The organism is Kribbella sp. NPDC049174 (assembly GCF_043197365.1).
Classification (GTDB): Bacteria; Actinomycetota; Actinomycetes; order Propionibacteriales; family Kribbellaceae; genus Kribbella.
Window position 1 is genome coordinate 110743 of sequence record NZ_JBICSZ010000005.1, and the last position, 54840, is coordinate 165582.

Sequence of the window (54840 nt, forward strand, 5' to 3'; positions counted from 1 at the left end):
GGCAGCCGACGACCGACGCGACGAGAGCGAAGGCGAGCAGGCGGGCGACGCCTCCGTCTTCCACCACGCTGGTGAACGACGTCCCTGTCGTCGCGCACGGCAGGACGGTGATCACCACCTTGAACGTCAGCGCTCGCCTCCGCTGCGGAAACACCACCCGCCCGGCCCGCCGCAGTTCCTCCGCCCACACCTCCGGCGACGCCTCACCCATGCCGGTCATCTGAACCCCCGGGCTCTAAGGCGTGTTGGTGGCGCGTTGGGCCTCGAGCCAGAGGGCGAAGGCTTGGATATCACGGACGTTGTCCCGGGTGATGGTGAGCTTCCGGTGAACCTGCAGGGTGGTGAGGGGGCCCTGGGCATGTGGGGCGGGGATCGGGCCGATCTCGTTCCAGGGGATGAGTTTCCGGCGGCCGGCCCGGATGCCTTCGCGGTCGATGGTGATCGCGGGGCGGCCGGTGGCGAGTTGCCAGACGCCGACCCCGACGAGAGCCGCGACGATCACGATGCCGGCTACCAACTGCACGGTCTCGGGCGTCCCGAGAGTCAGCTCCTGGTTGAGTGACACGACCGTGAGCACGCCGATCGCCACGGCGGGCACGAAGCACCGGACCACCACCGTCAACCGCCGTACCGGAAACACCACCCGTCCGGTACGCCGCAACTCGTCCGTCCAGACCTCAGACACTCCACACCCCCAGCTGTCGAACTCCCCCGGAGCAGGCTCACTCTAGACGGTGGGTCCGGGCGGTCCAGCGGCCGTGGGAGTGGTGGATGTGGATGGTGTGGTTGAACGCTGTTGAGACGTGCGAGGTGGTCAGGACGTCCTGAGCGTCGCCTGCGGCCAGGACGTGGCCGTCGCGGAGGAGGGCGGCGTGGGTGGTGGTGGCGGGGAGTTCCTCGAGGTGGTGGGTGACGAGGATGGAGGCCAGGTGGGGGTGGGTGGTGTGGACGTGGTCGAGGGTTTCGAGGAGTTGTTCGCGGGCGGCGACGTCGAGGCCGGTGGAGGGCTCGTCGAGGAGGAGTAGGCGGGGGTTGCTGATCAGGGCGCGGGCGATGAGGGCCCGGCCCCGTTCGCCTTGGGAGAGGGTGGTCCACGGGTCGCGGGCCTGGGCGCCGATCCCCAGGAGGTCGATCAGGTCGAGGGCACGAGCGTCCTGGGCTGGAGTCGGCTGCCAGCGCGGCATGCGTTCGACGGTGCCGGTCAGCCCGGTCAGGACGACGTCGACGATCGTCAGCGGTGAGCGCAGCGGGTGCCGTGGGTTCACGTGCCCGATCGACTCCCGCAACGTGCGGATGTCGACGGTGCCGAGGCGCCGGCCGAGGATCTCGACGGTGCCGCGGGTCGGATGCGTGACCGCCCCGCACAAGCCCAGCAGCGTGCTCTTGCCGGCCCCGTTCGGCCCGAGGAGCGCCCACCGCTCACCGTCGCCGATCGTCAGCGACACCCCGGCGAGCAGCAGCTTGCCGTCCCGGACGAAGTCGACGTCCTTCAGTTCAAGCACCCGAAAACCTCCTCGTACAGTTCCTTCAGCTCCACCGCACTCGCCTCCCGGCCCGTCTCGTCGGTACGACGCTGCACGTGCCCCGCGAACTCCTTCTCCTGCGCCGGCGTCATCCGCACCCCGTACGACGCCTCCAGCACATGCGCGATCCCGCCCTTCCCCGACTGACTGTTCACCCGTACGACGGCCTCGTACCCGCGACCCACATCGGCCGGATCGATCGGCAGATAAGGCACATCCCAGAACTCCTCGTCAGCCGTCCGCCGTGCGAACCCCTTCCGGATCGCATCCTGATGGGTCCCGGAGAACGCCGTGTAGACGAGGTCCCCGACGTACGGGTGCCGCGGATGGATCGGCATCCGGGTGCAGTACTCGACCGTCTCGCGGATCCGGTCGATGTCGGAGAAGTCGATCATCGGGTCGACGCCCTGCGCGTGCAGGTTGAGTGCGAGTGTCGCGATGTCGACATTCCCGGTGCGTTCGCCGTTGCCGAAGATGCACCCCTCGACCCGCTGCGCACCGGCGAGTACGGCGAGCTCCGCGCAGGCGATGCCCGTACCGCGGTCGTTGTGCGGGTGCACCGAGAGGATGACGCTGTCGCGGCGCGGCAGGTTCTTGTCCATGTACTCGATCTGGTCGGCGTACACATTCGGGGTCGCGGCCTCGACCGTCGCCGGCAGGTTGAGGATGACCGGCCGCTCCGGCGTCGCTTCCCACCGCTTGGTCAGTTGGTCGCTCAACTCCAGCACGAAATCCGGCTCGGTCAGGTTGAACACCTCCGGCGAGAATTGGAACCGCACCGAGTCGCCGGCCAATCGCAGGATCTCCTCGGCGCCGGTGTAGATCATCGACGCCAGTTCGTCCCGGGTACGACGCAGTACGACGTCGCGCCAGGTCGGTGCGGTGGCGGCGTACATGTGGATGACCACCGGAGTCCGCATCCCGGCGATGGACTCGACCGTCCGCTCGATCAACTCCGGGCGCGCCGGCGTGAAGACGACGATGGTGACATCGTCGGGCACCAGGTCGGAGGTCGCGAGCAGCCGGACGAAGTCGAAGTCGGTCTGGGAGGCGGACGGGTACCCGACCTCGATCTCTTTGTAGCCCATGGCAACCATCAGCTCGAAGAACCGCCGCTTGCGGGCCGGGTCCATCGGGTCGGCCAACGCCTGGTTGCCGTCGCGCAGGTCGACCGGCACCCAGAGCGGGGCGGTGGTGATCCGGCGGTCCGGCCACTCGCGGTCGACGGGTGCGACCGGCACCTTCGCGAAGATGTCGCGGTAGCGGTGGCTGGGCATGGGGGAGTGCTGCTGGCGGTTCCAGTCCATCGATCTCTTCCTTCGGCTCGCAACTGAGAGACCGGCAGGCGACAGCACTCCACGGTGGGGGTGCCGGTCGATCAGCTCCCGCCGTGGCGGCCAAGAAGGAGGAGGTTCCAGGACATGCGGAACACGCTAACCCGAGATCAACTCCTCAGACAAGCTGAGAACTTCGGACGCCCTAGACTGAGCCGCATGATCCGCCGTCACCCCCTCGCCGAGCAGGCGGCCGAGGAGCTGCTCCGCCGGATCGGCAGCGGTGAGTGGCAGCTCGGCCAGAAGCTGCCCGGCGAGACGACGCTCGCCGCGCAGCTCGGAGTCGGCCGGTCGACGATCCGCGAGGCGGTCCGTGAGCTGGCCGGCCGCCGGGTGCTCGAGAGCCGTCAGGGCGCCGGTGTGTTCGTCATCGCGCAGCAGGCCGCGGAGGACTGGGACAAGGTGCTTCGCAAGGCGGATATCACCGACGTGCTGGAAGGGCGGCTCGCGATCGAGACCGAGGCGGCCCGGCTGGCGGCATCCCGTCGTACGCCGGCCGATCTCAAGAACTTCCGCTACACGCTGGCGGATCGGAAGAGGGCATCCGAGAAGTCACCGGACGACTGGTACGTCGAGGCGGACCTGGCCTTCCACCGGGCCGTGGTGACAGCCGCGCACAACGCCGTACTGACCGAGCTGTTCGACACGTTCGTACCGCGGATCCGCCGGGCGATGCTGGACATGCTGAAGCTCGACCAGGTGCACCGCCACCGCCACGACCAGGCGGCCCACGAGGCGATCGCCGACGCCATCCGTGAGCGCGACCCCGAGCTCGCCGCGACCCGCGCGCGGGAACACCTCAGCGCGGTCCGGAGTGCGGTCAACTAGGCGCGATGCCGGTCGTGGAGTGAGCGCAGCCAAGGCGTCAGGGCGTCCAGATCCCCGACGTTGTCCTGCGGGATGGTCAACGGCCGGGCCCGCCGATCAGCGGGGCGAATCTGCACGGTCCGGATGCCGGGGAGGCCGGCCGGGTCGTCGATGCTGGTGATGCCGGACCACCGCAGGCTCCGGCCGCGGGTGATGCCATCGGCGTCGACCTTGACGACCGGCCGATTGGTGACGAGTTGCCACAGCGTGAGGCCGGTGCCGTAGACGAACGCGGCCAACGCGGTCAGCCTCAGTACGCCGAGCGTCCCGGAGATGTCGTCGTTGCGCAGATGATCGAGGTTGGTCCACGCCGACATCACCATCAGCAGCGCGAACCCGGCCAGCCGGATCGCCAGCCGCCCGCGCCGCGGCGGGAAGACGACGCTGCCCTTGCTCTCGAGCTCCGCGGACCACGTATCAGCCGACATCAAGCACCCCAGATCGAGACATGTTCAGCCGCCGTCGGCGGGTCGGCGCCGTGCCGCGTGCAGGTGATCGCGGCGGCCTTCACCGCGTAGTCCACCACGTCACGCAGCTCGGATGCCGTCAGCCCGTCCAGCCGCGTCGCACCCAGCAGCCCGCGTCCGTGCAGGCCCGCAATCAACGCCGACATGAACGAGTCGCCGGCGCCGACGGTGTCGATCACCTGGATCGCGGGCGCCGTCACCTCGACCCGCGCGTCCGCGCTGATCCCGATCGCGCCGTCGCCGCCGCGCGTGATCACCACGCACCGGGTCCGATCGACGCTCAGCAACTCCGCCGCGATCTCGTCGGCCGACATCCCCGGTCGCAGGAACTCGCAGTCCTCATCGCTGAGCTTCACCAGGTCGGACAGCGTGGCCAGCTCACGGACGGCGGCCCACGTCGAGACCGGGTCCGGAGTGATCGTCGGCCGCGCGTTCGGATCCAGTGTCACCGTCACCGGCTGGTCCGCCATCGCCTTCAGGAAAGCGTGGATCGCCTGCGCACCCGGCTCCAGCACGGTCGCGATCGACCCGGTGTGGATCGCCGGACAACCCCGCGACAGCGACAGCGCCGGCGGCTCCCAGGTGATGTCGAACTGGTACGACGCCACCCCGGCCGCATCGAGGGTCGCGGTCGCCGTACTGGTCCGGAACCCGGGATCCACCGAGCCGGGCGCCAGCTGGACCCCGTTCCCGAACAGATGAGCGCCGAGCTGGTCGCCGTACGGATCGGTCCCGAAACGCGTCACGAGCTGAGTCGGTACGCCGAGACGCGCCAGACCGACCGCGACGTTCGCGGGCGAGCCGCCGGGAGTCGCCTTGGCCTTGCCATTGCCGTTCCGGGTGGTCGTGCGGGCCGAAGCGCCGACGATGTCCACGAGAGCCTCGCCGATGACGAGGACAGGTGCCGTCATCTTGCGTGCTCGAAGTCGATGGCGGAGTAGGCGCGCAGCTTCTCGAGCTGGTGAACGCTCTCGATGCTGCGGATCGTGCCGCTGCGGGACCGCATCACCAGCGAATGAGTGCGCGCGGTGGACCGTCCGTACCGGACGCCGCGCAGCAGCTCGCCCTCGGTGATCCCGGTGGCGACGAAGAAGCAGTCGTCCCCGGAGACCAAGTCGTCGGTGCTCAGCACCCGGTCCAGGTCGTGGCCCGCGTCGATCGCCTTCTGCCGTTCCTCGTCGTCCTTCGGCCAGAGCCGGCCCTGGATCAGCCCGCCCACGCACTTCATCGCACAGGCCGCGATGATGCCTTCCGGCGTACCGCCGATGCCGAGCAGCATGTCCAGACCGGTATCCGGCCGGGCCGCCTCGACCGCGCCGGCCACGTCACCGTCGCTGATGAACTTGATCCGCGCGCCGGTGGCCCGGATCTGGGTGGCCAGGTCCTCGTGCCGCGGGCGGTCCAGCAGGACGACGGTCACGTCGTCGACCGTGGAGCCCTTCGCCTTCGCCACCCGGCGGATGTTCTCCGCGACCGGGAGCCGGATGTCGACCACGTCGGCCGCCTCCGGGCCGACCACCAGCTTCTCCATGTAGAACACCGCCGACGGGTCGTACATCGAGTTCCGCGCCGACACCGCCATCACGGCGATGCCGTTGTTCATGCCCTTCGCGACCAGCGTCGTACCGTCGACCGGGTCGACCGCGACGTCACACTCCGGACCGTCGCCGGAGCCGACCTGCTCGCCGTTGTAGAGCATCGGGGCGTTGTCCTTCTCGCCCTCGCCGATCACCACCGTGCCGTTCATCCCGACGGTGCCGATCAGGGTGCGCATCGCGTTCACGGCCGCGCCGTCCGCGCCGTTCTTGTCGCCGCGGCCGACCCAGCGGCCCGCCGCCATCGCCGCGGCCTCGGTGACCCGGACCAGTTCCAGGGCGAGGTTCCGGTCGGGCGCGTCCGCCTCGACCTCGAGATGGGCAGGTGGCGTGGTCGGATCGCTCATGCCTCCGCCTCGCTGGCGCTCGGCTCCAGCATGAGCGATTGATCGGCTGTGCTTGTAGTTCGCTCGCTGCGCTCGCTCATGCCTCCGCCTCGCTGGCGCTCGGCTCCAGCATGAGCGATAGATCGGCTGTGCTTGTTGTTCGCTCGCTGCGCTCGCTCATGCCACCGGATCGTAGCCAACGCCCTCCGAGCTCGTTCAGGCGAGATGCGACACTCGGTGTATGAGTTCGACAGGTCAGGGCCCATCCGGCGACGGCGCACCCGCGGCGACGGAGGACCCGAAGGCGCCGCAGGGTTCGGAGGCGGCGCAGGATCCGCAGGTGCCGCAGGATCCGCGCGCGGCGGCCGCGGCGCGGGAGAAGGCCCGGGCGCGGGCCGAGGCGATCGCCTACCGGGAGCAGAACCGCAAGGACCGGGCCAAGGCACGCACGCTGACGAACATGGTCTGGGCGCTGCTGGCCTGTTTCGTCGTGGTCGCGTTCCTGATGGTCGTCACCTGGCGGCCGAAGCAGGAGAAGATCAACGAGGTCCCGTACTCCGCGCAACTGGAGGACGCCAAGAAGGTCGCGCCCTGGGTCCGCGGCCCGGCCCCGATGCCGGCCGGCTGGACCGCCACCAGCGTGGAATTCCGCACTCCGGAGCAGAGCCCGATCACCTGGCACCTGGGCATCGTCACGAACGAGAAGAAGTACGTCGGCCTGGAACAGTCCAACGTGACCGGCCCGAAATACCAGTCCGAGGAACTCGGCAAAACCACCGACGACGGTACGTCGAGCGTCGAGGGCGTGACCTGGCAGCGCAAGGTGCTGCTGGACCGCAAGAACGAGAACGCCTTGGTGCTGGTCGGTTCCGGTGTCACCACGATCGTGGTCGGGAATGCCGGTTACCCGGCCCTTGAAGCGTTTGCTTCGGTGCTGCGCTGATCACATCCTGACCACGTTCCGGACGAACATTGACACCTCGGGTAGCTGCGGGGTTCCATCGATTCTTCGGCTTGATATGCGCTCGGGGAAATCAGAGGGAGCTGTGCTTTGATTTCTGCAACCCAGGTCCGGGGTTGACCGAGCATGTTCGTTACGGGGTTGTTGCTCGCCGCGGAAGGTTCGCCACATCTCGGCGTACCGCGGCAATTGCTGTCCTACCACGGTGACACCCTGCTCGGGGCCGCACTCGACACCGCCCGAGCGTGTGCCTTCGACCAGTTGATCGTGACGCTGGGTACAGCGTCGGAGCAGATCCACGACCGGATCGACCTCGACGGGGCGCGGGTGGTCGAGTCACCGCACGCGGACACCGGCAGTTCGTCGATCGTGCCCGCGCTGGACGCGGTCGACCGCCGTACCGACGGAGTCGTGGTGATGCTCGGCGACCAGCCGGGCGTGACCTCGGCCACGGTGTGGTCGCTGGTCGCCGAGGGCGGGCCGGCCACCCCGATCGGGGTCACCCGGTACGACAACGGCCGCGGGTTCCCGTGCTGGTTCGGCCGGGAGGTGTTCGGCGAGCTGCGGCAGCTCCGCAGCGACGCCGAACTGTGGGAGCTGATCGAGCTGGGTAACCACCCGGTCACCCAGGTCGATGCGATGGGCAACGTTCCGCTCCGGGTCGAGACCTGGGACGACTACCGCAGCCTCGTGGCCGGCTACGACCCGGCGCACGGCGCCTTCGTTCCAGGTGCGTTCGACGACACCCATCCCACGCCGCTGCCGACCCACGGCCCGCACCGCCGTCACCGCGCAGTGCCCTGACACGGGTCAGTCCGCGCCCGCCAGCCGGAGTCCGACCACCCCGGTGACGATCAGGGCGATACAGGCCATCCGGCCCGGGGTGATCGGTTCGTCGAACAGCAGGATGCCCAGCGTCACCACTCCGATCGACCCCAGACCGGTCCAGACCGCGTACGCCGTACCGACCGGAAGGCGATCCAAGGTCTTCGCCAGCAGGACGACCGAGATGACGCCGAAGACCAGCACACCGACGGTCGGCCAGAGCCGGCTGAACCCTTCGCTCGGTTTGAGGCTCAGCGCGAACGCGATCTCGAACGCGGCGGCCGCAAGCAGCACCAACCACGCCATCAGGCCGCCAGCGCTCCTCTCAGATGCCGCTGCGTGACGGTCGCGACCCGGACGCCGAGGGCTTCCGCGGTGCGCAGGTCCGTGGCCGGCGGCGCCTTCTCGGCCGACAGGTCGGCGTCGGACTGCGCCATCGCGCCGAGCCAGCTGCCGAGCCGGTTGAGGTCCTCGATGCTCGCGGTGCTCTCGGACCAGCCGGGGTAGGCGTCCAGGCCGACCCAGATCATCCCGTGCTGGGCGGCGAAGACGGCGAGGTCGACCAGGCTGTTGAGCTTGTCGCCGGACATCGCCTTGGAGTTGGTGAACCCGGCAGCGATCTTGTCCCGCCAGGCCAGGTTGTCGGCCCAGGCCCGCACGCTCTCCTCGGCGAACTTCTTGAACACCGAACTCGGGCTGCCCATGTACGTCGGGGCGCCGAAGATGATCGCGTCCGCGGCGGCGAGCCGGCTCCAGACGTCCTCGGTGAGCTCGTCGAGCGGGATCAGATCGGCGACGGCTCCTGGCACCTGCGCGGCACCGGCGGCGACGGCCTCTGCTTGGCGAGCGGTGTGGCCGTACCCGGAGTGGAAGGCGATCGCGATCCGGGCGGGGGTGTTGCTCATTCTTTCCTCCAAGGTCTTTAGCGGACTACAGTCCGTCTTATGAACGACAATACCGGACCGCAGTCCGCTTCACAACGGGGTCTCCCGGTCGTGGGTCAGTTGCGCCCGGAACGCGCGGACGCACGGCGGAACCGGCTGAGGGTGCTGGAGGCGGCCGACCGCCTGTTCACCGAGCACGGCGTGAAGAACGTCTCGCTGGACGCGATCGCCGCGGCGGCGGGTGTCGGCAAGGGCACGGTGTTCCGCCGCTTCGGCGACCGCGCCGGCCTGGCGGTGGCTCTCCTCGACGAGCGGGAGCAGGAACTCCAGGCGAAGGTCCTCACCGGCCCGCCGCCGCTAGGGCCCGGCGCTCCCGCGGCCGACCGGATCACGGCGTTCCTGGACGCGTACCTCGACCTCCTCGACCGGCACGTCGAGTTGTTCGTGGACAGCGAGAACGCGTCCGAGGGCGCCCGCTACCGCATCGGGTCCTACCACCTCTGGCGCCGCCACCTCGAGCTCCTGATCGAGGAAGCCCGCCCGGACCTGGACGCCGACTACACCGCCCACGTCCTCCTGGCTCCCCTCGCCGCTGACCTTCACCACGCGCTGCGCGAGAACGGCTTCGGCCTGACCCGCATCAAGGCAGGCCTCCGCACCCTGGCTACAAACGCACTGAAAGCCTGATCTCGGGGAGATTGTTCAGCGACGAGTGGGTCCGCCCGGCCGTCTCCGTGAAGCCGTACCGCGCGTAGAACCGCCGAGCCCGGCTGTTCGCCTCGAGCACCCAGAGCCACACCGCCGTACATCCGGCGTCCCCCAGGTCCGCTACGGCGGCATCCGCCAGTGCCCGTCCGGCGCCCGTGCCCCAGTGATCCGGGTGGACGTAGAGGGCGTACAGCTCGCCAGTGTGCGCCGGCGCTTCGGGATCACGCTCCGGGCCGACACCTGCGTAACCGGCGATCTGTTCCCCGATCGAGGCGACGTACAGGCGGGAACGTCCGGCGGCGATGCTGTCGGACCAGGATGCGGCGATGGCATCGGGGTCCATCGCGTCGAGGAAGTCTTGTGGGACCAGGCTGGTGAAGGCGGCACGCCAGCTAGCGATGCGTGCCGCGGCCGCGCCGTGCAGGTCCCCGGGGCGGGCGGCCCGTACCTCCACGGTTCAGTTGGGCTTTTCCTCGTGGGCGGCTTGGGCTTTGGCCAGGCGTTCGCGGGCGCCGTCGAGCCAGCGTTGGCAAGTGGAGGCGAGTTCTTCGCCGCGTTCCCAGAGGGCGAGGGACTCTTCCAGCGTGGTGCCGCCGGCTTCGAGTTTGCGGACCACCTCGACCAGTTCCTCCCGGGCCTGCTCGTAGGAAATCTCCGGACGGTCGCCGCTCACGTGTTCTCCTCGGACTTGACTTCGACCGCGAATCGGCCGTCGCTGACTCGCGCCTGCAGCAGATCGCCGGCCGCCACCTGCGCCACTTCCCGTACGGCGGTGCCGTCGGCCAACTGCAGCACGGAGTACCCCCGCTCCAGCGTCGCCTTCGGGGACAACGCCCGTACGCTCGCCAATCGGTGGGTGATGTCGTCACTGGCCCGATCCAGCCGGTGCGTCAGCGTCCGCCGGCTTCGCTCGACCAGCGCCGCGATCTCGTCGGACCGGCGCTGCAGATCCGTCACCGGCGCCGCGAGCGACGGCCGGCTGCGAATCGCCGCCAGCGCATGCATCTCCCGCTCCAGCCATCCGGTGACCGCTCGCAGACCGCGCTCCCGCAGCAGCCGCACGCCGTCCAGCTCCTCGCGCACATCCGGCACGATCCGCTTCGCCGCATCCGTCGGTGTGGACGCGCGCAGGTCCGCGACCAGGTCGAGCAAGGGGGAGTCCGGCTCGTGCCCGATCGCGCTGACCACCGGCGTACGCGCCAGCGACACCGCCCGGATCAGCCCTTCGTCCGAGAACGGCAGCAGATCCTCCAGCGACCCGCCGCCGCGCGCGATCACGATCACCTCGACCGACTCGTCCGCATCCAGCTTCCGCAGTGCGGTCATCACCTCACCGGCCGCGGCCGGCCCCTGCACCGACGCGTACTCGACCCGGAAGGCCACCGCCGGCCAGCGACGCTTCGCGTTCTCCAGTACGTCGCGCTCCGCCGCGGAGTCACGCCCGCAGATCAGCCCGATCGTGTGCGGCAGGAACGGCAACGACTTCTTCCGGTACGACGCGAACAACCCTTCAGCGGCAAGGAGTTGCTTCAGCCGCTCGATCCGGGCGAGCAGCTCACCGATCCCGACGTGCCGGATCTCGTTGATGGCCAGTGCGAGCGTGCCGCGACGGGCGAAGAAGTTGGGTTTCGCGTTCACCACCACGCGCGAACCGTCCGTGACCGGCGGGTCCACCGCCTCGAACACCCGCCGGTTGCAGGTGAACCGCAACGAGATGTCCGCGTCGGTGTCCCGCAACGTGCCGAAGACGGTCGTCGTCCCGCGCCCGATCGACACGTCGGTCAGCTGTCCCTCGACCCAGACCGCGCCGAGCTGGTTGATCCAGCTGGCAATACCGTTCGCGATCGTGCGAACGGCTGCAGGCGCATCCGGCGAGGTCTCCAAAGCCACGCCCAGACCCTACGACCCCGCGCCGACAAACCCCCGCACGCCATGCTCGATCACTTTCTCCAGCAAGCCGTCAGGCAGTACGCCGGGCAGCGTGAGCTGCTCGAGCATGTAGCCACCGACGGTCAGATAGAGCAGCAACGGATCTCCTGGAAGCCCGTGCTCCCGATGGAGGCGGATGTTCTCCTCCAGGTTCTCCCGCACCCGCCGGGCGAGCGCCTCCTGCAGCGCAGGTCGCCGGGTGGCCTCCAGGCGGAGCTCGAGCAGTGCGAGATACCCGGCGCGGTCCTTGGTCAGCCTGTCCTGCAGCAGGTGGAGCAACGACGTCAGGAACTCGGTGGACGGCGGCTGATTGAGGTCGGCCGGGTCGGGGTCCAGGCGGTCGTGAATCCGGAGCCCGGCCTGGAGCAGGAGGTCGTCACGACTGGAGAAGTAGTTCGAGGTCGTCCCGTTCGGTACGCCGGCCGCGACGTCGACCGATCGGAAGGTCAGCCCGCGGGCGCCGTCCGCCGCAAGCACCTGGATCGCCGCGTCCACCAGCGCCGTCCGCCGCTCCGGATTGGTTCGCATGCCAAACTCCCTTGATCAAACCACTACGTGCAGAGTACTCTGCTCGGAGTGGTTTACCAAGAGGAGGCGTGGCCACTTCGCCGTACGACGCCTGGCATTGACCGACCACCAGATCTACAAGACCGGCATCGCCGTATTCACCTATCGCAAGGCCTGATCGCATGCGTCCGCTGTTGCTCCTCGACTTCGACGGCCCACTGAATCCCTATCGAGCTCAGGAGATTCCGCCCGGTTTCGAGCGGCACGAGATCGTCGAGGGCGACAAGACCTGGGTGGTGTTGCTGAATCAGCAGCACAGTGTGGAGCTCAACGCGCTCGCGGAGGTGTTCGACCTGGTCTTGGATCCACGGACCGGGCTCACCGCCGCGGACTTCGCGGCGATCCGGAACTGGGCGGGCCGTAATTCCTTTGCGGACAAGGCGTTCCGCCCGCATGATTGAGGCACTGGAAACACCTCCCGGGGGGAGCCGTCCGGACAGGGCGGACGGCTCCTCGTTGCTGTCAGCAACTTCCGCGGACCAGGGTGGCGCAGTGGGTAGCGCGCACCCCTCATAAGGGTGAGGCCGCCGGTTCGAGCCCGGCCCCTGGTACCTGTCTGGTGATGCTGGTCACACACCCAGGCGATTCGGGCGACTCTGAATGCGGCCCGTACCATGGGGACGTGACTGCCCAGCCTGAAGACACTGGTACGACGACCGCCGTGCGGACCAAGCGGGTGCTGCTCGCTGCCCCACGCGGGTACTGCGCCGGCGTGGACCGGGCGGTCGTGGCGGTGGAGAAGGCGCTCGACCTGTACGGGCCGCCGGTCTACGTCCGCAAGGAGATCGTGCACAACAAGCACGTCGTGCAGACCCTGCAGGCGCGCGGCGCGATCTTCGTCGACGAGACCGACGAGGTGCCCGAGGGCGAGACGGTGATCTTCTCCGCACACGGTGTCGCCCCGGTGGTGCACCAGGAGGCGGCTGCCCGGCAGTTGAAGACGATCGACGCGACCTGCCCGCTGGTCACCAAGGTGCACCACGAGGCCAAGCGGTTCGCCGCCACCGACTACGACATCCTGCTGATCGGTCACGAGGGCCACGAGGAGGTCATCGGGACCAGCGGCGAAGCGCCGGACCACGTCCACCTCGTCGACGGCCCGGGCGACGTACCGAACGTGACGGTCCGCGACCCCGAGAAGGTGGTCTGGCTGTCCCAGACCACCCTGTCCGTCGACGAGACGATGGAGACGGTCCGCCGGCTGCGCGAGCGGTTCCCGAACCTGCAGGACCCGCCGAGCGACGACATCTGCTACGCGACCCAGAACCGCCAGGCCGCGGTCAAGAAGCTCGCGGCGGAGGCCGACCTGATGATCGTGGTCGGCTCCCGCAACTCGTCGAACTCGGTGCGCCTGGTCGAGGTCGCCCTCGAGCACGGCGCGAAGGCCGGCTACCTGGTCGACTACGCCGCTGAGATCGACGAGGCCTGGCTGAAGGGTGTCGACTCGGTCGGCGTCAGCAGCGGCGCGAGTGTGCCCGAGGTGCTGGTCCGCGACGTCCTGCGCTGGCTGGCCGAGCGCGGGTACGCCGAGGTCCAAGAGGTCACCACGGCCGAGGAGAGCCTGACGTTCGCCCTGCCCCGGGAGCTCCGCAGTGACCTCAAGGCGGCCGGTCTGCCGACCACCGGCACCTCGGATCACGCCTGGACTATTTGATCACCAGCTTGATGGTCTTGCTGGTCTCGAACGGTCCGTCCGTGCCGCAGTACCCCACCGTGTAGTGGAAGGTGTACGTACCCGGCGTCGTGTAGATGTGTGAATCGATCGAGTAGGTCTCGCGGCCGGTGGTCCGCTTCTTCGACATCTCACACGTCACCGCACCACCGTCCGAACCGCCCGGATCCTTGCCGTCGCCCCACGTGTAGTTCGTACCGCCGGACAGGTTGAGGAACGACGTGTCGGCGGGCAGGTCCTGGCCCTCCGGGGTCGTCGGCCTGAGCACGGTGCCCGAGACCGTCACCTTCATCGTCACGGTCCGGCCGCTGATGGTCGGCTTCAGCGTGACATTGACATCGACCGGTGGCTGGGCGGGCGGGGTGGTCGTTGCTCCGGCCCCGGTCGTCGTCCCGGTCTTCCCGGGCGTCGATCCCGGTGTGATGCGCGCTCCCGGGGTACTGCCGGTCCTGGTGCCGTCCGGCGTCTTCGTCGGGATTGCCGGCGATGTCTGCGCTGTCCGCGCGGTCGGGCTCGCCGTTGGCGGCCCGGTGACGACCGTGGTCGGTGCGCCGGGGGTGCCGGTCACCGGCGGGCTGCTGTTGATGTCGGTGAGGTTGCCGGCAGCAACGGCGACGGCGACCACCGCGGCCGCGGCCAGCGTCGCCACGCCGGCGGTACGACGACGCCGTACCGAACGAACCCGGGCGAACACGGCCTCACTCGGGACCCCGCTCGGTGGCGGCGGATCGGCGACGAGTTGCTCGAACTGGTGCTTGAGATCGTCAGTCATGGTCAGCCCTCCTTCTGGACCGTGGCGGGGATTGCGGTGATCAGTTCGTGTTCGCGGAGCTTGGCCAGCCCGCGGGAGACGTTCGACTTCACGGTGCCGATCGAGCAGTTCATGATCTGGGCGATCTCGGCCTCCGGCAGGTCCTCGAAGTACCGCAGGACCAGCGTTGCGCGGGTCCGGCGGGGGAGTGTGGCGAGTGCCCGCAGCAACAAGTCGCGGTCGTCCACGGTGCCGTACTGCTCCCGGGCGTGCGGCTCGGGCAGTTGCTCGGTCGGGGTCTCGCCCCGCCATTTCCGCCGCCACCACTGGGTGCTGGTGTTCACCATCACCGTCCGGGTGTAACTCTCCAGCGCGTTGCCGCTGCGCAACGAGTTCCGGTGGAACCACACCTTGGTCAGCGAGGTCTGTACCAGATCCTCGGCCAGATGCCATTCCCCGGTCAGCAGATAGCCGAACCGTTGCAGTGCGGTGAACCGCCCGTCCACGAACTCGGCGAACTCGTGGTCGCGTCCTGGATCCATCCCAACCCCCATCTCATCCATCTCGGTCAGACTTGTGATGACCGGACGAGAGCAAAAGGTTGAGACCCGATCTGCCGGCGCTGAACTGTAATCTTTCCGCCGGCCGGCGGCGGCTCCGGGCAGGGCGAGTGACGCTCTGGATGGGGTGAGCTCAGGTGCTGAGCGGCTTGCCCAGATATCCGCGCGCGATCATCGTCACCCACTGGTAGACCGCGTCCTCCGCGGGAGCCAACGGCCCGGGTCGGAAGTGCGGCGACTCCGCTCCACGCTGCACCGACTCGCACGCCGCCCAGTCCTCGCGGTTGGTCACGTCCCAGAACTCCACGGCGTACGACGGATCCTGCACCTCGGCCGGGAAGTACCACGAGCACTCGATCGCCGTCACGCCTGGCGAGCGCGGCTCCAGGCGGTGCGTCATCACGTAGTCCGGGTGGAGCGAGATCAGCAGGTTCGGGAACAGCCCGAGGTAGTTCACCCGCCGCGGATCTACGCCCGGCAACGGCACCCCGTTCGACCGCCCGTCGAGCGACATCGTCTCGGCACCCGGCCGCAGGTCCATCAGTCCGCCGACCCAGGCGCCCGGCAGGTTCCAGTTGTCACCCGAGGTCGGCGACGACACCTTGCACAGTTCGGGATGGATCAGTGGGCAGTGGTAGCACTCGTGGTAGTTCTCGACGACCGTCTTCCAGTTCGACGCGACGTCGTACTGATGCCTCGCCTTCAGCACGAGGGTCTCCGGCTGGTACGGCGCGACCAGTTCGGTGATCCCGCCAAGGTGCTCGGCGAACGGTCCCGCCGTACCGGTGGCGTTCACGAACAGCCACCCGTGCCACACCTCGGCCGGCAGCTCGACCAGCTTGTACGGCGTGGGGTCGAACGCGTCACCCATTCGCGGCGCGGCCTTGACCGAACCATCGAGCTCGTACGACCACCCGTGGTACGGGCAGACCACGGACCGCAGGTCGCTCGCCTCGTCACACTGCAGCAGCTCGTGCCCGCGGTGCCGGCAGGTGTTGGCGAACGCCCGCGGCCGATCCCCGAACGTCAGGACCACCGCGATGTCGCCCACGGTCACCGCGCGGTGTGTCGTACCCGACGTCAACTCGTCCACCCGGCCGAGGCAGCTCCAGCTCCCGGCGAAGAAGCGCCGCCGCTCCCACGCGAGTACGGCCGGATCGGTGTACGCCTCCTGCGGCAGCATTACCGACTCCCCATGCGGCCGCAGCGAGGCCTCCAACCCACGAGCATCAACCGGAGCGTTCACCATTCGCCCACTATCAGCCGCAAACCCACCCGCCGTCGACCAACCGGCATGTCGCAGGGCGCCTGTCGCAGAGGGTGGTGCTACTGGATGCCCGCCACGTACTTGCCGAGGACGAAGTCCCAGCCGGTGTCGTAACCGGTGCGGGCTCGCACACCGTCCGGCCGCCGCTCCCAGCCGGTGTGGACCAGCTCGACCTCGGTCCCCGCGTCCACCGCGGTGAACGTCACCGTCACGTGTCCTGCTTGCTGCGGATCAGTCCCCGGATGCCAGGTGAAGCTGACCGACTTCGGCGGATCCCAGTCCGACACCGTCCCCCACGACCCGACCTCGCCATCGTCGTCGTACTCAACGATCCGTCCACCCACGGCTCCCTCGAGCCGAACGTCGCGCGCCTTCTCCGCGGCGACCGAATGCGTTGCCAACGGCCACCACGCCGACATCTCCGCTGTGAACACCTCGAACGCCCGCTCGGGCCCGACCGGCACCACAACCTTCTTCACCAACGGCGCCAACCCTTGATCCACGCTCATCCCCGTTCCTCCTCCCAACTACTGCTCGCCACCGGACTCCGTGCGACGAATGTGGTCGGCGTACGCCTCCAGAGCGTCGTCCCAGAAGCGGTCCAGCCAGGCCCGCAGTTCGTCGAGGCCGGTGCGGTCGACGCGGTAGATGTTCCGCGTGCCGCGTGACTCGTGATCCACCAACCCCACCGCCCCGAGCACCTTCAGGTGTTGCGAGATCGCCGGCCGGCTCACCGGAATCCGCTCGGCCAGTCCACCGACCGAACTCGGCCCGCCCCGCCGCAACGTCTCCAGAATCGCCCGCCGGGTCGGATCCCCCAGTGCATCCAGCACCGGTCCGGCTTCCTCGAGCAATCCGTAAGTCCCCACGAACGGTAAGCTGCCACTAACCAAAGCGCACGTCAAGACCTCGGCGACTTCCGGGCCCATGCAGCAGTCCACCGCACCCGCGGCTCGATGCGGCTGCGGGTGCGGTGGACCGGCCCGGACTGGGTCAGTTGAACGGGTCGAGGGTCAGGTACGCCCGCCGGGGGTTGCCGTCGTGGACGAGCGACTCGTGGGCGCCGACGTCGTCGAAGGCGAACGCGTAGGCCTTGCCGTCGGCCATCTGGGCGTGGATCTTGCGGGCGTAGTGGTTGGTGACGTTGTCGAGGTAGAAGCCGGCGTTGTTGGGGTCGGGCTGGTTCGGGTTCACCAGCAGCGTGGAGCGGTTGTAGCCGGCGCAGAGCGTGCGCGAGATCGGGCCGCGGACCTGGTCGTTCGGTGCGTCGAGCAACTTGAAGCAGCCGAAGATGCTGGCCGAGTCAGGCTTCTGGAACGAGGTGACGATCGCGCCCGAGCTGTTGGTGAAGTTCATGACGTTGCCGGAGACGCGACCGAAGTACTTGATACTCGGTTGGTCCCCGAACGGTGTGACCGTCAGCGTCTCCGAGCTGTACTTCGCCCAGACCCGGTTCACGTAGTCGTCCATCGCGCTCGCAGGTAGTGCGCCGGTCTCAACGCCGTACAGGGGTGAGAGTGCACGCAGTACGGACCCGTTCGGCGCGGTCTGCATCAGGTTTGCCCAGCCGCCGGGTTGTCCGCGGAGTGCGTCGAAGAAGCCGTTGTACCCGCCTGGCTTCAGGTGACCAGTGGTCTTGGTTGACCCGTCGGCGCGTTGCACCCCGACGGCGTACGGCGCCGAGAACATGTCGACCTGGGTGCTGTTGATCCACAGCCCCGCGTCGTTGAGCGTGTACTCGGACCAGTTGAACAGGATGTTGCGGTTCGGATCGCTCGGATTCTGTACGGCGGGTTGCACCAGGCCACCGGTGGTGAGCTTGAAGACGAGCTTCTGGCCGTACGAGAAGTACACCCGGCCGGAGAACTTCGGCATCCGGATGGTGAGCGACTGCCCGTTGGCCGGGCCGGCTATCGACGCGTCCGGCGCGGGCGTCGGCGGATTGCCCCCGGCCGGCCACGCGTGAAAGTTGCCCGCGGCATCGGCCCAGCCCTGCTGCCCGGTGGCCAGGTTGGTCCCCAGGTTGTAGACGTACACCGGGTCCGCGCGGCCCGAGTTGTTGGTGATCTGCAGCGGAATGGTCGCGGGGACGGCTGCTGCCGGACTGTCGTTGGTTGCGGTCAGAACGCCGGCGATACTCGCCGCGGCCACGGCGATCGCCAGCAGCTGATGCTTGATGCGCACAGTTCCTCCTCAGGTTGTCCCAGACGAGAAGGCGAGGCGCCGGCACGGCCGAGCCACTGCGTTACCAGGGCGCACCAGCCCCGCGAACCGGCGCTCAGGTCCGAACGACGAGGGACGGTGGATCATCGAACGACCAGGTGAGAGCGCTCTCATCGTTCGCGACCCAGCCAACCCCTGTCAACACCTCTCCCCTGTCGGCTTTCCGACAGGGGAGGGAGAGAGCGGCGGGTCAGCCGACCTGGGGCGGCGGCCACTTCCGGGTTGGTTCGGGATCTTCCAGGGCCAGGAATTCCGGGGCGGTGAGCGGTCGGACGGAGGCTTCGATGGATTCCATCGCGGTCAGCTCCGCCTCGGTGACGTGAAGGTCGCGGAGTTTGCGGGCGCTGATGAACACCCGGCGCTCGAACGACCCGACCGTGCCGTTGTACGCCTCGACGGCGGAGGTCAGCGAACGGCCGACCCGGTTCAGGTGGTCGCCCATGGTGCTGAGGCGTTCGTACAGTTCGCGACCCAGCTCGAACACCTGCTGCGCGGACTCGGTCAGGGCGGACTGGTTCCAGGCGTACGCCGCCGCGCGCAGGGTGGCGATGAGCGTCGTCGGCGTCGCCAGGATCACTCGGCGTTCGGCGGCGTACTCGAGCAAGGACGGCTCGACGTCGAGCGCCGCCGAGAGGAACGACTCCCCGGGGACGAACAGGATGACGAACTCCGGTGACGGCGACAGCCGGGTCCAGTAGGCCTTCGCCGCCAGCTGATCCACGTGGGTCCGCAGGTGCCGCGCGTGTGCCCTCAACCTCTCCTCACGGAAGTCGGCGTCGTCCGACTCGGCCGCTTCCAGGAACGCGGACAGCGGGACCTTCGAGTCGACGACCAGATTCTTGCCCTCGGCAAGCCTCACCACCAGGTCCGGTCGCAGCAGGCCGTCCTCGCCCACGGTCGTCGTCTGCTCGGTGAAGTCGCAGTGCGCGACCATGCCGGCCAGCTCGACGGTACGGCGCAGATGCAGCTCACCCCAGCGCCCGCGCACCTGCGGCTTCCGCAAGGCGGTCGACAACGAAGCCGTCTCCCGCCGCAACGCCTCGCCGCTCATCCGCACTTCGTTGACCTGTTGATGAAGCTGGCTCTGCCACGCCGCGCGTCCCTGCTCCAACTGGTTCAGCTGCGCGTGCAGGCGATCCAGCGCCTCCTTCACCACCGCTTGACCCGACATCTGTTGCCCGACGGCAGTCCGCTCCTGCGTCAACTCGACGACCCGATCCTCGGCCGCGTCCCGCTCAGCCGTCACCCGGGCGAGCTGGGCGCCGTCCCTTCCGCGCACGTAGAGCACGCCGAACACCGCCCCGAGGAGCAACCCCACCACGAGGAACAGCAGCAGCAACAACACCGTCGTACCGGTCATGTGACAGATAGTGCCGAACGCCGCCGACAGTTTCTGCTGATTCGCCGCGGAGTCCGGAAGAATGCCGGAAAAGTGCTCGAGGAGTGCCGTGTCTGTTCCGTCCGTGCGATGAAGACTCGACGTCAGCAGTCCATCGCGGGGAACGAGTAGCCCTGCGCCTTCAGAAGGGGGAGCACCTTGTCCAGAGCGGCCACCGTCTGCGAGCGATCCCCGCCGCCGTCGTGCAGCAGGATGATGTTGTGCCGGTGGGCGTGGGTCAGGATGTTGTGAACGATCGCCTGCGTGCCGGGCCGGGCCCAGTCGCGCGGATCGACGTCCCAGAGGACCTGCACCATGCCGGCCGCCTTGATGTCGGCGCGGACCTTCGGGTTCGTGGCGCCGTACGGCGGCCGGAAACAGGTCGACTGGGGTCCGTCGAAGATCTCGTGGTGCCGCTTGGCGGCGGACACCGCGGTCAGCTGCGGATGGGTGATCGAGTGGCTGCCGATCGTGTTGCCAGCGGCAAGCACCTGGTCACGCAGACCGGGGTGGGCAGCCTGCATGCTGCCCAGCTCGAAGAACGTCGCGTGTGCTCCGTGCTTGGCCAGGACCTGCAGGATCTTCGGGGTCCAGACCGGGTCCGGACCGTCGTCGAAGCTGAGGAACAGCACCTTCTTGTTGCCTGCGGCAAGCGCGGCGGTCGGATTCGGCACCGGGCGGTGCGGTGAGGTCGGCGCGTTGACGTTGGGTGTCTGTGTCGGTGTCTGCGTCGGTGTCACGGACGGCGTCGCCGACGTGGACGTGGACGCGACAGCGGGCTTGGGCGGGTGCGACCTCCCCAGCGCGATGGCGATCAACGAACCGATGACGAGCACGGCCAGCGCCGTACCGGTCGCGACGAACGCGGCGAACCGACGGGACATGATGCTCCCTCTGCAGATCAGGCGGATGTACCCCGGTCGCTCCCCCTCAGGAGCCCTCACAGCTCAGCCCTCACGTTGCTGTGCCGGACATCAGAGGAGACGCGTCATCGCCTGGTCTGGTTGGCGTTCTCGTGTTGCGGTGCGATCTCAGCTGTCGTGATGTCGGTCGCCCGCGGCGTCGCGACGGTGGCCGGTGCACCGCGGTGGTAGAGCCTGCCCTCCAGCGACTTCACACTCGCGACGAGGACGAAGCTCATGCTCACCAGCAGCGCCCACGCGCCGAATTTCGCCGGATGCACGAGCCGCCAGACGTCCACCTGGTCCGGGTAGTTCCACGCGTCCAGGAACGTGCCGAAGTTCTCCGCGACCCACAGGAAGAACCCGATCAGTCCGAACGACACCGCGAGCGGCATCCGGTACCGCCGTTCGCCGACCGAATAGAAGACCCAGGTACGACGCAGTACGACGAGCAACCCGATCGCGATCGGAATCCGGAGGTCAACGATCCAATGATGAGTGAAGAAGTTCGCGTAGATCAGCACCGCGAGGGCGGTCGTCAGCACCGGTCGATACCCGCTCACCCGCAGGTCGAACCGCCGCCACGCCTGACAGATGTAGCTGCCGACGGCGGCGTACATGAAGCCGGCGAACAGCGGCACCCCGCCGATCTTCGTGTAGGCCTCACCCGGGTACTGCCAGGACCCGACCTGCACCTTGAACAGCTCCAGCCCGAGCCCGACCAGGTGGAACCCGAAGATCACCGCGACCTCCCGCCAGGTCTCCAACCGGACCAGCCAGAACAGCAGCGTCAGACCCAGGCAGTACACGAGCAGCGCGTCGTACCGGGGGATCGGCAGGTCGACGTACTTGGAGACGGCGAGGCCGGCGAACAGGCAGACCGGGAACAGGCAGGAGATCGCCTCGAGCCACCCGAACCGCAGGAATTGCAGGCAACCGGTCACGAAGCGTGTTCGAAGGGCGGTGCGAACTCTCCAACTGGTCACAGACTGGAGACGTCGCTTGCCCTCGGCTGGTTCGGACGGATACATCAACGGCAAGCGATGGGGAGGTGCCGGGATGGATCCGAAGGTGGTCTACGAGACAGAACGGCTCGTGGTGCGCGACTGGGTGGACACCGACGAGGACCGCGTGTTCGACATCTACCGGCGGTGGGAAGTCTCGCGCTGGCTCGGCGCCGTGCCTCGCGTGATGACGGCCCGGGACGCCGCGGCCCGGACGATCGAGCGCTGGAACGAGCGCAACCAGGACCCGCTGCACGGCGTCTGGGCGGTGGAGGAGCGGTCGACGGCCGTGGTGGCCGGGACGGTCCTGCTCGTCCCGCTGCCCGACCCGTCCGACGGGACCGAGAGCAAGGGCGAGGTCGAGGTGGGCTGGCACTTCCACCCCGACGCCTGGGGCCGCGGCCTCGCGACGGAGGCGGCTCGCGGCGCGATCGCGCACGGTTTCAAGGGCGGTCTGGAGCAGATCTACGCGGTAGTCCGCCCGGACAACGCAGCCTCACTGGCGGTCTGCCGACGCCTGGGGATGCGTCCGCTGGGCCGGACCAGCCGCTGGTACGACGCGGAGCTGGAGGCGTACCTGATCTGACCGGCGTACCGCGGATTGGGGTACGGCGGGGTTGGCCGCGTACCCTTGACGCCCGTGGCACTCACCATTGGAATCGTCGGGCTCCCCAACGCGGGCAAGTCCACTCTGTTCAACGCGCTGACCAAGAACAACGTGCTCGCCGCGAACTACCCGTTCGCGACCATCGAGCCGAACGTCGGCGTGGTCGGCGTACCGGATGCGCGGCTGGGCAAGTTGGCCGAGGTGTTCAGCTCCGCCAAGGTGATCCCCGCCACCGTGCAGTTCGTCGACATCGCCGGGATCGTCCGCGGCGCGTCGGAGGGTGAGGGCCTGGGCAACAAGTTCCTAAGCCACATCCGCGAGTCGGACGCGATCTGCCAGGTCACCCGGGTCTTCCGCGACGACGACGTCACCCACGTCGACGGCAAGGTCTCGCCGGCCGACGACATCTCCACCATCCAGACCGAGCTGATCCTGGCCGACCTGCAGACCGTCGAGAAGGCGATCCCGCGGCTGGAGAAGGAAGCCCGGCTGAAGAAGGAGAGCGCGGTCGTGCTCGAGGCGGTCCGGGCCGCGCAGAAGCACCTCGAGGCCGGGACGCCGATCATCGCCACCGACGTGGACCGCGACGCGATCCGCGAACTGATGCTGATGACGGCCAAGCCGTACCTGTTCGTCTTCAACTGCGACGCCGACGAGCTGTCCGACGAGCCGCTGAAGCAGCAGATGCGGGACCTGGTCGCGCCGGCCGAGGCGATCTTCCTGGACGCGAAGTTCGAGGCGGAGCTGGTCGAGCTGGACGACGAGGCCGAGGCCCGCGAGATGCTCGCCGAGATGGGGATCGACGAGCCGGGCCTGGACGTGCTGGCCCGGGTCGGTTTCGAGACCCTCGGCCTGCAGACCTACCTCACCGCCGGTCCGAAGGAAGCCCGCGCCTGGACCATCAAGCGCGGCGCCACCGCCCCCGAGGCGGCCGGTGTCATCCACACCGACTTCCAGCGCGGCTTCATCAAGGCCGAGATCGTCTCGTACGACGACCTGATCGACGCCGGCTCCATGAACGCCGCCCGCTCCGCCGGCAAGGTCCGCATGGAAGGCAAGGACTACACCATGCAAGACGGCGACGTCGTCGAATTCCGCTTCAACGTCTGAGGGTTCTGCGCGGTAGGGTGAGATCCGGCGGTGCGAGATGTACGACTGCGGTGCTCCGGTGATGTCTGCTCAATGTCACTAACGAATCCTTCAACGCGGCCTCGCTGAGTCGGCCGTAAACGTCATTGTCGCCCGCGGGGCCATAGAGGTCCGAGGTTGGTTGGTTGCCGACGCTCCGGTCGCTTGACGAGGGTCCTTCGTCCTGGGTCGGGAAGCTTTCGATCAGGCGCTGCCTGGACGCCTGCACACCCAAGGCAGATCCGCCTGGTGCCGCTATGAGCGAGGGCATATCGGGTGAGCCACACGAGCCGAGGCGAGTCCAGAACCCATCCCACGTCCACGAGCGCGTGAGGGATGGGACCAAGATCTTGAGATCGCTGCTCCCTGCGGCGTGGGTGAAGAGCAATGCAGTCTTCTGAGCACGTCGACTCTTCGGCGGGCCGAGGTGGTGCCACAGGTCCTTGGCGCTGACAACGAACGTCCAATCACCGAACCAGCGCCTTCCCGGCAGCAGTAACTCAGTTCGACTGCGACTTCCGAGCCAGGGATTACCTGGATCGAGCAAGCCCGACCACGGCGGAATCGGGAGTACGTAGTACACGGGGATGAGCGACGTCTGATAGGCCAGCAGTTGGTTGACGTCGAGAGTCAGGCGGTGCTGACTTTGAACGCCGTCCCATTCGGTGGTTTTGACTTCCAGGAGGACTGATTTCCCGGGGCCACCTGGAACTCCTTCGACCGAGATGTCCTCGCCGGCTGCGGGCCACCACAGTCTCGCGGTAGGGAACTTTCTGGCTAGATGCATGCTCAGCCAGTGTTCCAGCGTCTTCTCGGGCATGGAGCGCATCGGCCAATCATCGGTCAACGGTTGACCGAGCGGTGGTGTCTGTCTGCGTGTCGCGTCCTTCACCCGGTAGCGGCGGATAGGGCAGGATGACGCGCATGTGCTCATCAGATTGGCGACCGGTCGATAGGAGCAGCAGGTGACGGAGGAGTCGTCTGAGGGCTACAACCGGCGGGCCGAGGTGGAGCGGATCCTCGCCGAGGATGCCACCGTCCTCGGTCGGGTCTGGCGCTATGACGAAGAAGGCCTTTCGGCGCAGGAGATGGCCGTGCGTGAAGGTACATCCGGTGCGGGATTCGTCTCGAATTACCGGAGCCTGATTCGCGCTTTGCGCGACGACGATGTGCCGACGAGTCCGACGCTGAGTATCCAGGCCGCCCGGCGAGTACGGAGCTGGCTCAAGAAGGCCGACCTCAGCGTCGACTTGCGGGCTGAACTGGCGGACCTTGAATCCCGGCTCATGTCGAGAGCCGAGGATCCGGCTGCTCAATCGCAGGAAGTAGACGCTGCGATCGAGCAGACAAGGTCGGCCGAGGCAGCAGGGCAACCCGGAATCTATGTCTACACACTCCCGCACTATCTGCGGTATCCATTCGACCCCGACTCTGGCCGCACTTTGCTCAAGGTTGGTCATTCAGCGACGGATGCGCATTACCGAGCAGGCTCACAAGGCAGGCTGACGGCGCTGCCCGAGGATCCGATACTGCTGCGCATCTATCCTGTGGCGGAGTCCGGTCAGGCTGAAAAGGACTTCCATGCCTGGCTGAGAGACGCCGACCACGCCGGAAACAGGACGCGACGCGGTGGATCTGAGTGGTTTGTCACGTCGACAAAGTTCTTGGACCGAATCGCCAAATCCATGGGGCTGGAAGTTCGCATCATCACAGACTTCGAGGCCGGAGACGGCTGATCCGGCAACAGCGGCGGTGCCGAGGGCCAGCATGAGCCTGCTCTGTTCGTCGACTGCGCAAGGGTGCTGGCGGAGCGGCATCCGGACGCTTTCGAGCAAGGCGTATCCAGGATCCAGGACGCCCCGGACGCGGACGAGGTCGATGCTGGGACCCTGCCGTTGCTGCGAGAACACTGCGAGAGCTCATGCAGCAACTCGGAGACGCGCAGGTCATGGCGTTGGTTGATGACGTCACGGGTCGCATTCCGATTCAACGTCTGAGTGTGGCTCAGAGGTTTGCTGCTCGTTGGACTTCGGTGAGGATTCGTTCGGTGTCGTGGCGGGCTCTGGTTCGTTGGCGTAGGTGTTTGCGGAGTTCGTGGCGGACTGACCAGGCGGCGAGGCCGAAGACGGGTGTGTGGTCGAGTTTGTCGATCGTGCTGGTGATGGTCTGGGCGAGGTGCTCTGCCGCGGTCGCCAGTTCGCGTCCGGTGGTGAACACCTGCAGCTCGAGCGCCCTGACCCGCCGTTCCTTGAACAGGCGTTCGTCCAGGGGTTGCAGTTCGCGGTTCGCCTCTTGGATCCGCCGGAGCTCGTGCGTACAGGTCGCTCGCGTCGCATCCAGGAATGCCAGGTGCTGTCGGATGCCCATAGAACTCCTCGCGCGGGGGCGTGAGCGTACGGCGACCTATTGTCTGTCGCGATAGGAGCATCTTCGCGTTGCCTGGTGGGTGGGAGGTCGGGTAGCGTCTCGGGGGCGTGGTTGGGGCCGCGTCGAGACTCGCCGGAAGGCTGGAAGCCACCCTTGTTGGTGTTTCCCTTGTGGCCTGTGCGAGTCCGGGCGCGAGAGGACGCACCATGAGACATCTGCCTGACAACCCGAGTCTTGGGTTCCTCCGCAAGGAGGCCAAGGATCTGCTGGCCGCGCTCCGCGAATCCAGTCCGGATGCATCGCTGGCCGTGGCGCAACGGACCTTGGCCGTTGAGTACGGTCTGCGTGACTGGGCCGAGTTGAAGGCCGAGGTGGAACGCCGGGTTGCCGAGGCGCCCGTCGTACCGGACGGACTGACCGAGGCGCTGGCCGCAACGTTTGGGCTTGGTCAGGTCACCGCACCGGCAGCGCCGGTCTCGTTCAACCTGATGGGCAGGGCCTGGTCGATCAGCACCGACCGGGGCCGCTGGCTCGCCATCACCGTGTTTCCGTGGATCACCCCGGACCAGGCGGAGGTCGGGGCCCGGCTCCGCGACGCGGCGGTGGCCGCCGGCGTCAGCGCACCGACGCCCGTCCGCAGTCCCGAAGGCCGGTTCATCGAGACCGTGCAAGGAGAGAACTGGCGTGTTCACGAGTGGATCGAGGTCGGCCCGTCGCCGGTGACTCCGGCACCGACAGTCGTGGCGCGCCGCGTCGGCGAGATCTTCGGGACGCTGCACTCGCTGGCGATCCCGACCGACGAGCCGATGAATCCTTACGTCACCTACCGGCGGCCGGACGCCGAATGGCAGGACCTTCTCGGCCGGGCGCGTGCCGCCGACAAGCCGTGGGCCGAGCAACTCGCCGCGACCCTCCCGACGGTGCGGGAGCTGCAGACGATCGAGGCCGACTTCGACGGTGCGGAGTTCATGCTCTGCAACCAGGTCATCAATCCCGAGAACGTCCGCTTGAGCCACAACGACGAACTCGTCGTCACCGAGTGGGACTTCGCCGGCCCACTCACGCCCGAGCTCGAAGTCGCCTGGGCACTCACCCACTGGACCCTGCGCCCAGCCATCAACCCCACCGCGATCGCAGCCTTCCGCGACGGCTACCTCCACACCGCCGGCCACTGGCCGGACCTCACCCTGTCGTCCTTCGCCACCGCGGTCACCAGCTACCTCAACTGGACGTACAACACGATCTGCGAGTCCATCAGCCCCACGGACCCCGACCACGCCGACTTCGCCGAACGCGAATCCACCGACCTCCTCAAACACCCCATGAGCTGCAGTTCCCTCGAGAATCTGCTGGCAGCCGTCTCAGCCTGATCACTGGTACGGCGGCAGCCGCGCGATGTCGCCGTACCTCGGCAAAATCCGTGGCCGCGGTCGCCAGGGGCGGCCTAGGGTCGGGGGATGGTGGATGCGTTGTTCGGGATGCCTCGGTTGGCGGCGGTCTATGACGCGCTGGACCCAGGGCGGCAGGATCTGGAGCACTACGTCGCGATGGTGGCGGAGTTCGGGGCGCGGCGGGTGCTGGATGTCGGGTGTGGGACGGGGGAGTTGGCCTGCTGGCTGGCCCGCCTCGGCGTCGACGTGGTGGGGGTGGATCCCGCGGAGGCCTCGCTGGACGTTGCGAAGGGCAAGGAGTTTGCCGACCGGGTGCGGTGGATCCACGGTGATGCGACTACGTTGCCGCCGCTCGAGGTCGATCTGGCGGTGATGACCGGGAACGTGGCGCAGGTGTTTCTCACCGATGAGGACTGGGCGGCGACGCTGCGGGGAGTGCGGGACGCGTTGCGGGTTGGTGGGCGGTTCGTGTTCGAGACCCGGGATCCGGCGCGGCGTGGGTGGGAGGAGTGGACCCGGGAGCTCACGCACCAGGTGACGCCGGTAGCGGGAGGCGAAACGGTGGAGAGCTGGAGTGAGCTGACCAGCGTCGAGTTGCCGTTCGTGTCGTTTCGCGGCACCTATGTGTTCGCGTCGGACGGCGCTGTGGTGACCTCGGATTCGACGTTGTGGTTTCGGGAGCGCGACGAGCTCGAGGAGACGCTGAGGACTGCTGGGTTCTCGGTCGACGACGTACGGGAGGCGCCGGATCGGCCCGGGAAAGAGTTCGTGTTCGTCAGTTCGAGGCTGTGAGCAAGGCCGTCAGCGTGTGGTGGGCTGTTCGGGACATGACGGGGTTGGTCTCGACGTAGTACCAAAGGCAGCCGATCGCCTGGGCGAACGACCAGCCCATGCCGCGGCGCCATTCGTTGTCGTCGCTGCCGATCGCCGTACGGAACACCAAGCGGGCCTCGGCTTCGAGAAGGTTCCAGGCCGGGGCGAGGTCGATGGCCGGGTCGGCGACGGTGAAGGTGCCGACGTCGATGACGCCGACGAGCCGGCCGTTCTCGGCGAGCAGGTTGCCGGGCATCAGGTCGCGGTGGGCCCAGACGTCGGGCTCGGTCCGGGGCGTCGTCCGCAGGTCGGCCCAGAGCCGGGCGAGCGCGTCGACGTCGATCATCCCGCGACTGCGTTCGAGCCCGTCGGCGACGTAGTCGTCGTGCGTTGCGAGTACGCCGCCGCGCCACGAGCCGGTGAACACACGCCCGTCGGTCGGCACGGCGCGCAGGGCGCGTACGAACGTCGCCAGGTCCTCGGCGAACCCGGTCGAGCCGGCGACATCGGCGTCGTACGCGATCGTCCCCGGGAGCCAGCTGTAAACGGCCCAGGGCAGCGCGTAGCCCTCGCCGGGTTCGCCGATCTCGATCGGTTCGGGGGTCGGGTACGGCGAAATCGCGTGCAGCCGGCGTGCCGCGTCGGCCTCCGCCTCGAGGTCCTTGAGCTCCTCGGCCGGGTCGCCGGGCTGGATCGGGAGCCGGGCGACCAGGTCGTCGCCGATCCGGAACAGCGCGTTCACCGTGCCGTGCGAGGTGACGGGATGGATGGTCAGCTCGCTCCACGCCGGGAACTGCGACCGGACCAGCCTCGTCACCAGATCCGTCGTCACGTCGAGTTGTCCAGGATGCATCGGCACGCCCAGCAGTATCCGGGACGCACCCAACAGACGCACACCAATTAGCTAGTGGGTGGCAAGGGGTTTGGCGCGGTCGGTGGCCAGGCGGATGGCGAAGACGGCGAGGGCGGTGCCGGTGAGGTAGCGGTGGATCCGCATCCAGGTCGGGCGGCGGGCGAGGAAGACGGCGACCGTGCCGGCGGTGATGACGAAGACCGCGTTCACCGCGACGCCGACGGCGAGCTGGACCAGGCCGAGGATCAGGCTCTGGGTGCCGAGGTGGCCGCGCGACGGGTCGAGGAACTGGGGCAGCAGGGAGATGTAGAGGATCGCGATCTTCGGGTTCAGCAGGCAGGTGAGCAGGCCCATGCCGAACAGCTTCCGCGGCCGGTCGGGCTCCAGTTCCTGGGTCGCGAAGGCGGAGCTGCCGCCGGGGCGGAAGGCGTTCCAGGCGAGCCAGAGCAGGTACGCCGCGCCGGCCAGCTTCAGCGTCAGATAGATCTCGGGCACGAGCGCGAACAAGGTGGCGAGTCCGGCGCTGGCCGCGAGGAGATAGACCCCGAAGCCGACGCCGACGCCGACCAGCGAGATGAGCCCGGCCCGGCGGCCCTGGGCGACCGACCGCGAGACCAGATAGATCATGTTCGGCCCGGGAGTGATCACCAGTCCGAGTTCGACCAGCGCGATTCCGAGCATTGCCTCACCACTGACCAGCACACGCATCCCCTTTCGTCTGCTCGAACCTAACAATCTCCATCGCGGTCGGCTGGGGTTTTTCTCAGGCTGAGACGGCGCGATACGTTGCCGGGATGAGCGACCAGACGTGCATGCGCTGTGGTGAGCAGGTGGAGTCGAGTCGCGACGACTACGAGGTGTTCGAGCGGATGCACTGGGACTGCTTCCACTTCGCCTACGAACACGACCTCAACGGTGAGGTCCCCGAGTCCGCCGACTGCGGCATGCCAGGCTGCCCGTCCGGCCAGAGCTAGCACCGGCTAGCGAGACTGTGACCGCGCCGGCATGTACCCGAACGCGACGGCCGTTGCCACGCACAACAGCGCCGCCGCGATCAGCAGTCCGAGCGAGTAGCCCGACGTCGGCCCGCTCGAACTGTTGTGCAGCGCCACCGTCGACAGGACAGCGAGCCCGATCGATCCGCCGAGTTGCCGGGCGCTGTTGACCAGACTGGACGCCATCCCCGCCTCGGTGGCAGGTACGCCGCTGGTCGCCGCGAGTGCGAGTGGTGCCAGGCACATACCGAGGCCGACGCTCGTCACCAGCATCGGACCGAGTACGTCGCTCACGTAGCTGCCATCTGCGCTGATCAGGCCGAACCACGCGAAGCCGGCCGCGGCGAGTGGACCGCCCGCCAGCAGCACGGGCCGCGGTCCACGAGCGGTCGCCCAGCGGGTCGCCACGATGCTTCCGACGACCGTCCCGGCCGAGAACGGCAGGAACGCGAGAGCGGTGGCAGCTGACGACAGCCGCAGTACCTGTTGCAGGTAGAGCGAGACGAAGTAGAACGCGGAGAACATCGCGGCCGCGGCCAGGAAGGCGAACAGGTTGGCCGAGGCAACGTTGCGCTGATGCAGCAGTCCCAGCCGCAGCAGCGGCTGCCGAACCCGGGACTCGACCAGGACGAACCCAGCCAGCAAAAGGACCGCGGCACCCAGCGGGACGATCGTGGCCGGCGTGGTCCACGCGTGCTGATCGGTCCGGACCACGCCGAGGATCAGCAGGGCGACACCGCCGGTCCCGAGTACGGCGCCGGCCAGGTCGGGGCGTGCTCGCGGACCGGACCGAGGCCCATCCAGTGGTACGGCGCTCAGCGTCAGGACGGCCGCGATCGCGGCGATCGGCAGGTTGACGAGCATCACCCACCGCCAGCCGGCGTACTCGGTCAACGGTCCGCCGGCCAGTACGCCGACCGCGCCACCGGCCGCGTTGACGGCACTCCAGACACCGAGGGCACGTGTTCGGGCGGCTCCTTCGGCGAAGGTCGTGGTGAGGGTGGCCAGAGCGGCCGGAGCGAGTGCGGCCGCGGCGAGGCCTTGGACCGCGCGAGCACCGATCAGCAGGGCGGAGGTCTGCGCCAGCCCACCGGCGAGCGATCCGCCGTCGAAGCCGAGCCCGGTCCGGATCGCGGGCAGTGCGACGTTCACCACCGACATGTCCAGCGCGACCATGCCCTGGGCGATCGCGACCGCCGCCAGGAGAGATCGCGAGTGGTTTTTATACATGTATAGAAACTAGCTTCGGAGCTGCTGGACTGTCCAATCAGTTCTCAAGGGAAGATGGGTGGATGGCTGAGCGGGTGAAGGGTGGGCGGCCGGCGCGGATCTCGCGGGAGGCGATCGTGGCCGCCGCGAGCACGCTGGTAGAGCGGGACGGTGTCGACGCGCTCACCATGCGCAAGCTCGCCGACGAGGTCGGGGCGACGCCGATGGCGCTCTATCACCACGTTCGCGACAAGTCCGGCCTGCTGCTGTTGCTGTTGGATCACCACGCGCAGGGGGTCGAGCAGCCGGTCTGGCCCGACGATCCCCGGGAGAAGCTGATCGCCGCCGCCCAGACGATGCACGACGTACTCGCGGAGCGGCCGTGGGTCGCGGAGGTGCTGACGAGTGACGACCTGCTCTCCGTCTCGGCGCTGTGGCTGCCGGAAGCGATCGTCGACGCGGCGGTCGGGTGTGGTCTGACGGAGCGGCAGGCGGTGCACGCATATCGGTCGATCTGGTACTACACGGCCGGGGAGATCATCATCCGGGCCGGCGCTGCCCGGCGGCGGGCAGCCGGTGGTACGCCGTACCGGGATCAGGTGTTCGCGTCGATCGATGCCGAGCGGTACCCGCGGCTGGCGTCCGTGGCGGACGAGTGGGTCGAGCTGGCCGGGCAGGACACGTATCGCGATGGTCTGGAGGCGCTGGTGGCGGGGCTGCTCCCGCCGAGGTGACAGGCCCCGGTGGTAATCCATTCGCGGGTGGGTGTCACAGTTGGTTAGCGTGGGTGTGTACGCCTGACGGTTTGAAGGAGACGGTATGAGCGACAAGTCCAGCAAGCCGGCGGACGATCTGCAGAAGAAGTTCCGTGAAGCGCTCGAGAAGAAGAACGCCCATCACAACGCGCACCCGGGGTCCGGGACGCGGCGTGAGGGTGTCGGCGAGGCGCACAACGACAAGCAGAAGCGCCAGTTCCGGCGCAAGTCCGGCAGCTGATTCCGCCAACTGTCCATCCATCCGCCTGAGCCCCGGGTTACCGCCCGGGGCTCGACCTTTTCACAGCAGTCCGGCCAGCCGGCCGAGCTCCGGCTCCCAGCCCTGGCGGTGGTTGGCGGCGTCCTCGGCGGTGGCGAAGCCGGTGTGGGTGAGGAGCATCCGGGTCCCTCGGGTACTTCGGTCAGCTCCACCTGGACCCGGGTCGGCTCGTCGGCGGTGCCGTCCCAGTGCCAGCTGAAGGCGAGCCGGTACGGCGGTTCGACCTCGAGGTAGGTGCCGCGGACAACATGCGGACCCATCTCGACCACGTAGTCGCCGCCGACCCGCACGTCCGCCTGGACCTTCAGCTCCAGGTCCGGATTCGGGCAGTACCACTGGGTCAGCAGTTCCACCCGGGTCCACGCGTCGTACACGCTCCGAATGGTTGCCGGTAGCACCCGTTCGATCCGGATGTCAGGACCCATCCCCGCCTCCTCGCAGCAGTTCTTCCAGCCGGTCGACCGTGCTGTTCCAGTACGACGTGAGGTCGCCGAGCCAGTCCTCGACCTCGGTGAACGCCTCCGGCCGGATCGTGCACACCACTGTCCGCCCGACCTTGCGCCGGGTCACCAGCCCGGCATCCACCAGCACCCCGACGTGCTTCGTCATCGCGGGCAGGGTGATCCGGTGCGGCTCGGCGAGCTCGCCCATGGTCGCGTCACCCCGGCTGAGCCGGCTCACGATCGCCAGCCGGGTCGGGTCCGCCAGCGCCCCGAACGTCGTCGTCAGCACGGAGAACACTTCACCAATTGGTGAAGTGTCTGTCAAGGGTTCACAGCAGCTCGGCGAGGAACCGGGCGGCCCGGGCAGCACCGTCAGCAGCCACGCGGCGGTAGTCGGGCGCCGTACTCAGAGCTTTGGCGATGGTTTCGGCCAGCACCATCGGGTCGGAGGCTTCGGCATAGGTGAGGCGGTGGCCGGCGTTGTAGCGGTCGAGTCGCGCGGCGACGTGGAAGTTCTGCTCGAAGTGGTGCTGCAGCGGCACGTAGATGAACGGCACCCGGGCGGCGGTGAGTTCCATGCACGTGGTCAGACCGCCCTGGGTGATCGCCAGATCGGCCGCGGCCAGGTGCCGGTGCAGGTCGGGGAGATAACCGCGCAGCGTCACGCCCGGGATCGACGGGAACGAGGCGGGATCGATCCGCGGACCGGTGACGACGACGAAGTTCAGGCCGGGGACCAGGCGCCGGGCCGCGGGGACCGCGTCGAGAACCCTGTGCAACAAGGAAGATCCGACGCCGGAGCCGCCGACCGTCACCACGCAGAGCAGACCGTCGGCCGGGTAGCCGAGCTCCGTCCGGTCCACGCGTGACGGGACGAAACCAGTGACGTAGCCGGCGAAGTCGAAGTTGCGTTCGGTCCAGTCGCGGGTCGTCGGCAGCCCCGGACCGAAGGAGGCGTCGACGATGTCGTCCGGGTCGCCGACGAAGACCGACTTGTCCCGCAGCCGGCCGAACCGGGCCCGCTGCTCGATCATCTCGGCGTTGTAGTCCGCCGTCAGCCGCGCCTCGCGGGCACCGCCGTCCGGCATCGGCAGCCAGCCGACGAAGTCCGTCATCCACGCGTACGCGAACCGCTTCAGTTCCGGGTTCTCGTGCAGGAAGTAGTCCACGTCCCACGCCTCGTCCCCGATCACCAGGTCGTACGGCCGGTCGGCCACGACATCCGCGAAGGTGAGGAAGTTCGCCACCAGGATCTCGTCCATCCGCCGGATCGCCTGGAACGCGTGCAGGTCGTGCTCACCCGCCTCGAACTCGATGTGCTGCGATTCGTTGCACAGGTACGACGACGCCGGGTGGACCGTCTCACCGGCGTCCTCGAGCACCCGTGTCACCGGGTGCTGTGCCAGCCAGTCGATCTCCAGGTCCGGGTGGTGCGTCCGCAGTTCGCGGGCGATCGCCAGGTCCCGGCGGGCGTGGCCGAGTCCGATCGGCGACGACAGGTAGAGCGCTCGTTTCGGCCGGCTCATCGCTCGTACCCAGGTACGACGTACTGGTCGCGGAGCGACCCGGTCGACGAAGTCGCGGAGCAGGTGGTTGACCATGACCGGGTCACGAGCGTGTGGCGCGTGCCCGCCACCCTCTATCGTCACCAGCGACCCTCCGGTCGCCTCAGCGAGCAGTGCACCCTCGAGATGCGGGCGGATGCCGTCCTGCGCGCCGTGGATCACCAGGACCGGGCAGGACACCTTGGTGACCCGCTCCGGCGGCAGATGCTCCTCCCGAGCGGCCTCGGTGTCCACCAGCCGCTCGGGAGCGATCTCCCGGCCCCAACCGACGCAGTCCTCGATCTGCTTGGTGGAGTGCTGTTCGCTGAAGAGCTCCCCGAAGAAGTAGTCGAGGAAGTCGTCGTACCCACCCTCGACCCAGTAGTAGCGGTTGTACTTCGCCCAGCCCTCAGTGCTGTCGTGGCGCTCGTTGAATGTCCACTGCGTGCGCTCCTCCAGCTTCGGCGCCAGCCTGGTCGCCGGGCCGATGCACACGATGCCCAGCACGCGCTCCGGCTGCTCCAACGCCAGCTGCAACGCCCACGGGCATCCCCGCGAGAACCCGACCAGCACGCAGGACTCGGTCTCAGTAGCGTCCAGTACGGCAAGCGCGTCCGCGACGAACTCGGCGTCGTTGTAGGCCTCCGCACCCACCGGCCGGTCGGAGCGCCCGGAGCCGCGACCGTCGAAGGTGATCACCCGGTAGTGCCGGGACAGGTAAGGGACCTGCGCCTTCCACATGCGGGACGGCACGATCGACCACGTCGGCAGCAGCAGGACCGTCGGCCCTTCGGTGCCGTGCACGGCGTAGCCGATCGTCACCCCGTCACGCTCCACCGTCCCCTGCAGATCAGGTGTCAGCGCAGGTCTCTGAGTCATCGCCCTGTCCCCCCTCGGACCTCAATGTCTCAGGGCCGTACCTCGAACACCAGGTTGAACGGCGTCTGCGCGACCGTGCGGAACCTGGTGAACCCGGCTGCCGTGGTGACGTCCCGGATGCGTGCCGGCCCGGCCTGAGTGCCCAGTGCGAGGCCGACGGGTTGGGAGAGGGATCCCGGCGTACAGAGCAGGGTCGAGAAGCCGTAGTACGCACGGCCCACTGGGTTGAGGTTGTCTTCGACCTTGTCGCCGGCCATGGGTTCCACCAGCATCCAGGTGCCGTCGGGTGCGAGGGACTCACGCACGTGTCGAGCCGCGCCGACAGGGTCGCCCATGTCGTGCAGGGCGTCGAACGTCGTCACGAGGTCGTACCCGGAACCACTGAACCCAGCAGCCGGTGCCACCTCGAAGCGGATCCGCTCACTGAGCCCTGCCTCGGCTGCACGCAGCCGGGCGGTCTCGATCGACTCCTGGTGGTAGTCCGAGCCGACGAACTCGGACCGCGGGAATGCCTCCGCCATCAGGATCGTGGAGGCGCCGTGGCCGCAGCCGATGTCTGCCACCGTCGCACCGCGCTCCAGTTTGTCCACCACGCCTTCGAGTGCGGGCAGCCAACTGGGCAGCAGGTTCGCGTTGTACGACGGGCGGAAGAACCGCTCACACCCGACATGGACGTCGGACGTGTGCTCGTGCCACCCGATCCCAGCCCCGCTCCTGGCCGCCTCGATCGTCTCCGAGGTGTGGTGCACCGTGCCCAACGCGATCTGGAAGAAGCCTGGCAGGTACGCCGGACTGCTCGGGTCGGTCAGTGCCACGGTCTGCTCCGGCGGCAGCGTGTACTCGCCGGTGCCCGGGTCGTACTCGACGTACCCGCCGGCCGCCTGGGCGTTGAGCCACTCACGCGTGTAGTGCTCACTGGTGTTGGTGCGCTCGGCCAGCTCGCCTGGCGTGGCAGGTCCGTCGTCGGCGAGTGCTTGGTAGTAGCCGAGTCGATCACCCATCACCACCAGCGCCGCGTTCAGCGTCGCGCCCACTTCGTCCACGGCCTTGAAGACCAGCCCCATCAGCTTGTCGCCGTCGATCGCAACTGTCATGTCGTCCGCCCCCTTGCTGGATCAGTACGGCGAACCTAGGTAGGGCGGCCGGGCCGTCGCATCAGGTGCCCCACCTAGTGCAGACTGCGAGGCATGCTGGTGGGGCGGGAGGCCGAACGCCGGTTGATCGAGCAGTTGGTCGCGGGGGCGCGCGTGGGTGCGGCCGGCGTGCTGCTCGTCACCGGTGAGCCCGGCATTGGCAAGACCGCCCTGCTCGACGAGGCCGCGACCCTGGCCACGGGCCTTCGCCTGCTGCGAGCCCGCGGTACCGAAGCAGAACGAGACGTCCCGTTCGGAGCTCTCCATCAACTCCTCCGACCAGCCCTTCACGACCTGCGCCGCATCCCGCATCCGCAGCAAGCGGCCCTCGCTGCCGCGCTCGCACTCAGCCCAGGGGAGAGCACGGCCGACAGGTTCGCTGTTGGTGCTGCGACGCTCAGCCTGATCTGCCGGTACGCCGAGGAGGCGCCGGTCGCCGTGATCGTCGACGACGCGCACCTGCTCGACCGTCCGTCGGCGGAGGCGTTGCTGTTCGCGGCCCGGCGATTCCTCGCGGATCCGATCGTCCTGCTGATCGCGGCCCGGCAGCACGAGTCTCATCCGCTCGCCGAAGCCGACCTGCCCTCCCTCTCGCTCGGCGGAGTGCCGTTGGAGGCGGCGCAGCAGCTCGTTCACGGCCTGCCGATCGACCTGGTGGCCCGGCTGCACCGGACAGTGGCCGGGAACCCGTTGGCTCTGCTGGAGCTGGCCGACAGTCCTGACGAGCTTCAAAGGCTTCCACCCGGGGTACCCATGCCTGTCCCCGCATTGCTCGCAGACGCCTTTGCCAAAAGGGCAAACCGGCTCAGCCCGGCCGCACGGACCGCACTGCTCGTAGCGGCTGTCGACGACGGCGAGCTCGGCGTGGTGGTCAGAGCGTGCAAGGAGCTGAGTGTCGACGTCGCAGCGTTGGCTGAGGCGGAGACAGCAACTCTGGTGGCGATCCGGGATGGTCGAGTCGAGTTCCGCCATCCACTGGTCCGGTCGGCGATCTACACGAGTGCTGACCCGGCTGAGCGTCGTACGGTGCACCGGGCGGTGGCGGGAGCGACGCAGGACGAGGACAGACGTGCGTGGCATCTGTCCGAGACGGTGCTTGGCACTGACGACGAGGTGGCGGCCAGGCTGGACGTCGCGGCGGCGCACGCAGCCGGTCGTGGAGCACACTCGGTCGCGGCGACCGCCTATGAACGGGCGGCCCGACTGACTGAAGCGCCGCGAGACCGCGCACGCAGACTGGTCGCGGCAGGAGAAGCAGCGTGGTCGGCAGGCCTGCCCGAGCGGGCTGACGCCCTGCTCGACGAAGCGTTGGCGTTGCAGCCACCGTCGGCCACCAAGATCCGCGCACAGGAGATCCGGGGCGACATAGCGGTCAAGTGCGGCTCACCGGCTCAGGCACGCGACATCCTGATCGCAGCCGCCTCGGAATGCGAGGACGAGGCGATAGCCACTGGACTGCTCGCCGACGCGGTGAATGCGTGCTACCGCCTGTGCGACACAGTGTCAGGACTCAAAGCAGCGGAAGGCATCGACCGACTGCTCCCTGCGGTCGAACGCCCAGGTCCACGCATCATCGGCATGATGGCCAGCGGTGTCGCCAAGATCCTCGCCGGGCAAGGCGGAACCGACCAGATCCGCCAGGCCATCGCTTTGGCGCCATCGGACGAGCTGGACCGCGACCGCCGCCGGCAGGTGTGGATGGCGATCGCACCGCTGTTCCTCCGCGAAAGCGGCACGGGTCGAGCTTTGCTGCAACAGGCGATGCTCGAGCGGCGTGACCAGGTCGCGTTGGGCACTCTGCCCGGCCTGCTGTTCGTACTGGCCCGCGATGACGCCACAACTGACCGCTGGGCCGACGCGGCGACGTCGTACGACGAAGGGATCCGACTGGCGCGGGAGACCGGTCAGACGGCCGAGCTGGCGATGAATCTGGCCGGTCAAGCCTGGCTGGCGGCCCACCAAGGCCGTCAGGAGTGTCAAGAGCTTGCGGCTGAGGCGCTGCGGATCTGCACCGAGCGGGGACTCCAGTTGGGCACGGTGTGGTCGTTGTTCGCGCTCGGCGACTACGAGCTGGGGTGTGGTGATCCAGAGGCCGCGCTACCGCAGTACGTGCGGCTGGTCGACGTACTGGCGTCCAACGGGCTTAAGGACCCGGACCTGTCGCCGGCGCCGGAGTTGGTGGAGGCGTACCTGCGGCTGGGACGGTCCGGCGACGCGGAGTCGGTGGCGCGGGAGTACGTCGTACAGGCTCAAGCCAAGGGGCAGCCGTGGTCGCTGGCGCGGGCGGCTCGGGTGACGGGAGTGGTGGACGAGAGCGAGGAGGACTTCGAGAAGGCGCTGGGGTGGCATGCGGAGACGCTGGACGTGTTCGAGCAGGCTCGGACGCGGTTGGCGTACGGCGCCTGGCTGCGGCGGGCGCGGAGGCGAGTGGACGCGCGGGCGCAGCTACGGCTGGCGGTTGAAGCGTTTGATGAGTTGGGAGCCGCCGGGTGGGCAGACCAGGCGGCGAGTGAGTTGAAGGCGACAGGGGAGACCGCACGGCGCAGAGTGCCGAGTACGGCGGACGAGTTGACCCCACAGGAGCGGCAGATCGCCCTGCTGCTCGCGGACGGACAGAGCATCCGGGCAGCCGCGGCCAGGCTGTTCCTCAGCCCGAAAACCGTCGAGTACCACCTCCGCAAGGTCTACACGAAGCTCGGCATCCACTCACGCACCGAACTCGCCCAGCACCTGGCGTCGCCGTCACATCACCCCCAGCGGTGATTTCTTGGGGAACCCTGAACATCCGATGAACCCCCGCTGAATCACACCGATGGGATTGCGGCCTATTTGGCTTTCGATGGCATCCTGTTCGGGATGACAGAGTTGATGGAGGCTGCCCGGCAGCTGCTGAGCCTGGCCATGGCCTCGCATTGGCTGCTGCTCGTCCTGTTCCTGGCGGCCGCGATCGACGCCGTCTTCCCGGTGATCCCGAGTGAGGGCCTGGTCGTCACGGCCGGGATGGCCGCCGCCGCGGGGCACCAGAATCTGCTCCTCGTCATCGTGCTGGCGATGCTCGGCTCCGTCATCGGCGAGTCCGTCTGCTACTTCATGGGCCGCGGCTCCGGCCCGGCGCTGCACCGCTGGATGAAGCGTCAGGAGCGTAGACAGGCGATCTACGACAAAGTGTCGGCCGCGCTGCATTCTCGCGGCGGGCTGATCCTGATGACGGTGCGCTACATCCCGGGCGCGCGGATGGTCGCCACCCTGACCGCGGGCGCGACCCGGTACTCGTTCAAGAAGTTCTTCGTCTTCACCTTCGCCGGCGTGACGGTCGCCTACACGTACGTCGCCCTGCTTGGTTACCTCGGCGGTGACGCGTTCGCGCACGACTCGCTGAAGGCGCTCGGGTTCAGCCTGAGCCTGGCGTTCGTGATCGGCCTGGTGATCGAGACGTCGCGCCGGATCGCCGTCAAGCGCCGCGCGGCCAAGATCACCGCCGGGTAACGATCACCCGGCGGGTTTCCCCGCACAGGTGTGTCCCGGACCAACCAGACTGGTCCGGTATGCGTCAGTAGACCCGTGGTGAGGCCTGGGGTGAACCTCCTCGGTGCCGCTGCGGTGGTGGCGGCGCTGGCCGTCGGATGTGCCGACGTACCGCTGGAAGGCGCTCCGTCCCCCTCCAGTACGCCGACCAAGCCCCGCCCTACCCCGAGGCCCAGCACGACCCCCAGCACCCCACCCCGCACAGCCCCAGCGTGCCGCCCACTTTGACCGCTCCGCCCACTCCGACCGCGAAGCCGGGCGACAAGGCTGCAGCACCCGTGACCGGGAGCTTTCCGGCACGGTTGGCGGACGGGAAGCCGCCGCTGTTCGTGGTCGTCTCGTTCGACGGCGCCGGTGACCTCGCTCTGTGGGCTCGCTGGCGGGCGGTCGCCAAGCAGGTCGACGCGCGGATGACGTTCTTCCTGTCCGGCCCGTACCTTTACCCGTCCGCACGCCGGACCGACTACAAGCCGCCGTACAAGAAGCCCGGCGCGTCCGACCTCGGCTGGGGTGGTGACGCGGGCGCGATCGAGGCGCGGGCCGCCGTACTCCGGCAGGCGATCGCCGAAGGCCACGAGATCGGCACCCACGCGAACGGTCACTTCTGCGGCACGACCGGCGTCGGCCGGTGGACCACAGCGCAGTGGACCGCGGAACTGCAGTCGTTCGACCAGATGGTGCGGACCGGTCCGACGCTGGCCGCCGGCAAGCCGGTCGCGGCGCCGTTCGATCCGGCCACGGTGAAGGGGATGCGGACGCCGTGCCTCGAAGGCAATCGACCGGCGTACCGGCAGGCGATGGTGCAGCGCGGGATGCTGTACGACGCGTCCGAGCCCGGGGTGATCGCCTGGCCGAAGAAGTCGGGCGGTCTGTGGAATTTCCCGCTGCAGTCGGTCGAGCTGGCCGGAACCGGTAAGAGCACGCTGACGATGGACTACAACCTGTGGTTCACCCAGACCGGCGCGCGCACCGCGCCGATCGCGCAGGCGCCGGTGCTGAAGGCGCAGGTCCTCGCTACGTATCGGCAAGCGCTCGCGAAGTCCCGGGCGAACGGCAACCCGCCGTTGTTCCTCGGCAACCACTTCAACCGCTGGAACAACAGCGTCTACTCCGACGCCCTGACCAGCTTCGTCGCGGAGACCTGCAAACAACCGGATGTCCGGTGCGTCAGCAACATCGAGCTGGTCAGCTGGCTGACCAAGTACGGCCCTCCTACCGAGCGGAGCCGACCGGCCGGACAATGAGCGTGCTCAGGTCGACCTCGGCCGGCTGAGTGAGGGCGAACACGATCGTCGCCGCAAGCTGGTCCGCGCTGATCCGTGGACGGCCAGGCTCGAGCCCGCCGACCGGATCGGAGAACGCGGTCTCGACCGCACCCGGCGAGACAAGGGTGACGCCGATGCCGTCGCCGGCGACGAGCTGGCGGACATTCTCGGCGAGCCCGGTGACCGCGAACTTCGTCGCACCGTAGATGTTGCCTGGCGTGTTCACATGCCCGGCAAGACTGCCGACCAGCACGATGCGGCCGCGGGTCTCGCGCAGTGGCGGCAGACTGTAGTGGATGAGCGCGGCCGGCCCGAGGACGTTGGTCAGGATCATGTGCCGCCAGCCCTCGGGATCACCGTCGCCGATCGAGTCGTGGGTCGCGTACCCGGCGTTGGCGACGATGTTGTCCAGCCGGCCGAACGCCTCGACGGTCCGCGTCACCGCGCCCTCCGCCGCCGCGGGCTCGGCCGCGTCACCCGGCACGGTGAGCAGGCCGGCTGGGCTACCGACGGCGGCTCTGAACGCGTCGAGGCGGGCCTTGTCCCGGCCGGTGACGGTGACCTGGTGACCGAGGTCGAGCAGTTGCCGGGCCGCGGCGGCACCGATGCCGCTGGCGCCTCCGGTGATCAGCGTGACAGTCATGCGACCGACGCTAGGTGCTAGACAACGCTCTAGGTCAAAGGCGGACGTAGCCGTACGCGCTCTGCCAGGTGCCGCCGTCCTTGATCCGGCCGACCACCAGCCGCTGCAGCGTGGTGTCCTGCGGCAACTCGTCCAGCCGCTCCAGACCGTGCGTCCGGAAGGTGAAGAAGATCGCGCTGTCCTGGCTGTCGTTCGGTACGCCGTACGGCGTGAAGCGGCGGCCGAACCGGACCATGTTCGACTCCGGCGGAAGGTTGTCGAGCAGGTACGGATCGATCAGCCAGGACCACAGGTTCGCGGTCTTCACCGGGTACTCCGGGAAGTACCGCGGGAAGAACTCCCGCGCCTGCGCGAAGCTCTCGTCGACCAGCTCGGGTGTCAGCGGACCGGTCTCCGGGATGTGGACGCCGATCACCCACTCACCCGGCTCGGTTCCGGGCACGGGCTTGTCGGCCGGTGGCTGGTGAAGCAGGTACTGCAGCCGGCCGAGCGCGTAGATCTGGCCGGTCCAGTGCACCGTCATCCACCAGTGCGTCTCCAGGCCGTACTCACCGAAGGTCCGGCGATGCACCTTCAGCTGCTGGCCGAGGTCGGCCAGGGAGGCCCAGCTGATGTCGTCCGGGATGCCGCGCTCGGCATGGAAGCGCCGTACGTCCGGCAACGTGTCGAGGAAGGCCTGGACCGAGTTGCGCGGGTCCTCGGGCATCCGCAGCTCCGGTTCGCTGCCGAGCTTGCCGAGCGCAGCGCGCAGTTGGTCGGCCAGATCCTTGACGACGACCGGGTCCGCCTCGAAGGCCTCGGCGGCGTCACGGTCCTCGTCGCTGAACCCCAGCAGGCGGTACTCCTCGGCAGTCGTCACTCGCCAACGGTATCCGATCCGGACCAGGCACAGACTTACCGCTCCTCGGCCAATCCGAGGTAGAGAATTCTGGGATCCGCCGGGCTGAAGGCCAGCGACGGGATGCCGTCGTTGCGGTTGTGCTGTTTGGTCAGCTCGCCGGTGGACGGGCGGAACCGGTAGAGGTCCGCACCGTAACCGGCGAACGACGTACCGTAACTGAAATAGAGCAGATCCGGGTCGACCGGACTGGCCCACATCTGGTTGCCGTTGATCAGCGTCGCCCGGCTCTGGTCCAGCACCGGCTCGAACTTCAGCCCGCCGTCGGCCGACTCCCAGATGAACCGGATCGAGCGGTCCCGGTCGTACCCTTCCATCCAGACCTTCGACGGATCGGCCGGCGAGATGGCCAGGCTGAACGCGTTCACCCGGCTGACCGGCTCCGACCGGGTCCAGCTCTGGCCGCCGTCGTCCGTGACGTAGACGCCGTCGGACATCACCCCGATGACGATGTGGTCGTGGTCCCGCGGATCGACCACCGCGTCGTACACGAAGAGATCCCGCGCCGCCGGTACGCCGATGTGCTGCCAGCTGAGCCCGTCGTCGTACGAGTCGTAGAGCTGACCGTCGCCGGCGACCACGCGCAGCCTGCCCGGGGCGGCGACGAGCGCGGCCAGTCCGCCGCCGTTCACCGGTCCTCGGACAGTAGTGACGGCGCTGCCCTTCACCCGGTGGATCGGCTGGTCGTTCACGCTGTAGATGTACGCCGTATCGCCCGGGCCCGGCTGGACGTCGTACGCGCTCAAGTCGTCCGGTGCCTTGTCGAGCAGCTGCCAACTGCACCCGGCGTCACTCGACCGCTGGATCGACTGGCGGCCGATCGTGATCAGGGTGTTCGGCTCCTCGAGTGCCGCCACCTTCGCGTACGTGACCGGCCGCAGTTTCTCGGTCGTCGGCGCGAGCGTCGCACCGTCGGTCTCGGTGATGGTCACCGACCCATCGCCGTACACGGTGTCGCAGTGCGGCCGGTTCCAGAACCAGCCGGGGTTCGTCAGTTGGGGAAGGACAAGGAGGGCGGCGAGGGCGTTGGCGAGCATGGTCCAGATGTACGCGGGACGCACCGCCCTCGGCCAGAACTCCGGCTGGCGGACCTACGACATGACGGGAAGCGGTCAGCCGGCGGCGGTGTCGATGTGGCGGGCGAGGACGAGGTCGTCCTCGGTGATGCCGCCGGCGTCGTGGCTGCTGACCCGGAAGGTGATGGTGGTGTAGCGGATGTCGATGTCCGGGTGGTGGTTCATCGACTCGGCGAGCTGGGCGACCGTGGCGACCAGGCGGATGCCGTCCAGGAACGTCTCCCGCTTGACGCTGCGGACCAGCCCGTTGTCCGCGAACTTCCACAGCGGGAGATGGTCGCGGATCGCTTGGTCGATCTGGTCGTCGGTCAGCAGCTCAGCCATGCGGCACACTCTAGACCCCAAGCTGCTCCCAGAAAGCCAGCCGGTGCTCCTGTGCGTAGTCGACCTGGCGAATCGCGTTCGGTGCGAGCGACTGGACCGTGTCCGGGGTGGTGAACTTCGGCCACTCCGGCAGACCGTCGCCGTTCGGATCGCTGCGATGCGCGAAGTTGGTCCAGTAACCGATCATCGCGTTGGACAGCGCCAGCTGGTCCTTGGTCATCTCCGTCTTCCCGGAGCGGAACAGGTACTGTACGTCGCCCGCATGCCAGGCGCCGGCCTGGAACCCCTTCGGGAACGGAATGTCCAACGGGGCGTTGCGGTCCGCGAACTCGTAGAACCACAGCGGGTTCTTTGCCGAGAGCAACTGATTCTGCTTCAGCTGGGCCTTGGCCCACATCCGATCGGTGATCACCGCCGCCCAGGCCAGGCCAGGTGTCGCGTAGTCCTTCAGCGGGTACTCGGCCTGGATCTTCGTCGCAGCCTGGTCGCCGAAGGCCTTGCGGAGCAGTTCGGGGTAGGCCGCCGCGGTGACCGGCGTGCCGGCCAGTTCGCGGAAGAAGGCGACGAACGTCGTGTGCTCGTCGCGCGTTGTGCCGGACAGCACCGGGACGTTCGCGAACTCACCGTCCGTCAGCGCCTGGACCGGATCGGTCGGGAGCTGGTCGTTGCCGAGGGCATACGGCTGGAAGATGTTCATCACCTGCGGAACTTCGAGCAGCTTGGCGACCGGGATCTTGCGCAGGCAGGCCAGGTCCTTGCACCCGAGTTGCTGCGCGAGGGCGACACCTTGGGTCTGGGCGTCCTTCGTGGTGGTCCAGCCGTACCAGGGCAGCGCCGGGATGCCTTCGTAGACCGCCCCGGCCGGCATGTCCATCAGGGTGAACCCGCTCTGCATGATCACCTTGTGGAACAGGCTGTGCGACTCCTTCGACATCAGGTGCGCGCTGGTCGACAACGCGCCGTACGAGACTCCGAAGAGCGTCACGTTGCCCGGGTCGCCGCCGAATGCGGCCGCGTTGCGCTTGACCCACTGCAGTACGGCGCGCTGGTCCTGCAGGCCGATCGTGCCGGAGTCCTTCAGGTCGGGATGGCCGAAGCCGCCGAAGACGCCGAGGCGGAAGTTGAAGGTGACCACGACGACGTCGCCGTCCACCGCCAGCCGTGTCGCGTCGAAGATGTCACCGGAGCCGATCGCGCCGTCGCCGTGGATCCACACCATGACAGGTTTCTTGTCGCCCGGCTTGGTCGGGGTGGTGACGTTGAGGAACAGGCAGTCCTCGTTCGTCCCGGACAGGTCGGCGATCGCGTTCTTCAGTTGCGGACACGGGCTGCCGGGTTTGGTGGCGGCGCGCTCACCCGTCCACGGCTGCGCGGGTTGCGGGGGTGCCCAGCGGAGTTCGCCGGCCGGTGGAGCGGCGTACGGGATGCCTTGGAAGACGCGGTGGTCCGGATGAACGGTGCCGCGGACGTCGCCGGTGTCGGTGTGGACGACCGGGCCTTGGGTTGTCACTTGAGGGCTCACATCCTTGCTACAGGCAATTAGTGCCAGGAGGAGGGTCAGGGTCAGTGCGATCACACGCATGTCAGGCCTTCCGGGTGGCGAGGTCGACCAGCGCCGCGAACTCCCGGGCGGCCGCGTCCAGGTCGAGGTCGGGTTCGAGCTCGAGTTGGCGGACGATGCCGTCCCGGATCGACAGCACGAACACCGCGACCAGATGCGGGTCGAACTGCCGCAGTACGCCGCTCGCCTGACCCAGCCGCAGTACGTCGGCCAACCGGTCCTGGTCCGATCGCGCCAGCTCGGCCGGTGCGACATCCTGCTTGATCCGGACCAGCGCGGCCGCATGGGAACGGTGGGTGCGCAGGAACGCGATGTTGGCCTCGACGAAGGCGTGCAGGACCTCGGCCGGCTCCTCGATGCCCCGGGTGCGCTCGAGCACGAAGTCGCCGAACGTCTCCAGGATCTGCCGGCCGACCTCCTCGATCAGCTCCTGCCGGTTGGCGAAGTGATACGAGATCAGCCCGGTGCTGCTCAGCCCGGCCTGCTCGGCGATCGCCTTGAAACTCGCCTGCGCCGACCCGCTCGCCGCGATCACCTCGATCGCCGCCGTCACGATCTGACCCCGCCGCGCCTGCTCGGTAAGCGTTCGTTTTGCTCGCACAAGCAAACTCTAGCTCACGCGAGCAAACTCTCAAGCCGGCCGGATCCGGCCCGCGGTGAGGAGGCCGAGGAGGGCGATCGCGGCGCTGGCGGTGATGATGGCGCCGAAGACCCAGGGCTGTGGGTCGGCGGCGTTGAGGGCGAGCAGGGTGCCGCTGACGGCGAGGGCGGTGGCGATGCTCATCGTGCCGGCCATCTGGGCGGCGCTGCTGTTGCGGCCCGAGTTGCCGGCGTCGGACAGGTCCAGCGTGAGCACCGACAGACTCGACGAGCTGAGGCCCATCCCGACACCGGCGAAGGCCCACCCGATCAAGCCGAACCACGTGGTCGCATCCGTCCACGCCAGCAGCGACGTGACCGCCAGGCCGGCTGCCATCAACGCGAGACCTGAGCGCAGCACGTTGACCCGGGCGGATGCCGTGGTTCCGCCCCTGCAGCCAGGACCCGAACGCCCAGCTCACCCCGGTGATCGACAACGTCACGCCGGCACGCGACGGGCTGAACTGGTGCTGCAGCGTGAGCAACAGCGGCAGATAGGCACCGGCTCCGGCGAACGCCGCACCACCAAGTCCCCGAACCGCGACCACGGCCGGAAACCCGCGCCGCGCCACGAACGTCCCCTTCGGCATCACCCGTACGGCGGCCAGCGCGAGCACCACCAGCGCGACCGGGATCGCGATCCCGGCGATCACCCGATGCGCCTCCAGGTGATCACCGGCCAGCGTCATCGAGAACAACGCGACCGAGGCGGCCAGCGCCCACGGAAGCGCCGCCCGCCAAGCAGCCAACTCGGCCGCGTCCTCTGCGCTGCGCTCAGGCGCCGGAGCGTTCAACGACTGTCGCATCGCCGGACCGAGCAGCATCCAGCTCGGCACGATCAGCAGGACCGCACCCAGGAACACCCAGCGCCAGCCGAACTGCTCAGTGACCAGACCGGTCAGCACCGGACCGAGCACCGACGGCAGGATCCACATCGCGGCGAACAGCGAGAACATCTTCGGCCGCAGTACGGCGGGCAGCGCACGGGCGACCAATACCATCAGCGAGACGTCGAGCAGTCCTTCCGCGAACCCGCTGAGCAGTCGTCCGGCGACCACCATCGGCATCGCGGCCGCCGTACCGACCAGCAACTGGGCCAGGGTGAACGCGATCGCGCCGACCCGCAGGGTGGGGATCGGGCCGCGACGGTCGGACCACAGGCCGGCGATCGCGAGCGAGATCAGGTAGCTGGCGTTCGGGGCCGCGTTGGCCAGCCCGAAGCTGCCGAGTGCGTCGAACTCCCGCACCATCGTCGGCAACGCCGTACCGACCGCGCGGTTCTCGAACGCGCCGAGGGTGACGAGTCCGATCACGCCGAGGACGAGCGGCAGGTGCCGGCCGCTGAACAGTCGTTGGGGAGTCGCGGCGGGGGCGGTGGTCGAGGACATGGTGCACATCCTCGAAGTTCAAGCTCCCTTGAAGTCAAGTGCGCCGTAAGTCAAGTGCGCCATAAGTCAAGTGCGGCTGCTGTCGGGGAGCCGGAAGACCAGGACGAGGACGCGCAGCACCAGGACGGCGCAGATCACCAGGAGGTTGTAGCCGAACAGCTGGAACAGGGTCATCGTTTCGGTGACCTTCGGACCGCCCGGGGTCCCGAGCAGCAGGACCGCCATCAGACCGGCGGTGGCGCCGAGGATCGCGAGCAGGACCTGATGCAGCAGGGTGGTGATGTGCCGGCGGTCCCGGTCGTCCGCGAGCAGCCGGACGTTCAGGCCCAGCCGGCCGCTCTCGGCCGCGGCGGCGATCCGGTCGATCCGGCGTGGCAGTCGCCGCAACATCGGCAACAACGTCGCCAGTTCCTCGGTCGCCGTACGGCGGAGTGCCTCCGGAGCGAGGCGGTCGGTCACATGGGCCGCGGCGAACTGGCGGGACGCGGCAACCAGGTCGAACCCGGGGGAGATGCGCGAGATGGTCCCCTCGATCGTGGCCAGTGCCCGGAACACCGCGGCCACCTCCGGCGGTACGCCGAGATCGTGTGCGGTGATGATCTTGAACAGGTCGTTGAACATCGCCGGCCCCAACGCCACCCCGGCGGCGAGGTGGCGGGTCATGAACTGGCCGACGGCACGCTCCAGACTGCGTTCGTCGATGACGTCGGGGCGGTACACGATCTCCAGCAGGGCATCGGTCGCGGCGACCGGATCGCCGTGGTCGATCGCGAGCAGGAACCGCTGCAGCGCCTCCCGGGTGGCCGGATCGAGCCGGCCGACCGAGCCGAGGTCGAGCATGCCGATCCGGCCGTCGGCGAGGAGCAGGAAGTTGCCCGGGTGCGGGTCGGCGTGGAAGACACCGTCGATCGCGACCTGACCGAGCAGGCAGTCGAACAGCACGCGGCCGAGCCGGGCCGCATCCAGACCACGGTCGGCGATCGCCTGAGCGGCGTTGCCGAGGCCGATGCCGTCCAGCCGCTGCATCGTCAGCACCCGGCGGGTGGAGCCCCGCGGGTAGAGCTCGGGCACGACCAGGTCGTTGTTCGAGACAACGGATCGGCCGGCCGCGACCGTGGTCATGTTGCCGGCCTCGACGGTGAAGTCGAGTTCCTCGCGCATCGCCTCGGCGAACCCGTCGGCGAGCGCGCGGACGCCCATCGACCGGCCCCAGTCGGTGTTCCGCTCGAGCAGCCGGGCCAGCCGCCGGACGATGTCGAGATCCCGATCCACCACCGCGGCGATACCGGGCCGCTGGACCTTGACCACCACGTCCGCGCCCTCGGGCAGGCGAGCCGTGTAGACCTGGGCGACCGAGGCCGCAGCGAGTGGTTCGGTGTCGAAGCCGGAGTACAACTGGTGCGGCGGCGCGCCGAGCTCCTCGGTGAGGACGGCCTCGATCTCAGGCCACGGCGCGGGGGAGACCTGGTCCTGCAGACGGCTCAGCTCGTCGGCGACGGAGGCGGGGACGACGTCGCTGCGAGTCGACAGCACCTGGCCGAGTTTGACGAACGTGACACCGGCCTCGTCGAGGGCGAGGCGGAGCGACCGGGCCAGCTCGGCCTGGCCGGCGGCGTTCTCGCGGCCCGGGCGGCGACGGCCGCGGATGTACGGGCCGAGGCCGTGCCGGATCGCGATCCGGAGGATCTGCAGGTACCGCTTGGTCCGGGTGATCCGGCCGGTGAGGTCGCGGCGCAGATCGCGGGCCCGGGGCAACGAGCCGGTCGGCACCAGCGCCTCGGACAGCACCAGGAAGACCAGGCCGGCCAGCATCGAGCAGACCGCGGTCAGGCCGAGGAACGCGGCCGCGGCGCCGTTCGAGCCCGTCCACGGCAGCGGGCCGACCAGCGCGTTCATCAGCGGGCTGAACACCGCCAGCGTGACCCCCGCGCCGATCGCCAGCCGCACCAGCCCGAACCGCACGCCGAGCAGCCGCTGCGAGATCGGCACGAAGATCACCATGAAGATGCCGACGTTGATCAACCCGACGAGTACGACGTCCATGCCCGGAACCCTAGGCGCTGGGCCCGTCGCTCCGGCTCACCCGCGCGGGTGACCCGACCCCGAGCCGGGCAGCAGAACGCCCCCGGCGCGCGGCCGGGGGGCGTGCTGGGAGATCAGGCCGGGCGGCGGCGGATCTTGTTGCCGAGCCAGACCAGCGGGTCGTACTTGCGGTCGGCGACGCGTTCCTTCATCGGGATCAGCGCGTTGTCGGTGATCTTGATGTGCTCGGGGCACACCTCGGTGCAGCACTTGGTGATGTTGCAGAAGCCGAGGCCGTGCTGCTCCTGGGCCTCGTGCTGCCGGTCGGCGGCGTCGAGCGGGTGCATGTCCAGCTCGGCGATCCGCATCAGGAAGCGGGGACCGGAGAAGCTCTCCTTGTTCTCCTCGTGGTCCCGGATCACGTGGCAGGTGTCCTGGCACAGGAAGCACTCGATGCACTTGCGGAACTCCTGCGAGCGCTCCACGTCGACCTGCTGCATCCGGTACTCACCCGGCTTCACGTCCACGGGCGGCGTGAAGGCCGGGATCTCCCGGGCCTTGGTGTAGTTGTACGAGACGTCGGTGACGAGGTCCCGCATCACCGGGAAGGTGCGCATCGGCGTGACGGTGACGACCTCGTCCTCGGCGAACGTATTCATCCGGCACATGCACATCAGCTTCGGCATGCCGTTGATCTCGGCACTGCAGGAGCCGCACTTGCCGGCCTTGCAGTTCCACCGGACCGCCAGATCCGGCGCCTGGGTCGCCTGCAGCCGGTGGATGACGTCGAGGACGACCTCGCCCTCGTTCACCTCGACCTCGTAGTCCTTGAGGTCGCCGCCTTCAGAGTCTCCGCGCCAGACACGGAACTTGCCTTTGTAACTCATCGGCGTCCTCGCTGCGCTGCGGGCGCCGATGAGCAGAACTCGCTGTGCTTTTTGATGCCCTCGCTTCGCTCAGTCATGCGCCGGCAACTCCTCTTCGGTCAGGTACTTCTTCAGCTCGTCCAGCTCGAACAGTTCCAGCAGGTCCTCGCGCATCGGGATCTGGTCCTTCTGGACCACGTTCACCCCGCCGTCGGCGTCGAGCGAGCAGACCAGCAGCAGCTTGCGCCACTCGGCGTTCATCCCCGGGTAGTCGTCCCGGGTGTGACCGCCGCGCGACTCCTGCCGCTGCAGCGCCGCCTTCGCCACGCACTCCGACACGGTCAGCATGTTGCGCAGGTCGAGGGCCAGGTGCCAGCCGGGGTTGAACTGCCGGTGGCCCTCGACCGTCATCTTCGCGATCCGGCCGCGGAACTCGGCCAGCCGGCCGAGCGCCTGCTCCATCTCCTCTTCCTTGCGGATGATGCCGACCAGGTCGTTCATCGACTGCTGCAGTTCCTGGTGGATCGTGTACGGGTTCTCGCCGCCCTCGAGCTCGAAGGGTGCCAGCGCCTCGGCCGCCGCCGTGTCGATGTCCTCCTCGGCGATCTTCGGCCGCTCCGCGCCGAGCCCGTCGACGTACATCGCCGCACCCATGCCGGCCCGGCGGCCGAACACGAGCAGGTCGGACAGCGAGTTGCCGCCCAGCCGGTTCGACCCGTGCATGCCGCCGGCCACCTCACCGGCCGCGAACAGCCCCGGTACGACGGACTGCGCGGTGTCCGGGTCGACCTCGACGCCGCCCATCACGTAGTGACAGGTCGGGCCGACCTCCATCGGCTCGGCGGTGATGTCGACGTCCGCGAGCTCCTTGAACTGGTGGTGCATCGACGGCAGCCGGCGGGTGATCTCCTCGGCCGGGAGCCGGGACGACACGTCCAGGAAGACACCGCCGTGCGGCGTACCGCGGCCGGCCTTCACCTCGGAGTTGATCGCCCGGGCCACCTCGTCGCGCGGCAGCAGCTCCGGTGGCCGCCGGTTGTTGTCCGGGTCCTTGTACCAGCGGTCCGCCTCGTCCTCGGTCTCCGCGTACTGCGCCCGGAACACGTCCGGCACGTACTCGAACATGAACCGCTTGCCCTCGGAGTTCTTCAGCACACCGCCGTCACCGCGGACCGACTCGGTGACCAGGATGCCCTTCACCGACGGCGGCCAGACCATGCCGGTCGGGTGGAACTGGATGAACTCCATGTTGATCAGCGTCGCGCCGGCTCGCATCGCCAGCGCGTGCCCGTCACCGGTGTACTCCCACGAGTTCGAGGTGACCTTGAACGACTTGCCGACCCCGCCGGTGGCCAGGATCACGGCCGGTGCGTCGAACAGGATGAACCGGCCCGACTCGCGCCAGTAGCCGAACGCACCGGAGATCGCGTCCCCGTCCTTGAGGAGCTCGGTGACGGTGCACTCGGCGTACACCTTGAGGTTGGCCTCGTAGTCGCCGGTCTCGCGGAAGTCCTCCTGCTGCAGTGAGACGATCTTCTGCTGCAGGGTGCGGATCAGCTCCAGGCCGGTACGGTCGCCGACGTGGGCGAGCCGCGGGTAGGTGTGGCCGCCGAAGTTGCGCTGGCTGATCCGGCCGTCCGGGGTCCGGTCGAACAGGGCGCCGTACGTCTCCAGTTCCCAGACCCGGTCCGGGGCCTCCTGGGCGTGCAGCTCGGCCATCCGCCAGTTGTTCAGGAACTTGCCGCCGCGCATCGTGTCGCGGTAGTGGACCTGCCAGTTGTCGTTCGAGTTCGCGTTGCCCATCGCCGCGGCGCAGCCGCCCTCGGCCATCACGGTGTGGGCCTTGCCGAACAGCGACTTGCACACGATCGCGGTGCGCTTGCCCTGTTCGCGGGCCTCGATCGCCGCACGCAGACCGGCGCCGCCGGCCCCGATCACGACGACGTCGTAGGAGTGTCGTTCGAGCTCAGTCATGAGAGAGAAGGTCCCAAAGAGTAGATGCTGCTCAGTTGAAGATGCGCAGGTCGGAGAACCAGCCGGCCGACAACGCCATGATGTAGGCGTCGGTCAGGATCACGGTGAACAGCGACGTCATCGCGAACGTGCCGTGCTTGGGGTTCAGCTTGGACACGAAGGTCCAGTACCGGTAGCGCAGCGGGTGCTTGGAGAAGTTCTTCAGCCGGCCGCCGACGATGTGCCGGCAGGCGTGGCAGGACAACGTGTACAGCCAGAGCATCACCAGGTTGACCCAGATGATCACCGTGCCCAGGCCGATGCCGAAGCCGCCGTCCTTGCCGTGGAAGGCGAGGATGCCGTCGTACACGTTGAGCAGACCGAAGACGATCGCACCGTAGAAGAAGTAGCGGTGCAGGTTCAGTGCGACCAGCGGGAACTTGCTCTCACCGGTGTACTTCTTGTGCGGCTCCGGGACCGCGCACGCGGCCGGTGCGAAGAACAGCGACCGGTAGCCGGCCTTGCGGTAGTAGTAGCAGGTGCCACGGAAGCCGGCCAGCACCGCGAAGGTGATGATGCTCAGCGGCAGGAACACCGGGAACTTGGGGAACCAGGTGCCCAGGTGGCTGGAGCCGGGGACACAGGAGTCGCTGATACAGGGTGAGTACAGCGGGGTGAGGTAGTGGTACGCGTCGACCCAATACCACTGGTTCATGAAGATCCGGACCGTCGCGTAGATGATGAAGAAGGCCAGGATCACCCCGATCCGCAGCGGCGCCAGCCACCAGCGATCGGTTCTTAGGGTTTTCTCCCCGATCTGTGCGCGACCGGGTGCGTCAACACCAGTCGCCATCAGAATCGTCCTCGCTGCGCTGCGGGCGATCCTGCTGGCGAAGCGCTCCTGTGTTTAATTGTTCCCTCGCTGCGCTCGGTCACGGGGCGTGCCGATCCGGCGCGCCGAAGCCTTCATGCTCCGCGTCAGTCCACATGGACGCGTCATACTCCACGTCGGGAATCTCCTCGAGTTCCTCCGGAACAGGTCCGGGTATGTGACGGGGGTCGGGAGGGCCGAGCTCGGCCAGATCGTCGTTCAGCCTGGCCACGTCCGACACCAACCGGCGGATGCCGAGGGTGTCACCGTACTCCTGGCTGAGTTTCCCGACGGCCGCATGCAGCGTCTCGAGCGCGCGGACGACCGCGGCTACGCCGCTGGTGCCTTCACCCATGCCGACTCCAGTGATTGTTTTGTAGCTGTCAGTATGGGCACACTTTGCCCCTGCCAGGCGCCCAACGGAAGACCCCTCGGTACGGCGTGTTTCTAGTAAGGCTTACCTCAGTTGCCGAGCGCCGTCGGGTGGAGTAATGGAGCGAATCCCGCCTTCAGTACAACGAGATTCGCCGGCGGCGTGAGTACGGCGACCTGGTGCAGCCCGGGTGGCCGGACCGGATCGCCGTACCCGTCCCAGGACCAGGGCAGCACGTGATGGCCGAGCACGAGGGCCGGGCGGCCGTCGTACCGGATCATCGCGCCGTCAGGGAGTTCGTCGAGTTCCTGGATGGTGGCGCGCTGCTGCCGGGTGCGCGGGTCGACGCGTTCGAGGTGGAGCTGGGCGTCCATCGCCGCGGCTCGTGGTCGCTCGTCCAGGTTGCGGCCACCGGCCCAGGCACCGGCGTACAGGAGGAAGTCCCTGCGACGGCAGTAATGGCAGGGGCGGTGGCCGGCCGCGAGGGCGACGGCCTCGTCGAAGAAGAACAAAGCGGTCCAGCGTCCCGGCGGCATCGGATCGCGCCGAACGCCCTTCCAGTCCAGGACACAGCAGATCCACGCCTTCGATCGCCAGCGGGTGGTGCCGAGCCGGCGGTCGGGGCCGTGCAGCGTGCCGCGGTTGCCCATCAGCAGACCGCGGCCGGGCTCGGCCACGATCTCCTGGGTGGGCAGAACCCTGTTCTGCAACGGCATGCCGATCATCCTGCCGGAGGCCGTCGACAGTTCGTCTGGCACAGTGCGTGTCCGTGAGCGAACGGCAGCGGGTGATCGGCGTGGCGGTGATCCGGCACGGCACAGTGCTGGCGGCGCTCCGCGACGGGCCGGGCGGCGGCTGGGAGTTTCCCGGCGGCAAAGTCGAGCCATGTGAGACGGATCACGTCGCCGGTGCCCGGGAACTCCGCGAGGAACTCGGCCTGGAGGTCACGATCGGCGAGTCGCTCGGCATCGACGTACCGATCAACGAGTGCTACGTCCTGCGCGTGTATGCCGCCGAGTTGGTCGCGGGTGAGCCCGAGCCGCTCGAGCACGCGCAGATCCGCTGGGTGGGTGCCGGCGACCTCGAGGCGCTCGACTGGTTGCCGGCCGACCGGCCCTTCCTGCCGGCGGTGCGGGACAGGTTGAAGGACGGCACCTGAACCGTCACGATTCGGTGACTGGTGCCCGGCGCGGCTAGCGTCCACACTTCGAGATGCGTAGTGTTCCCGCAACTCGGCAGGCGACCGGCCACCGGGGGGAGCACTCATGGTGAAGGACGGGTGACAGGTAATGACGC

Annotated in this window: 61 protein-coding genes, 1 tRNA gene and 2 pseudogenes (2 of these 64 cut by a window edge); 20 read left to right on the top strand and 44 right to left on the bottom strand. The window is 68.3% G+C overall.

Translation table 11 applies throughout. The features are described 5' to 3' along the window. The 4 genes in view from ACGFIF_RS25500 to ACGFIF_RS25515 are tightly spaced (at most 37 nt apart) and all read right to left on the bottom strand, a layout consistent with a single transcriptional unit that may run on beyond the window. Window positions 1-211: the start of a hypothetical protein gene (locus ACGFIF_RS25500; RefSeq protein WP_393157829.1), read on the bottom strand. 302 nt of this gene lie to the left of the window's left edge; 211 of the gene's 513 nt are visible here — the first part of the coding sequence; it begins with the start codon at window positions 209-211; its stop codon lies beyond the left edge, outside the window. Window positions 212-235: 24 nt separating this feature from the next. Next, a complete protein-coding gene (locus ACGFIF_RS25505) occupies window positions 236-685 on the bottom strand; it encodes a hypothetical protein (RefSeq protein ID WP_393157831.1) in 450 nt (149 codons plus the stop codon). Window positions 686-722: 37 nt separating this feature from the next. After that, window positions 723-1502, bottom strand: a complete 780-nt coding sequence (locus tag ACGFIF_RS25510) for an ABC transporter ATP-binding protein (RefSeq protein WP_393157832.1) — start codon at window positions 1500-1502, stop codon at window positions 723-725. After that, window positions 1490-2830 (bottom strand): 2-isopropylmalate synthase, encoded by a 1341-nt coding sequence (locus ACGFIF_RS25515; protein WP_393157833.1) that lies wholly within the window; start codon window positions 2828-2830, stop codon window positions 1490-1492. The genes ACGFIF_RS25510 and ACGFIF_RS25515 overlap by 13 nt, the downstream gene beginning before the upstream one ends. Window positions 2831-3016: 186 nt before the next feature. On the opposite strand from ACGFIF_RS25515, the gene ACGFIF_RS25520 reads away from it, so the two are divergent. Beyond that, the gene (locus ACGFIF_RS25520; protein WP_393157834.1) at window positions 3017-3685 is read left to right on the top strand and encodes a FadR/GntR family transcriptional regulator; all 669 of its coding nucleotides are present in this window, start codon (window positions 3017-3019) and stop codon (window positions 3683-3685) included. Here ACGFIF_RS25520 and ACGFIF_RS25525 read toward each other — a convergent pair. Genes ACGFIF_RS25525 through glpX form a run of 3 tightly spaced genes read right to left on the bottom strand, consistent with a single transcriptional unit; the run spans window position 3682 to window position 6133 of the window. Beyond that, window positions 3682-4152, bottom strand: a complete 471-nt coding sequence (locus ACGFIF_RS25525) for a hypothetical protein (RefSeq protein ID WP_393157835.1) — start codon at window positions 4150-4152, stop codon at window positions 3682-3684. The genes ACGFIF_RS25520 and ACGFIF_RS25525 overlap by 4 nt on opposite strands. Next, window positions 4152-5102, bottom strand: coding sequence for a carbohydrate kinase (locus ACGFIF_RS25530; protein WP_393157836.1), 951 nt, complete (start codon window positions 5100-5102; stop codon window positions 4152-4154). The genes ACGFIF_RS25525 and ACGFIF_RS25530 overlap by 1 nt, the downstream gene beginning before the upstream one ends. Continuing rightward, window positions 5099-6133: a class II fructose-bisphosphatase gene (gene glpX, locus ACGFIF_RS25535; protein WP_393157838.1), complete on the bottom strand. Its 1035-nt coding sequence runs from the start codon at window positions 6131-6133 to the stop codon at window positions 5099-5101. Before glpX ends, ACGFIF_RS25530 begins: the two co-directional genes overlap by 4 nt. A 220-nt stretch (window positions 6134-6353) precedes the next feature. Between glpX and ACGFIF_RS25540 the strand changes: the two genes are divergently transcribed. Beyond that, complete coding sequence (locus tag ACGFIF_RS25540) at window positions 6354-7055, top strand: DUF4245 domain-containing protein (protein WP_393157839.1); 702 nt, start codon at window positions 6354-6356, stop codon at window positions 7053-7055. Between the two features lie 144 nt (window positions 7056-7199). Beyond that, complete coding sequence (locus tag ACGFIF_RS25545) at window positions 7200-7877, top strand: NTP transferase domain-containing protein (RefSeq protein WP_393157840.1); 678 nt, start codon at window positions 7200-7202, stop codon at window positions 7875-7877. 6 nt (window positions 7878-7883) lie between these two features. On the opposite strand, the gene ACGFIF_RS25550 is transcribed toward ACGFIF_RS25545, so the two are convergent. Beyond that, window positions 7884-8204 (bottom strand): DMT family transporter, encoded by a 321-nt coding sequence (locus ACGFIF_RS25550; protein ID WP_393157841.1) that lies wholly within the window; start codon window positions 8202-8204, stop codon window positions 7884-7886. Continuing rightward, a complete protein-coding gene (locus ACGFIF_RS25555) occupies window positions 8204-8803 on the bottom strand; it encodes a flavodoxin family protein (protein WP_393157843.1) in 600 nt (199 codons plus the stop codon). Before ACGFIF_RS25555 ends, ACGFIF_RS25550 begins: the two co-directional genes overlap by 1 nt. A 39-nt stretch (window positions 8804-8842) precedes the next feature. On the opposite strand from ACGFIF_RS25555, the gene ACGFIF_RS25560 reads away from it, so the two are divergent. Next, complete coding sequence (locus ACGFIF_RS25560) at window positions 8843-9469, top strand: TetR/AcrR family transcriptional regulator (protein ID WP_393157844.1); 627 nt, start codon at window positions 8843-8845, stop codon at window positions 9467-9469. Here ACGFIF_RS25560 and ACGFIF_RS25565 read toward each other — a convergent pair. The 4 genes from ACGFIF_RS25565 to ACGFIF_RS25580 are packed head-to-tail and all read right to left on the bottom strand — an operon-like array spanning window position 9447 to window position 11947. Beyond that, window positions 9447-9944, bottom strand: coding sequence for a GNAT family N-acetyltransferase (locus ACGFIF_RS25565; protein WP_393157846.1), 498 nt, complete (start codon window positions 9942-9944; stop codon window positions 9447-9449). The two genes, ACGFIF_RS25560 and ACGFIF_RS25565, sit on opposite strands and share 23 nt — an antisense overlap. Before the next feature lie 3 nt (window positions 9945-9947). Beyond that, the gene (locus ACGFIF_RS25570) at window positions 9948-10163 is read right to left on the bottom strand and encodes an exodeoxyribonuclease VII small subunit (protein ID WP_393157847.1); all 216 of its coding nucleotides are present in this window, start codon (window positions 10161-10163) and stop codon (window positions 9948-9950) included. Then, entirely contained in the window at window positions 10160-11380 is a 1221-nt protein-coding gene (xseA, locus tag ACGFIF_RS25575; protein WP_393157849.1) for an exodeoxyribonuclease VII large subunit, read from the bottom strand. Before xseA ends, ACGFIF_RS25570 begins: the two co-directional genes overlap by 4 nt. Before the next feature lie 9 nt (window positions 11381-11389). After that, complete coding sequence (locus ACGFIF_RS25580; protein WP_393157850.1) at window positions 11390-11947, bottom strand: TetR/AcrR family transcriptional regulator; 558 nt, start codon at window positions 11945-11947, stop codon at window positions 11390-11392. A gap of 161 nt (window positions 11948-12108) precedes the next feature. On the opposite strand from ACGFIF_RS25580, the gene ACGFIF_RS25585 reads away from it, so the two are divergent. The 3 genes from ACGFIF_RS25585 (at window position 12109) to ACGFIF_RS25595 (ending at window position 13640) form a co-directional block, all read left to right on the top strand. Next, window positions 12109-12387, top strand: a complete 279-nt coding sequence (locus tag ACGFIF_RS25585) for a hypothetical protein (protein ID WP_393157851.1) — start codon at window positions 12109-12111, stop codon at window positions 12385-12387. Between the two features lie 77 nt (window positions 12388-12464). Beyond that, window positions 12465-12537: transfer RNA gene (locus ACGFIF_RS25590), tRNA-Met, on the top strand. Between the two features lie 71 nt (window positions 12538-12608). Continuing rightward, window positions 12609-13640 carry a 4-hydroxy-3-methylbut-2-enyl diphosphate reductase gene (locus tag ACGFIF_RS25595; RefSeq protein ID WP_393157853.1) on the top strand — a complete coding sequence of 344 codons (1032 nt, stop codon included), beginning with the start codon at window positions 12609-12611 and terminating at the stop codon, window positions 13638-13640. Here ACGFIF_RS25595 and ACGFIF_RS25600 read toward each other — a convergent pair. The 9 genes from ACGFIF_RS25600 to ACGFIF_RS25640 form a co-directional block, all read right to left on the bottom strand. Continuing rightward, window positions 13633-14430 carry a hypothetical protein gene (locus tag ACGFIF_RS25600; protein ID WP_393157855.1) on the bottom strand — a complete coding sequence of 266 codons (798 nt, stop codon included), beginning with the start codon at window positions 14428-14430 and terminating at the stop codon, window positions 13633-13635. The genes ACGFIF_RS25595 and ACGFIF_RS25600 overlap by 8 nt on opposite strands. A 2-nt stretch (window positions 14431-14432) precedes the next feature. Then, window positions 14433-14951 (bottom strand): SigE family RNA polymerase sigma factor, encoded by a 519-nt coding sequence (locus ACGFIF_RS25605; protein ID WP_360475534.1) that lies wholly within the window; start codon window positions 14949-14951, stop codon window positions 14433-14435. 151 nt (window positions 14952-15102) lie between these two features. Beyond that, window positions 15103-16152: an SRPBCC family protein gene (locus ACGFIF_RS25610; protein WP_393157857.1), complete on the bottom strand. Its 1050-nt coding sequence runs from the start codon at window positions 16150-16152 to the stop codon at window positions 15103-15105. Between the two features lie 143 nt (window positions 16153-16295). Beyond that, a complete protein-coding gene (locus tag ACGFIF_RS25615; RefSeq protein WP_393157858.1) occupies window positions 16296-16745 on the bottom strand; it encodes an SRPBCC domain-containing protein in 450 nt (149 codons plus the stop codon). 18 nt (window positions 16746-16763) lie between these two features. Next, complete coding sequence (locus ACGFIF_RS25620; protein ID WP_393157859.1) at window positions 16764-17105, bottom strand: ArsR/SmtB family transcription factor; 342 nt, start codon at window positions 17103-17105, stop codon at window positions 16764-16766. A gap of 124 nt (window positions 17106-17229) precedes the next feature. Next, the gene (locus ACGFIF_RS25625; RefSeq protein WP_393157860.1) at window positions 17230-18420 is read right to left on the bottom strand and encodes a glycoside hydrolase family 64 protein; all 1191 of its coding nucleotides are present in this window, start codon (window positions 18418-18420) and stop codon (window positions 17230-17232) included. A gap of 229 nt (window positions 18421-18649) precedes the next feature. Further along, on the bottom strand, window positions 18650-19819 hold the full coding sequence (locus tag ACGFIF_RS25630) for a DNA recombination protein RmuC (RefSeq protein ID WP_393157862.1): 1170 nt from the start codon (window positions 19817-19819) through the stop codon (window positions 18650-18652). Window positions 19820-19941: 122 nt separating this feature from the next. Then, a complete protein-coding gene (locus tag ACGFIF_RS25635) occupies window positions 19942-20721 on the bottom strand; it encodes a polysaccharide deacetylase family protein (protein WP_393157864.1) in 780 nt (259 codons plus the stop codon). Window positions 20722-20825: 104 nt separating this feature from the next. Next, window positions 20826-21683: a DUF817 domain-containing protein gene (locus ACGFIF_RS25640; protein WP_393157865.1), complete on the bottom strand. Its 858-nt coding sequence runs from the start codon at window positions 21681-21683 to the stop codon at window positions 20826-20828. 115 nt (window positions 21684-21798) lie between these two features. Between ACGFIF_RS25640 and ACGFIF_RS25645 the strand changes: the two genes are divergently transcribed. The 3 genes from ACGFIF_RS25645 (at window position 21799) to ACGFIF_RS25655 (ending at window position 25214) form a co-directional block, all read left to right on the top strand. Next, window positions 21799-22329, top strand: coding sequence for a GNAT family N-acetyltransferase (locus tag ACGFIF_RS25645; RefSeq protein ID WP_393157867.1), 531 nt, complete (start codon window positions 21799-21801; stop codon window positions 22327-22329). 54 nt (window positions 22330-22383) lie between these two features. Then, window positions 22384-23460, top strand: a complete 1077-nt coding sequence (ychF, locus tag ACGFIF_RS25650) for a redox-regulated ATPase YchF (protein ID WP_393157868.1) — start codon at window positions 22384-22386, stop codon at window positions 23458-23460. Between the two features lie 983 nt (window positions 23461-24443). Then, window positions 24444-25214, top strand: coding sequence for a hypothetical protein (locus ACGFIF_RS25655; protein ID WP_393157869.1), 771 nt, complete (start codon window positions 24444-24446; stop codon window positions 25212-25214). A 268-nt stretch (window positions 25215-25482) separates the two neighbouring features. On the opposite strand, the gene ACGFIF_RS25660 is transcribed toward ACGFIF_RS25655, so the two are convergent. Continuing rightward, window positions 25483-25845, bottom strand: a complete 363-nt coding sequence (locus ACGFIF_RS25660; RefSeq protein WP_393157871.1) for a hypothetical protein — start codon at window positions 25843-25845, stop codon at window positions 25483-25485. 206 nt (window positions 25846-26051) lie between these two features. Between ACGFIF_RS25660 and ACGFIF_RS25665 the strand changes: the two genes are divergently transcribed. Both ACGFIF_RS25665 and ACGFIF_RS25670 read left to right on the top strand, forming a co-directional pair. Continuing rightward, window positions 26052-27215 (top strand): phosphotransferase enzyme family protein, encoded by a 1164-nt coding sequence (locus ACGFIF_RS25665; protein WP_393157872.1) that lies wholly within the window; start codon window positions 26052-26054, stop codon window positions 27213-27215. 87 nt (window positions 27216-27302) lie between these two features. Further along, window positions 27303-28028: a class I SAM-dependent methyltransferase gene (locus ACGFIF_RS25670; RefSeq protein WP_393157873.1), complete on the top strand. Its 726-nt coding sequence runs from the start codon at window positions 27303-27305 to the stop codon at window positions 28026-28028. On the opposite strand, the gene ACGFIF_RS25675 is transcribed toward ACGFIF_RS25670, so the two are convergent. Further along, the gene (locus tag ACGFIF_RS25675; protein ID WP_393158372.1) at window positions 28012-28902 is read right to left on the bottom strand and encodes an aminoglycoside phosphotransferase family protein; all 891 of its coding nucleotides are present in this window, start codon (window positions 28900-28902) and stop codon (window positions 28012-28014) included. The genes ACGFIF_RS25670 and ACGFIF_RS25675 overlap by 17 nt on opposite strands. A gap of 51 nt (window positions 28903-28953) precedes the next feature. After that, on the bottom strand, window positions 28954-29610 hold the full coding sequence (locus tag ACGFIF_RS25680) for a LysE family translocator (protein WP_393157875.1): 657 nt from the start codon (window positions 29608-29610) through the stop codon (window positions 28954-28956). Between the two features lie 86 nt (window positions 29611-29696). Between ACGFIF_RS25680 and ACGFIF_RS25685 the strand changes: the two genes are divergently transcribed. Further along, entirely contained in the window at window positions 29697-29876 is a 180-nt protein-coding gene (locus tag ACGFIF_RS25685; protein WP_393157877.1) for a hypothetical protein, read from the top strand. Window positions 29877-29882: 6 nt separating this feature from the next. Here the strand turns inward: ACGFIF_RS25685 and ACGFIF_RS25690 are convergent, their stop codons facing one another. Then, a complete protein-coding gene (locus tag ACGFIF_RS25690) occupies window positions 29883-31127 on the bottom strand; it encodes an MFS transporter (RefSeq protein WP_393157879.1) in 1245 nt (414 codons plus the stop codon). Between the two features lie 62 nt (window positions 31128-31189). On the opposite strand from ACGFIF_RS25690, the gene ACGFIF_RS25695 reads away from it, so the two are divergent. Together ACGFIF_RS25695 and ACGFIF_RS25700 are read left to right on the top strand one after the other, a co-directional pair. Next, window positions 31190-31840: a TetR/AcrR family transcriptional regulator gene (locus ACGFIF_RS25695; protein WP_393157881.1), complete on the top strand. Its 651-nt coding sequence runs from the start codon at window positions 31190-31192 to the stop codon at window positions 31838-31840. Between the two features lie 85 nt (window positions 31841-31925). Then, window positions 31926-32102: a DUF5302 domain-containing protein gene (locus ACGFIF_RS25700; protein WP_393157883.1), complete on the top strand. Its 177-nt coding sequence runs from the start codon at window positions 31926-31928 to the stop codon at window positions 32100-32102. Window positions 32103-32326: 224 nt separating this feature from the next. On the opposite strand, the pseudogene ACGFIF_RS25705 reads toward ACGFIF_RS25700, so the two are convergent. The 4 genes and pseudogenes from ACGFIF_RS25705 to ACGFIF_RS25720 form a co-directional block, all read right to left on the bottom strand. Beyond that, a pseudogene (locus ACGFIF_RS25705) lies at window positions 32327-32566 on the bottom strand (SRPBCC domain-containing protein); the annotation flags it as partial. Beyond that, window positions 32556-32873 carry an ArsR/SmtB family transcription factor gene (locus ACGFIF_RS25710; RefSeq protein WP_393157884.1) on the bottom strand — a complete coding sequence of 106 codons (318 nt, stop codon included), beginning with the start codon at window positions 32871-32873 and terminating at the stop codon, window positions 32556-32558. The pseudogene ACGFIF_RS25705 and the gene ACGFIF_RS25710, both read right to left, overlap by 11 nt. A gap of 40 nt (window positions 32874-32913) precedes the next feature. Next, a complete protein-coding gene (locus ACGFIF_RS25715; protein WP_393157885.1) occupies window positions 32914-35007 on the bottom strand; it encodes an alpha/beta fold hydrolase in 2094 nt (697 codons plus the stop codon). Window positions 35008-35036: 29 nt separating this feature from the next. After that, a complete protein-coding gene (locus ACGFIF_RS25720) occupies window positions 35037-36101 on the bottom strand; it encodes a class I SAM-dependent methyltransferase (RefSeq protein ID WP_393157887.1) in 1065 nt (354 codons plus the stop codon). A gap of 93 nt (window positions 36102-36194) precedes the next feature. Here ACGFIF_RS25720 and ACGFIF_RS25725 point away from each other — a divergent pair, with 93 nt between their 5' ends. From ACGFIF_RS25725 to ACGFIF_RS25735, 3 genes are all read left to right on the top strand, one after another. After that, window positions 36195-38903, top strand: coding sequence for an AAA family ATPase (locus tag ACGFIF_RS25725; protein WP_393157889.1), 2709 nt, complete (start codon window positions 36195-36197; stop codon window positions 38901-38903). Between the two features lie 93 nt (window positions 38904-38996). Then, on the top strand, window positions 38997-39626 hold the full coding sequence (locus tag ACGFIF_RS25730; RefSeq protein ID WP_393157890.1) for a DedA family protein: 630 nt from the start codon (window positions 38997-38999) through the stop codon (window positions 39624-39626). Between the two features lie 317 nt (window positions 39627-39943). Then, window positions 39944-40909, top strand: coding sequence for a hypothetical protein (locus ACGFIF_RS25735; RefSeq protein WP_393157892.1), 966 nt, complete (start codon window positions 39944-39946; stop codon window positions 40907-40909). On the opposite strand, the gene ACGFIF_RS25740 is transcribed toward ACGFIF_RS25735, so the two are convergent. The 14 genes and pseudogenes from ACGFIF_RS25740 to ACGFIF_RS25805 all read right to left on the bottom strand — a co-directional run bounded on the left by ACGFIF_RS25740 (window position 40878) and on the right by ACGFIF_RS25805 (window position 54260). Then, entirely contained in the window at window positions 40878-41573 is a 696-nt protein-coding gene (locus tag ACGFIF_RS25740; protein WP_393157894.1) for an SDR family oxidoreductase, read from the bottom strand. The two genes, ACGFIF_RS25735 and ACGFIF_RS25740, sit on opposite strands and share 32 nt — an antisense overlap. A 34-nt stretch (window positions 41574-41607) precedes the next feature. Next, entirely contained in the window at window positions 41608-42432 is an 825-nt protein-coding gene (locus ACGFIF_RS25745; RefSeq protein WP_393157896.1) for an acyltransferase domain-containing protein, read from the bottom strand. A 35-nt stretch (window positions 42433-42467) separates the two neighbouring features. After that, on the bottom strand, window positions 42468-43508 hold the full coding sequence (locus tag ACGFIF_RS25750; RefSeq protein ID WP_393157898.1) for a WD40/YVTN/BNR-like repeat-containing protein: 1041 nt from the start codon (window positions 43506-43508) through the stop codon (window positions 42468-42470). Window positions 43509-43583: 75 nt separating this feature from the next. Then, entirely contained in the window at window positions 43584-43871 is a 288-nt protein-coding gene (locus ACGFIF_RS25755) for a 4a-hydroxytetrahydrobiopterin dehydratase (protein WP_393157900.1), read from the bottom strand. Window positions 43872-43881: 10 nt separating this feature from the next. Beyond that, entirely contained in the window at window positions 43882-45381 is a 1500-nt protein-coding gene (locus ACGFIF_RS25760) for a carboxylesterase/lipase family protein (protein ID WP_393157902.1), read from the bottom strand. A gap of 73 nt (window positions 45382-45454) precedes the next feature. Beyond that, window positions 45455-46033, bottom strand: a complete 579-nt coding sequence (locus ACGFIF_RS25765) for a TetR family transcriptional regulator (protein WP_393157903.1) — start codon at window positions 46031-46033, stop codon at window positions 45455-45457. A gap of 30 nt (window positions 46034-46063) precedes the next feature. Next, window positions 46064-46408 carry a hypothetical protein gene (locus ACGFIF_RS25770; protein WP_393157904.1) on the bottom strand — a complete coding sequence of 115 codons (345 nt, stop codon included), beginning with the start codon at window positions 46406-46408 and terminating at the stop codon, window positions 46064-46066. Between the two features lie 118 nt (window positions 46409-46526). Next, window positions 46527-47468 (bottom strand): annotated as a pseudogene (locus tag ACGFIF_RS25775) (MFS transporter); the annotation flags it as partial. Between the two features lie 57 nt (window positions 47469-47525). Further along, complete coding sequence (locus tag ACGFIF_RS25780) at window positions 47526-49502, bottom strand: ABC1 kinase family protein (protein WP_393157906.1); 1977 nt, start codon at window positions 49500-49502, stop codon at window positions 47526-47528. A gap of 113 nt (window positions 49503-49615) precedes the next feature. Next, window positions 49616-50368, bottom strand: a complete 753-nt coding sequence (locus tag ACGFIF_RS25785; RefSeq protein ID WP_393157907.1) for a succinate dehydrogenase/fumarate reductase iron-sulfur subunit — start codon at window positions 50366-50368, stop codon at window positions 49616-49618. 69 nt (window positions 50369-50437) lie between these two features. Then, window positions 50438-52321, bottom strand: a complete 1884-nt coding sequence (locus ACGFIF_RS25790) for a fumarate reductase/succinate dehydrogenase flavoprotein subunit (protein WP_393157909.1) — start codon at window positions 52319-52321, stop codon at window positions 50438-50440. 31 nt (window positions 52322-52352) lie between these two features. Continuing rightward, complete coding sequence (locus ACGFIF_RS25795) at window positions 52353-53153, bottom strand: hypothetical protein (protein ID WP_393157910.1); 801 nt, start codon at window positions 53151-53153, stop codon at window positions 52353-52355. A 79-nt stretch (window positions 53154-53232) separates the two neighbouring features. After that, window positions 53233-53526, bottom strand: a complete 294-nt coding sequence (locus tag ACGFIF_RS25800) for a hypothetical protein (protein WP_393157912.1) — start codon at window positions 53524-53526, stop codon at window positions 53233-53235. Between the two features lie 107 nt (window positions 53527-53633). Further along, window positions 53634-54260: a hypothetical protein gene (locus ACGFIF_RS25805; protein ID WP_393157913.1), complete on the bottom strand. Its 627-nt coding sequence runs from the start codon at window positions 54258-54260 to the stop codon at window positions 53634-53636. A 53-nt stretch (window positions 54261-54313) separates the two neighbouring features. Between ACGFIF_RS25805 and ACGFIF_RS25810 the strand changes: the two genes are divergently transcribed. Beyond that, complete coding sequence (locus ACGFIF_RS25810) at window positions 54314-54703, top strand: (deoxy)nucleoside triphosphate pyrophosphohydrolase (RefSeq protein ID WP_393157914.1); 390 nt, start codon at window positions 54314-54316, stop codon at window positions 54701-54703. A 130-nt stretch (window positions 54704-54833) separates the two neighbouring features. Beyond that, a protein-coding gene (locus tag ACGFIF_RS25815) for an ABC transporter permease (RefSeq protein WP_393157915.1) crosses the window boundary here: on the top strand, window positions 54834-54840 show its start. It continues 1040 nt past the right edge of the window; only the first 7 of its 1047 coding nucleotides appear in the window; it begins with the start codon at window positions 54834-54836; its stop codon lies beyond the right edge, outside the window.

Coding starts and splice junctions, on each gene's coding strand:
- ACGFIF_RS25515 (WP_393157833.1), bottom strand. CDS start 2,830: ATGGACTGGAACCGCCAGCAGCACTCCCCCATGCCCAGCCACCGCTAC.
- glpX (WP_393157838.1), bottom strand. CDS start 6,133: ATGAGCGATCCGACCACGCCACCTGCCCATCTCGAGGTCGAGGCGGAC.
- ACGFIF_RS25635 (WP_393157864.1), bottom strand. CDS start 20,721: ATGTCCCGTCGGTTCGCCGCGTTCGTCGCGACCGGTACGGCGCTGGCC.
- ACGFIF_RS25660 (WP_393157871.1), bottom strand. CDS start 25,845: ATGGGCATCCGACAGCACCTGGCATTCCTGGATGCGACGCGAGCGACC.
- ACGFIF_RS25550 (WP_393157841.1), bottom strand. CDS start 8,204: ATGGCGTGGTTGGTGCTGCTTGCGGCCGCCGCGTTCGAGATCGCGTTC.
- ACGFIF_RS25805 (WP_393157913.1), bottom strand. CDS start 54,260: ATGCCGTTGCAGAACAGGGTTCTGCCCACCCAGGAGATCGTGGCCGAG.
- ACGFIF_RS25675 (WP_393158372.1), bottom strand. CDS start 28,902: ATGCATCCTGGACAACTCGACGTGACGACGGATCTGGTGACGAGGCTG.
- ACGFIF_RS25605 (WP_360475534.1), bottom strand. CDS start 14,951: ATGGATCCAGGACGCGACCACGAGTTCGCCGAGTTCGTGGACGGGCGG.
- ACGFIF_RS25580 (WP_393157850.1), bottom strand. CDS start 11,947: ATGCGAACCAATCCGGAGCGGCGGACGGCGCTGGTGGACGCGGCGATC.
- ACGFIF_RS25725 (WP_393157889.1), top strand. CDS start 36,195: ATGCTGGTGGGGCGGGAGGCCGAACGCCGGTTGATCGAGCAGTTGGTC.
- ACGFIF_RS25715 (WP_393157885.1), bottom strand. CDS start 35,007: ATGACTCAGAGACCTGCGCTGACACCTGATCTGCAGGGGACGGTGGAG.
- ACGFIF_RS25730 (WP_393157890.1), top strand. CDS start 38,997: ATGACAGAGTTGATGGAGGCTGCCCGGCAGCTGCTGAGCCTGGCCATG.
- ACGFIF_RS25615 (WP_393157858.1), bottom strand. CDS start 16,745: ATGAGCGTGGATCAAGGGTTGGCGCCGTTGGTGAAGAAGGTTGTGGTG.
- ACGFIF_RS25740 (WP_393157894.1), bottom strand. CDS start 41,573: ATGACTGTCACGCTGATCACCGGAGGCGCCAGCGGCATCGGTGCCGCC.
- ACGFIF_RS25750 (WP_393157898.1), bottom strand. CDS start 43,508: ATGCTCGCCAACGCCCTCGCCGCCCTCCTTGTCCTTCCCCAACTGACG.
- ACGFIF_RS25770 (WP_393157904.1), bottom strand. CDS start 46,408: ATGGCAGCCGGCCTGGCGGTCACGTCGCTGCTGGCGTGGACGGATGCG.
- ACGFIF_RS25645 (WP_393157867.1), top strand. CDS start 21,799: ATGGATCCGAAGGTGGTCTACGAGACAGAACGGCTCGTGGTGCGCGAC.
- ACGFIF_RS25525 (WP_393157835.1), bottom strand. CDS start 4,152: ATGTCGGCTGATACGTGGTCCGCGGAGCTCGAGAGCAAGGGCAGCGTC.
- ACGFIF_RS25630 (WP_393157862.1), bottom strand. CDS start 19,819: ATGACCGGTACGACGGTGTTGTTGCTGCTGCTGTTCCTCGTGGTGGGG.
- ACGFIF_RS25560 (WP_393157844.1), top strand. CDS start 8,843: ATGAACGACAATACCGGACCGCAGTCCGCTTCACAACGGGGTCTCCCG.
- ACGFIF_RS25555 (WP_393157843.1), bottom strand. CDS start 8,803: ATGAGCAACACCCCCGCCCGGATCGCGATCGCCTTCCACTCCGGGTAC.
- ACGFIF_RS25695 (WP_393157881.1), top strand. CDS start 31,190: ATGGCTGAGCGGGTGAAGGGTGGGCGGCCGGCGCGGATCTCGCGGGAG.
- ACGFIF_RS25790 (WP_393157909.1), bottom strand. CDS start 52,321: ATGACTGAGCTCGAACGACACTCCTACGACGTCGTCGTGATCGGGGCC.
- ACGFIF_RS25545 (WP_393157840.1), top strand. CDS start 7,200: ATGTTCGTTACGGGGTTGTTGCTCGCCGCGGAAGGTTCGCCACATCTC.
- ACGFIF_RS25530 (WP_393157836.1), bottom strand. CDS start 5,102: ATGACGGCACCTGTCCTCGTCATCGGCGAGGCTCTCGTGGACATCGTC.
- ACGFIF_RS25685 (WP_393157877.1), top strand. CDS start 29,697: ATGAGCGACCAGACGTGCATGCGCTGTGGTGAGCAGGTGGAGTCGAGT.
- ACGFIF_RS25720 (WP_393157887.1), bottom strand. CDS start 36,101: ATGACAGTTGCGATCGACGGCGACAAGCTGATGGGGCTGGTCTTCAAG.
- ACGFIF_RS25795 (WP_393157910.1), bottom strand. CDS start 53,153: ATGGCGACTGGTGTTGACGCACCCGGTCGCGCACAGATCGGGGAGAAA.
- ACGFIF_RS25520 (WP_393157834.1), top strand. CDS start 3,017: ATGATCCGCCGTCACCCCCTCGCCGAGCAGGCGGCCGAGGAGCTGCTC.
- ACGFIF_RS25700 (WP_393157883.1), top strand. CDS start 31,926: ATGAGCGACAAGTCCAGCAAGCCGGCGGACGATCTGCAGAAGAAGTTC.
- ACGFIF_RS25585 (WP_393157851.1), top strand. CDS start 12,109: ATGCGTCCGCTGTTGCTCCTCGACTTCGACGGCCCACTGAATCCCTAT.
- ACGFIF_RS25800 (WP_393157912.1), bottom strand. CDS start 53,526: ATGGGTGAAGGCACCAGCGGCGTAGCCGCGGTCGTCCGCGCGCTCGAG.
- ACGFIF_RS25600 (WP_393157855.1), bottom strand. CDS start 14,430: ATGACTGACGATCTCAAGCACCAGTTCGAGCAACTCGTCGCCGATCCG.
- ACGFIF_RS25690 (WP_393157879.1), bottom strand. CDS start 31,127: ATGTATAAAAACCACTCGCGATCTCTCCTGGCGGCGGTCGCGATCGCC.
- ACGFIF_RS25540 (WP_393157839.1), top strand. CDS start 6,354: ATGAGTTCGACAGGTCAGGGCCCATCCGGCGACGGCGCACCCGCGGCG.
- ACGFIF_RS25670 (WP_393157873.1), top strand. CDS start 27,303: ATGGTGGATGCGTTGTTCGGGATGCCTCGGTTGGCGGCGGTCTATGAC.
- ACGFIF_RS25755 (WP_393157900.1), bottom strand. CDS start 43,871: ATGGCTGAGCTGCTGACCGACGACCAGATCGACCAAGCGATCCGCGAC.
- ACGFIF_RS25665 (WP_393157872.1), top strand. CDS start 26,052: ATGAGACATCTGCCTGACAACCCGAGTCTTGGGTTCCTCCGCAAGGAG.
- ACGFIF_RS25610 (WP_393157857.1), bottom strand. CDS start 16,152: ATGCTGCCGCAGGAGGCGTACACCGATCCGGCCGTACTCGCGTGGGAG.
- ACGFIF_RS25780 (WP_393157906.1), bottom strand. CDS start 49,502: ATGGACGTCGTACTCGTCGGGTTGATCAACGTCGGCATCTTCATGGTG.
- ACGFIF_RS25680 (WP_393157875.1), bottom strand. CDS start 29,610: ATGCGTGTGCTGGTCAGTGGTGAGGCAATGCTCGGAATCGCGCTGGTC.
- ACGFIF_RS25785 (WP_393157907.1), bottom strand. CDS start 50,368: ATGAGTTACAAAGGCAAGTTCCGTGTCTGGCGCGGAGACTCTGAAGGC.